Below are 56059 nucleotides of genomic sequence, written 5' to 3' on the forward strand. Positions count from 1 at the left end.
GAACGCGCGGGGAACGGCGCCTGGAAATAGTCCTGCATCACCGCATTGACCTGGGCGAACTGCGACAGGTCGGTCAGATACAGGCCCAGCCGCACGATCCGGTCGAGCGAACCGCCGGCCGCCTCGGCCACCGCCTTGAGGTTGTCGAAGGCGCGGCGCGCCTGCGCGCCGACATCGCCGGGCACGACCTCGCCGGTCGCCGGATCCAGCGGGATCTGGCCGGAGAAATACACCGTGTTGCCGGCGCGCACCGCCTGCGAATACGGACCGATCGCGGCCGGCGCCTGCTCGGTGTGGATGATCTGGCGGGACATGGCGGCTCCAACGGAAATAGGGAATGGGTATTTTACTCGGGACTCGGGACTCGGGACTCGGGACTCGGGACTCGGGACGGCAGGATGCTGCCTCGAGGCATATCGCTGTCAAAAGACTTGAAGTACCGATTCTTTTGAGCAAGACGCCTCTTCCAGCCAGCGACAAACCGCCTTTCTGTAGGAGCGGCTTCAGCCGCGACGCTTTACCGGGAAGGCGTCGCGGCTGAAGCCGCTCCTACAGAAAAGCAAGATGCAGCGCACTTGCGACCATCCCCCGAGCCCCGAATCCCGGCTCCACTACTGCCTGCGCACACTCTGCACCGCGGTCAGCCGCCGCAACCGGCGCATCACTTCGGCCAGGTGGTTGCGGTCGCGTACCTGGATGTTGAAGCGCAACACGGCGGCGTTGAAGTCGCGATCCAGGTAGTCCACGCGCTCGATGTTGGACTGGCTCTGCGCGATCGCCGCGGCCAGCTGCGCCAGCACGCCGGTGCGGTTCTCCACGTCCACCACCAACGCGGTGTCGTAGTCGCCGATGACGCTGGTGTCCCAGCCGATCGGCACCCAGCGCTCCGGCGACTTGCGCAGTTCGGCCAGGTTCGGGCAATCCAGCCGGTGCACGACGATGCCCTTGCCGGCGGTGTGGTAGCCCATGATCTCGTCGCCGGGAATCGGCTGGCAGCAGTTGGCGAAGCTGACCACGCCGCGCTCGGTGCCGTTGATCAGGATCTTTTCCTGCGAATGCTTGGACAGGCCGCCGCCGCGCAGTTCCGCATAGGCCATCAGCGCCTGCGCGGCCTGGTTCGGCATCCAGTTGCCCAGCGCGATGTCGGCCAGCAACGCCTCCAGGCGCGGATAGCGGTGCTCGCTGAGGAACGAGTCCAGGCGCCCCTTCGGCAGCCGCTCCAGCGCGCTGTCCATCGCTTCCAGCGCGCGGTCGAGCATGCGGTGGCCGAGCTGCACCGCGTCCTCGTGCTCGAGCTGCTTGAGCTGATGGCGGATCGCGGTACGCGCCTTGCTGCTGACCACGAACTCCAGCCACTGCGGCTTGGGCGTGGCCGAACGCGCGGTGATCACTTCCACGGTCTGCCCGCTGACCAGCTTGGTGCGCAGCGGCACCAGCTTCTTGTCCACCCGCGAGGCCACCGCGCGGTTGCCGACGTCGGTATGCACCGCATAGGCGAAATCCAGCGCGGTGGAATTGCGCGGCAGCGCCAGGATCTTGCCCTTCGGCGTGAACAGGTAGACCTCGTCCGGGAACAGGTCGACCTTGACGTTGTCCAGGAATTCGAGCGACGAGCCGGCGGCACGCTGCGATTCGATCAATTCGACGATCCACGCATGCGCGCGGCTCTGCGCGCTGTTGGGCGAATCGCCGCCGAACTTGTAGGTCCAGTGCGCGGCCACGCCGCGCTCGGCGATCAGGTCCATTTCCTCGGTGCGGATCTGCACTTCGATCGGCGAGCCGTAGGGGCCGAACAGCACCGTATGCAGCGACTGGTAGCCGTTGGCCTTGGGAATGGCGATGAAGTCGCGGAAGCGCGCGTCCAGCGGTTTGAACGTGGCGTGCACCGCGCCCAACGCGTGGTAGCAGTCCGGCACCCCGCGCACCACCAGGCGGAAGCCGAACACGTCCATCACCTGGTCGAAGGATTTGTTCTCGTCACGCATCTTGTTGTAGATGCTCCACGGGGTCTTGATCCGGCTGACCAGGCGGTGCTCCAGCCCCTCCTTGGCCAGCCGTTGCGACAGTTGCACCTCCACCTGCGCCATCGACTCGCGGCGCACCACCGGCTGGCTGCGGATGTGCTTTTCGATGATCGCGTGGCGCCACGGGTGCAGCGCGCGGAAGCCGAGGTTCTGCAACTCGGACTTCATCAGGCTCATGCCCAGGCGCTGCGCGATCGGCGCGTAGATCTCCAGCGTCTCGCGGGCGATGCGGCTGCGCGCCTCGGCGCTCTGCGCGCCGAGCGTGCGCATGTTGTGCAGGCGGTCGGCGAGCTTGATCATGATCACGCGCAGGTCGCGCGACATCGCCAGCAACATCTTGCGGAAGCTCTCGGCCGCCGCTTCCTGGCGGTCGCGGAACTTCAGCTTGTCCAGCTTGGTGACGCCATCGACCAGTTCGGCGACCGCCTCGCCGAATTCGGCGGCCAGTTCGGCGCGGGTCAGCGGCGTGTCTTCGATGGTGTCGTGCAGGATCGCCGCGATCAGCGCCTCCACGTCCAGGCCGAGTTCGGCCAGCACGCCGGCCACCGCCACCGGATGGGTGATGTAGGGCTCGCCCGACTTGCGGGTCTGCCCGGCATGCGCGGCCGCGCCCACTTCCCACGCGCGTCGCAGCAGCGGAATCTGCTCGGCCGGCAGATAGCTGGCGCTGCGTTCGAGTTGCAGAACGTAGTCGGGGATCGCCTCGTTGGCCGGCGACGGCGCGGCGGTGGCGACCTGGGCAGAAGGGCCTGGGTTCATGCGCGAAGACTATGCCAGCGGCGCGAGGACGGCAAACCCGCAAAACGAAACAGCCCGCGGATGCGGGCTGTTCGGCAGACGCTCCGAGCGCGGGGACGCGATCAGTCGTCGTTCTTGGACATGTCTTCGTCGGCGACGACCTCGGCCGCGGCCCACTCCAGCGCTTCGCGCTCGGCACGCTCGCGCTCGGCCTTCTCGACTTCGTCGATCAGCGCGTTGTCGATCTTGCGCGCGGCGATCTCGCGCAGCGCCAGCACCGTCGGCTTGTCGGCCGATTCGGTGTTGTCGAGGGTGGCCTGCACGCCGTTGGCGAGCTGGCGGGCGCGCTTGGACGCCATCATGACCAGTTCGAAACGGTTGTTAACGACTTCCAGGCAATCTTCTACGGTGATGCGGGCCATGCGGGCTCCCGGCGGGCCGCTGGCGGCCACGCGCTCGAATGAGGGAAAGGGCGGCGATTGTAGGGCGCGGGCCGACCGAAATCAACCGGCCATCATTCAGTTTCCTTTGGAATCAGCCAGTTGCCTGATCCTGGTCGAGCAGCGCGGCGATCAGATCGGCATGCCGCTGCTGTTGCGGCAGGCGCCGCAGGCGGCTGGCGACGAAGATCGCGCACATCTCGTCCACCGCGGTGTCGAAATCCTCGTTGACGATCACGTAGTCGAAGTCGGCGTAGTGCGACATCTCCTCGCGCGCCGCCGCCAGCCGCTGCGCGATCACCGCCTCGCTGTCCTGGCCGCGCTTGCGCATGCGCTGCTCCAGCGCCGCCCGCGACGGCGGCAGGATGAACACGCTGACCGCGTCGGGCACCTTGGCCCGCACCTGGCGCGCGCCCTGCCAGTCGATCTCCAGCAGCACGTCGTGGCCGGCGGCCAGCTGCGGCTCCACCGATTGCCGCGCAGTCCCCTTCCAGTCGCCGTGGACGCGGGCGTACTCGAAGAAGTCGCCGGCATCGATCATGCCCTGGAACTCGTCGGCGGACACGAAGTGGTAGTGCTCGGCATGGCGCTCGCCCGGCCGCGGCGCGCGCGAAGTGAACGAGATCGACAGCGCGATCTGCGGATCGCGCGCCAGCGTGGCGTTGACGATGCTGCTCTTGCCGGCGCCGGAAGGCGCCGCAACGATATAGAGAGTGCCGCGCATCGCTCAGGTCTCGCCGTCGATTGAAGTCGGGCGGCGCACGATACCAGCCCCAGCCGCGACCGCAAGCGACCGGGCCTTGCAGCATCTGCCTGGCAATGCGTCGCCCGTTCGCCGCCCACCCACAGCCTGAGGACTTAACGGCATGATCCTCAAGCGCTTTTCCCCACGCGACTGCATGCACCGGCCTGCCGGTCGGGCCGCTGGCGGCTGCACGCGCGGGCAGAGCAAATCCCTGTGCGCGATGCAGCGGCGCGGCGGGACGCGCAAGCGACCGCGCCTCCGCACGGTGGCGCGTCCAGTTGCATGCGGCGGCGGCAGGTCGCGGCCGAGCTTAATTGAGAATAAATCTCATCCGCACTACACTTCGGCTCTTCTTCCGTGGTCCTGGACGGATGCCATGTCCACTCCTCCCTCTTCCGCCACGCCTGTCTCGCTGGCGGACGAACTGGAAAGCAGCTACGCGGAACTGCATCGGTATGCGACGCGCAAGTACGCCGGCGCGGCGGGCGACATCGTGCACGATGCGTGGATCCGCCTGGCGTCGCGCGAGCCCGGCCACCACAGCGTCCGCGACCCGCTCACCTATCTACGCCGCGTGGTCGACAACGTCGCGGTGGACCGGCAGCGGTTGACCGCATCGCGCAGCCGCTTTCTCGCCCCTGCGGACGCTGCACAAGATGTTCCCAGCGCGGAGCCATCGCCCTACGCCGCGACCCTGGGCCAGCAGGAATACGCGGTCCTGCTGCAGGCGATCCGCGACCTGCCCGCGCAGGCGCGGCGGGTCTTCGTGCTGTTCCGCGGCCGCAACCTGAGCATGGCGCAGATCGCCACACAGCTGGGCATTTCCCCGCGCACCGTGGAAAAGCACATCGCCGTCGCGCTCGCCCACTGCCGGCGGCGGCTGCGGGAGGCCGGCCGGGACCTCTAGCGCGGCTACGGGATCGGCAACGCTGGACCCGTCATGCTCATCAATGACCCGCGGATTCCCTTTGCCGCGGACGACAACCCCATTCCTTAGCGGATAGGCAGACGATGCCCGACACCCCCTCCGTCGACGACGACCTGTTCGACCAAGCCGTCCACTGGATCCTGCGCCTGGACGAAGCGCCCAGCGATGCGGACACCTTGCGGCAGTACCGGGACTGGCTGGCCGTCGCCCCTGCGGCGCGCGCACAAGCGGTGGCGGCGGCGCGCACGCTGCTGGGCATGCTGCAGCGCCCGGCCGCCGAGGTCGGCGACGAACTCGGCATCGATCCGTTGCAGCCCGCGCCATCGCCTTCTGCCGCGATCGCGGCGGCCGTACCGACGGTTGCGCAGCGGCGCTGGCACCGGCAGCGGCAGCGCTGGCAGGCGGTGGCCGCCGGGCTCGCCCTGGCGATCGGCGCCAGCACCTGGCTGGGCGCCGGCGGCCTGGACCGGTTGCGCAGCGATGCCTACACCGGGGTCGGCGCGATGCGGCGGCTGCAACTGCAGGACGGCAGCGTCGTCACCCTCAACACCGACAGCGCCATCGTCGTGCGCATGCACGAGGGCACCCGTTCGGTGCGGCTGCTGCGCGGCGAAGCCTTCTTCCAGGTCGCGCGCGATCCACGCCGCCCCTTCATCGTGGACAGCGCCGGCGGCAGCGCGCGCGTGCTAGGCACCGCGTTCAATGTCCATCTCGAAGACGATACGAGCCAGGTCAGCGTGGCCGAAGGCCGCGTCGCCGTCCGCCCGCCCACCGGGAAGACCGGCACGGTGCTCGTCGCCGGGCAACGCGCATGGCTGGCAGGCAACAGCGTGCGCCGCGAAACCGCCGTCGATCCGCTCGCGGTGGCCGCATGGCGGCGGCAGCAACTGGTCTTCTACAACACGCCGCTGTCGCAGGTGATCCGCGAGCTCTCGCGCTACCGCCACGGCTTCATCCAGCTGCGTGGCGACATCGGCGCACTGCCGGTCTCCGGCGCGTTCAACATTGCCGACCCGGACGCCGGCCTGCAGGTGCTGCTGGACAGCCTGCGGCTCGACGCGGTGCACCTGGGATGGGCGACCTTCGTGTACCGGCCGTCGCCGCAGACGAGCTCGGTAAAATGAATAAAACATAAACAAAAGAGGGCGATGTAGCACGTCGTCCGCGGATGGACTGGGTAGTCAGAGCACGCCGAACCCGTGTTACCGACAAGAACGTAATGATTTTCGTTCGCATCAAATACCCTCCTCCCGATACCCGACTCCATGTCCATCGCCACCGCCGCCTTGCGCAAGGGCCGCTCGCCTGCCTGCCGCACCCTGCTCTCCAGCGCCCTCGCGTCCACCCTGCTCGGCATCTCCACCATTGCGCATGCGCAGTCGCCGATCCCCACGGCGGGCGCACAACAAGCGCGCTACGCCATCGACCTGGACGCCCAGCCGCTGCCCGACGCGCTGGTGAAACTGTCCGCACAGACCGGATTGCAGGTGTTGTACAGCCGGCAGGAACCCTACGGCCTCGTCGCTCCCGCAGTGAAGGGCGACTACAGCGCCGAGCAGGCGCTGCAGCGGCTGCTGCAGGGCAGCGGCCTGGTCCCGCGGCGGACCGGCGCCAATGCGGTCACCCTGGAGACCGCGGCGCACGACCCGGCCCAGGCAGAACGCGAGCCTGCGATCGTCACCGACACGTTGAACGTGGCCGGGGCCGCCCGCGGCACCGCCACCGGCAGCGCGCGCGATGCGCAGGGCTACGACGACGTCTACGACCTGGACGTGTCGAGCGCCTACATCGGTCGCAGCGAAGTCGAACGCTACAAGGGCGCCACGCCATCGGACCTGCTCAACGGCATCGCCGGCGTGTTCAGCGGCGACGCCCGCAATAGCGGCGCGCTGGACATCAACATCCGCGGCATCCAGGGTCCCGGCCGCGTGCCGGTGACGATCGACGGCACCGAGCAGGCGCTGACGGTCTGGCGCGGCTACAACGGCGCCAGCAACCGCAACTACATCGACCCGTTCCTGATCGGCGGCATCCAGATCCTCAAGGGTCCGTCGCTGACCCGCAACGTCACCACCGGCGTCGGCGGTGCGATGGTCATCGACACCCTGGACGTGGACGACGTCGTCGCGCCGGGTCAGCGCTTCGGCGGCGAGTTCAAGCTCGAAGGCAGCAGTAACGCGACCTCGCCGCGGCTGCCGACCCTGCACACCGGCGAGGACTACCGCACGGTGGACGGCTTTCCGCAGGACACGCCGGCCATTCCGTATGCGGACCAGACGCTGCGGGTCACGCCCAGGACCGGCGGCGGCGGCTACAACGTCTTCGCCGGCGAGGACTACGCCTACCGGATGGCCCTGGGCTGGCGCCCGAGCGACCGGCTCGACCTGCTGGCCGCCTATGCCTACCGCGAACGCGGCAACTACTACGCCGGCAAGCGCAACACCGGCTACTACAGCGACGAACGCAGTTCCTATGCCGAGGACTACATCACCTCGATGGCGAACTACTGGAAACCCGGCAACGAGGTGACCAATACGTCCAGCCGGATGGAATCGTGGCTGTTCAAGGCCACCTGGCGCATCGACGACGCGCAGGCGCTGCAACTGGGCTACCGCGACAGCCTGTCCCGCTACGGCGAGATCATGCCCTCGCGGATCATGAACTCGCAGGACCGCGGCGCGATCCAGTGGCCGCTGAGCCGGGTCGACACCAAGGCCTACAACCTGGAATACAAATGGCGGCCCGAGGACAGCCGCTGGATCGACCTGTACGCCAACCTGTGGCGTACCGACACGGCCAGCGACACCTACACCGCCGGCGGCTTCCCCAACTTCGCCCAGGGCGATCCGCAGTGGGGCTACGACCCCACGCTCAAGAACACCGCGCTGGCCAACGCCAGCAACACGCGCAACGGCATCACCCTCAGCAACAAGATCCGCTTCAGCGATACGCTGGACCTAACCCTGGGCGGCAGCTGGCAGCGCGAGAAGCTGCGCTCGGACGATGCCTACTTCGGCACCAGCGACGGCTGGCGCATGTACCCGCGCGCCGGACGCCGCCAGGAATGGCAGGCGAACTTCAATGTCGAATGGCGTCCGCTCGATGCCCTGACCGTGGGTGCAGGCGCGCGCTACACCTCGTATTGGGCCTACGACGATTTCCTCGCCGCCCACCGGGGGCAGATACAGGCGAGCGCGACGACCGGATACAACGTCGAATACGCCACCACGCAGGCCTATACCCAGCAGGAACGCGAGGCGATGGCCGGCGAGAACCTGGAGGTCTACAAGATGCTGCTGGACCTGGGCGCGATCACCCAGGACATCTACGACCAACTCGCCAACGAGCTGCTGGCCGCGGTGCCGACCAGCTATACGGTGAACCACAGCGTGCCCTGGGAAGCGGACGCCGACGGCAACTACAGCAAGTCCGGCAACGCCTGCCTCAACGGCACGCTGGACGGGGTCGCGAACGTCGTCGATGGACTGTGCCGGGCCACCGCGGTCGGCACCAGCTACGTCGCGCAGGCGAGCAAGCGCAAGGACCACGGCTGGGTGCCGTTCTTCTCGGCCACGCTCGACTTCGGCGACCACAGCCGCGCCTATCTGCGCTACGCCGAGACGGTGCGCTATCCGAGCATGTTCGAGAGCACGCTGGCCTTCTCCGCTTCGATCAATCCCTGGGGACTGAAGCCCGAACACGCCTACAACTGGGAGCTGGCCTACGTCCACGACCTCGGCCACCTGCTGGGGCCAGACGCGACCGCCGACGTCAAGCTCGCCTACTACGTCAACAAGACCCGCGACGTGATCGAGCGCGATCCGCGCTTCAAGTTCGACAACGTCGACAAGCAGACCATCCGCGGCCTGGAATTGCAGGCCCGCTACGACGGCGGCCGCCTGTTCACCGACCTGGGGGTGAACTACAGCCTGGAGAACCAGGTCTGCGACGAAAGCACCGCGGCCATCCTGAGCACCAGCAATGGCTATGCGCTCGGCAGCCAGGCCGTGCCGACCTGCGTGGACTACGGGTTCGTCGGCGGTTACCTGCTGACCCAGGCCGCGCCGGAGCTGTCGGCGACCTGGTCGCTGGGCGGGCGTTTCCTCGACCGACGCCTGGAGATCGGCGGGCGCGCCAGCTACTTCAGGCAATACGAGAACCCCGACCTGGACTGGTACCGCGCGCACTCGATCCAAAGCGGCGGCGGGCGCCTGGTCTACAACTTCAACGTGCCGTTCTCCTGGGGCACGACCCTGATCTTCGACGCCTACGCCAGCTACAAGCTGCGCGAGAACCTGAGCGTGGAGCTGACCGGCACCAACCTGACCGACCAGTACTACGTCGACCCGGCCACGCGCTCGGCGGTGGCCGCACCCGGCAGGACCCTGAAACTCAGCCTGTCCGCGCGCTTCTGAGCGCGGCGGCGGCTGACGAGCTTGGAGAAGTGACCCTAAAGGACAGGACGTCCGCACCAACGCAGTACCTCAATCCGCAAAAGGAGATTGGCAATATGAAGACGCAACGCACACTGTCCGTGTTCGCGCTGTCCGTGCTCGCCGTGGCCACCATCGGCGCCAGCCAGGCGGCGAATTTCAAGGGCGCCTCGAGCAACACCGGCAACGTCCAGGTCGGCGAATCCGACGTCAACGGCGGCCCGCACAGCAGCGGCAAGGCCGGCATTTCCGTCAACTCGACTGGCCTGGGCAACGAAGTCGATTTCCAGGGGCTCACCGCCTACAGCGTCAAGACCAACAGCGCGGTGGACTGGAACAAGGACGGCAGCAGCGACGGCACCAGGCTCGTGCACAAGCTCAACTTCCCGTATACCGGCGCGCCGGACAGCCACGACAATCTGGGCGTGTTCGTGTTCGCCCAGGTCGGCGCGCAGGACGTGTGGTTCGGCGAATGGTCCGCGTACGGCACCAGTGGCGACAGCACCCGCACCGTCTACTACATCGGCGACAACGGCGACACCACGGTGCCCACCACCGGCTCGGCCACCTACAACGTGGTCGGCATCAACAACTACAACGCCGCGGCCAACGGCGGCAACGGCAACCTGCTGTCGGGCGTGTTCACCGCCAACTTCGGTAGCGGCACGCTGACCGGCAGCATCGCCAACAGCAGCAGCGGCTACACGGTGAACATCGGCTCGGCCACCATCAACAGCAATGCCAGCATTTCCGGCAGCACCGCGCTGGCGACGCAATCGGGCAGCCTGGTGGCCTCCGGCGGCGCGGTGTCCGGCCAGTTCTACAGCGGCCAGACCGCCCTGGCCGGCATCGTCAACTTCAGCGGCACCCAGTACGACACCGCCTTCGGCGGCACCAAGAACTGAGCATGACGCGCTGAGCATTCGCTCTGCGCCGTTCCGTCGATGATCCGGGCAGGACAAGCCAAGGCCAAGCCAGTCCTGCCCACCACCTGGCCTATCGATTCGATGCACTCCCTCTTTCCTGCGCGGCCGGCGCTGCTCGCCGCCCTGCTCCTCCTGGCAGCGTCGCTGCCGGCGTTTCCTGTCGCCGCACAGGAACGCGACGATACCCGCCGCATGCTCGACCAGAGCGTGGAGCGGCATGCGTTGCAGCGCGAACGCGAGCTGCTCAAGGACGAACTCGACGACGATGGGCCGCGTCCGACGCTGGACATCGAGGGCAAGTCCTACACCGTCGAGCGCAGCGCCAGCGACCTAGGCCGCGCGCTGTACCTGTCCATCCAGCAAAAGCGGTGGGACGCGGCGCAATGCTTCCTGGCCGAGTACCTGACCCTGGCCGACCACGACCCGCTGCTGCTGCACTACGCGCAGGGCGCACTGGCGCGGCGCGATGGCCGCTATGCGGACGCCGAGCGCCACTACCGTGCGCTGCTCGCGCTCAAGCCCGATTTCCTGCCCGGCCGCCTGGAGCTGGCCCGCGTGCTGTTCGAGGACCAGCAGGACCGCGAGGCGGGCGAGCTGTTCGACGCCATCGCCGCCGCCGTCGATGCCGGCGACCCCAGGACCGCCGGGGTGCGCAAGAGCGTGCAAGCGTTCCAGCGCGCGCTGGCCAGCCGCCGCGCATGGAGCGGCGCGTTCGCGTTCGGCCCGACCTGGAACGACAACCTCAACCGCAGCTCCGCCAGCCGCACCTGCCTGCTCGCCGACAGCAGCGGCTTCTGCTACATCGACCGGCAACTGCCGGCCGCGATCGGCGCCGGCGGGGTGGACTACGACGCCAGCCTCGACAAGCGCCTGCCGCTGCGCGGCCATCACGGCCTGTATCTGCGCTCGCTGCTGTTCGGCAACGGCTACCGCGGCCACAGCGCCTACAACGAACTGACCACGACCACCCAGGCCGGCTACAGCTACCGCAGCGGCCGCCATGGCATTTCGCTGGCGCCGTCGTTCGAGTACTACGCCTGGGGCAACGACGCGCTGTACGCGGCCTGGGGCGTGCACGGGGACTGGAACTGGACGCTGTCGCCCAGTTCGCTGCTGAAGCTGGAAGCCGACTACAAGGACATGCGCTACCGGCGCCAGGACTATGCGCGCAACTACGACGGCGGCCTGCGTTCGGCCTACGCCACCTATTTCCGCAGCCTGGGCCCGCGCTGGACCGTGTTCGGCGGCATCGATGTGGTGGCCAGCGATGCGCGGCAGGCCGCGAACGGCTACCTGCAGCGCGGCGCGCGGCTGGGTGCCTCGCTGCAATGGCCGGCCGGTTTCGTCGGCAGCGCGTTCGCCTCGTACCGGCGCCGCGACTACGACGCCTACAGCGCCGTGCTCGGCGCGCGCCGCCGCGACGACGAGCAGAACTACACCATCGTGCTGAAGGCGCCGCGCCTGGCCTTCGCCGGCTTCACGCCCCTGCTCATCCTGCGCCACAACCGCGTGCACAGCAACGTGGACTGGCTGTACGGCTACGACAAGAACGCGATCAGCCTGAAGCTGGAGCGGGTGTTCTGAGTCCGGATCGCCTGCCTCCGCCCCCGCCTGCCCACCCGCGCCCCTGCCCCACCGACCACGAGCCCGCGCCATGACCGAATGCTTCGCCGACACCACCACCCGCAGCCAGCGCCTGAAGGCCGCCACCCACGCAGCGCACGCGCGCCTGGACCAGCGCATCATGGCCGCGCAACCGTTCGCATCGCGCGCGAACTACGCGCGCTTCGTGCAGGTGCAGTACTGCTTCCACTGCGACATGGAGAACGTGTACCGCAATCCGGTGCTCGCCAGCGTGATCCCGGAACTGGCGCAGCGGCGGCGCCTGCCGCAGTTGCTGGCCGACCTGGCCGACCTGGGCGTCGCGGTCCCCGCCATGCGCCCGCTTCCGGCGCCGGACGGCCGCCGCTACGAAAAACAGGTCGACGCGCTGGGCTGGCTGTACGTGGCCGAAGGTTCCAACCTGGGCGCGGCGATCCTGGCCAAGCTGGCCGCCCGGCTGGGACTGCACGAGCAGTTCGGTGCGCGCCACCTCGCCGGCCACCCGGACGGGCGCGCGCGGCATTGGCGCCAGTTCACCGCCGCGCTCGACAGCGTGCCGCTGGATCCTGCGCAGGAGCAGGCCGTGGTCGCTGCGGCGTGCGCCGCGTTCGATCGCGTCTACGCCCATGTCGATACCTATCTCCCGGCCGGCGCGCAATGAGCGCGTGCGCGCAGGAGGTGCGGCGATGTCGCTGAGCCGCGGCGCGTGGTGCTGCCTGGGCCTGCTGATGCTGGCGCTGGGCCTGATCGGCGCGTTGCTGCCGGTGATGCCGACCACGATCTTCCTGATCCTGGCGGCATGGTGCTTCTCGCACTCCTCGCCGCGCCTGGAGGCATGGCTGCTGCAGCATCCCCGCTACGGCGCCGCGTTGCGGCTGTGGCGCGAACAGGGTGCGATCACGCGCCGCGGCAAGTGCTTCGCCGGTGCCGGCATGGGCGTGGGCTACGTGCTGTTCTGCTGCGGCGCGCATCCGGGCTGGAAGCTGGCGCTGGGCGTGGGCCTGTTCTTCGCCGGCAGCGCCGCCTACGTGCTGTCGCGTCCGGCGCCGCGCCGCGCCGCCGATGCACCGGGAGCGCGGTGATGCCGGGCAAGATCCGCGCGCAGCGTCGCCGTCGGCAGGTGCGGCGCGCCGATCCGTGGTCGGCGCTGCTGCGCGGCGCCGGATTGAACGTCACCTCCGCGCGCCTGGCGGCGGTGCGGCTGGCGCCGCAAGTGCTCGGCGCGCACGGCCAGCTGACGCCGCAGCACCTGCATGCCGCCGCGCGCGACGCCGGCTACGCGATCTCGGCATCGGCCTGGTACCGGGTGCTGGCCTGCCTGCAATCGGCCGGCCTGCTGCCGGACGCGCCGCATGCCCAGGCCATGACGCAAACGCACACCCCCGCCCCCCGTTCCGACCTGCTGGATGACGACCATGCATGCTGACATCGCCCCGCCCCCCGTGCTGCCACCCGACCTGGGGCCCTGGCAGATGTTTCTGCACGCCGACCTGGTGGTGCAGGCGGTGATGGTCGGCCTGGCCATCGCCTCGGTCGCCACCTGGACGGTGCTGGTGGCCAAGAGCTGGGAGTTGGCGCGGCTCGGGCGGGCGCTGCAGGCCGCGCGCACGGCGCTGGCGCAAGCGCAGGACCTGGCCGATGCCGAGCGCCGCCCGCCGCTGGCGGCGCCCGCGGCGCAGCTGTTGCTGCGCGAAGCCCGCGCCGAACTGCAGCACTCCAGCGGCCTGCAGGACATGGCCGGGATCAAGGAACGGCTGGCCTCGCGCCTGGAACGGATCGAACTGGGCCATGCGCGACAGCTGCGCAAGGGTACCGGCCTGCTCGCCACGATCGGCGCCACCGCGCCGTTCGTGGGCCTGTTCGGCACCGTGTGGGGCATCATGAACAGCTTCGTCGGCATCGCCCGCGCCAACACCACCACCCTGGCGGTGGTCGCGCCCGGCATCGCCGAGGCCTTGCTCGCCACCGCGCTGGGCCTGGTCGCCGCGATCCCGGCGGTGGTGATCTACAACCATTTCGCGCGCACCCTGGGCGGCTTGCGCCAGCAGCTGGGCGACCTGTCGGCCGGCGTGCAGCAGTTGGTGTCGCGCGACCTGGATCGTCAGCGGGCGTCCGGGCCCGCTGCGCAAGGCGCGCCCATGGCCGGCACGGCCTGAGGACACCGGCATGGCGATCCGCAGCAACCGAGACGACGACGAGGATGCGCTGGACGAGCACCACGCGATCAACGTCACCCCGCTGATCGACGTGATGCTGGTGCTGCTGATCGTCTTCATGGTCGCCGCGCCGCTGGCCACGGTGCAGGTGCCGGTGGAATTGCCCGCCAGCACCGCGGCGCCGCAGCTCAGGGACCGCGACCCGGTCTACCTGACCCTGCGCAAGGACCTGAGCCTGCGCCTCGGCGACACACCGATCGAGCGCGCTGCGCTGCAGCCGGCGCTGGACCGGCTGACCCGCGGCGACCGCACGCAGCGCATCTTCCTGCGCGCCGACCGCGCGGTGGCCTACGGCGAGCTGATGCGGACCATGGACGCGCTGCGCGACGCGGGCTACCTGAAGGTCGCGCTGGTCGGGCTGGAGCCGGCCGGCCGATGAGCGCAGGACCGCGGACGCTGCGGCGCTGGCTGCTCAGCCTCGGCGGCGTACTGGCGGCGCATGCGGCGCTCGTCGCCGCGCTGCTGTGCTGGCCGCCGCGCGAACGGCCGCCGCCGCCCGCCGCTCCGGCGCAGGCGCTCATGCTGGAGCTGGCGCCGGCCCCGACCGCGCCGGCGGCGCCACCGACCGATGTGCCGCCGGGCCCGCCGCAGCCCGAGCAACGCCAGGCCCCGCGCGTGCGCGCGCCGCAGCCGGCGCCGCCGCAACCGCCGCCGCAACCGCTGCATGCCGACCTGGAAGAAGCGCAGCCGTCGACGCCTGCGCAAGACCCACCGCAAGCGTCCAGCGCGGCGCAGGCCAGCGCCCCGCCCAGCGTGGCGGCGGCGCCAGCCAGCCGCTATGCCGCGGCGCAGTCGCTGTCCGGCGCGGCGCAACAGCGGCGCGCCACCTGGCAGGCGCAGGTGCTGGGGCATCTGCAGCGCTACAAGCGCTACCCGCGGCCGGCGCAACGGCGCCGGCAGGAAGGGGTGGTGCAGGTACAGTTCGCGGTGGATCGGCGCGGCCATGCCAGCGCGATCCACATCGTCCAGGGCAGCGGCCATGACGCGCTGGACAGCGAGACGCTGGCGACGGTGCAGCGGGCCAGCCCGTTGCCGGCGCCGCCGCCGGAGATCGAAGGCGACCCGGTGCAGGTGGTGGTGCCGGTGGACTTCTTCCTGCGCGAACGCTGACGCGGCCGCGCCACGCTACGCGCGCCAGGTCCAAGCGCGCGGAGCGCTATTCCAGGTTCTGCACCTGCTCGCGGATCTGGTCGATCAGCACCTTCAGTTCCACCGCCGCGTTGGAGGTGCGGCTGTCCACCGACTTGGAGCCCAGGGTGTTGGCCTCGCGGTTGAATTCCTGCAACAGGAAATCCAGGCGCCGGCCGGCCGGCTCGGGCTGGCGCAGCACGCGGCGGATCTCCTTGATGTGGCTGTCGAGCCGGTCCAGTTCCTCGTCCACATCGAGTTTCTGCAGCCACAGCACCAGTTCCTGCTCGGCGCGGCCCTGATCGACCGGATGCGGCAGGTCCGCCAGGCGCGCGGCCAGCTTGGCGCGCTGGCCCTCGCGGATGGCCGGGATCAGCTGCTTCACCTCGGCGGCGACACGCTCGACCGCATCGACCCGCTCGACGATGGCCGCGGCCAGCTTGCCGCCCTCGCGCTCGCGCGCGGCGACGAACTCGGCCACCACCGCGTCCAGCAGCTCCAGCGCCTGCGCCTGCAGCGCGGCCGGATCGACCGCCTGGCCCTGCAGCACGCCGGGCAGTTGCAGCAGGTCGGCGAACTGCACCTGCAGTTGCGGGAAGCGCGCGCCGAGCCGCTGCGCGAGCACCGCCAGCTGTTCGACCAGCGGCTCGTTCACCGCTAGCGCCTGCGCGGCGTCGGGCGCGCGCAGGCGCAGCATCAGGTCCAGCTTGCCGCGGCTGACGCGGGCGGCCAGGCGCTCGCGCAGTTGCGGCTCCAGCGCGCGCAGCTCTTCCGGCAGGCGCACGCCCACTTCCAGGAAACGGTGGTTGACCGAGCGCAGTTCGCAGCCCAGCGTGCCCCAGGGAGTGATGCGCTCGGCGCCGGCGAAGGCGGTCATGCTGCGGATCATGTGGTGTTCCGGTGCGTGCAAAGCGCGAATGGTAACCTAGCGCCTCTCAGCTCCCACGGCCCGGCCCGCTGCCGCGCCCGGCCCTCACGACACCTCCGGATCGATCCCCATGTCCTTTTCCCGTCCCAGTGGCCGCACGGCCGATCAGCTGCGCCCGGTGCGCATCGAACGCGCCTTCACCCGCCACGCCGAAGGCTCGGTGCTGGTCAGCTTCGGCGACACCCGCGTGCTGTGCACCGCCAGCGTGGAGAACCGGGTGCCGGGCTTCCTGCGCGGCAAGGGCGAAGGCTGGGTCACCGCCGAATACGGCATGCTGCCGCGCGCCACCCATTCGCGCTCCGACCGCGAGGCCGCGCGCGGCAAGCAGGGCGGGCGCACGCTGGAAATCCAGCGCCTGATCGGCCGCGCGCTGCGCGCCTGCGTGGACCGCAATGCGCTCGGCGAGCGCACCATCACCCTGGACTGCGACGTGCTGCAGGCCGACGGCGGCACCCGCACCGCGGCCATCACCGGCGCCTACGTGGCGCTGATGGACGCGGTGAACTGGCTGCAGAAGCGCGGCGACCTGAAGAAGCCGGTGGTGCTCGGCGCGGTCGCCGCGGTCTCGGTCGGCGTCTACCGCGGCACGCCGGTGCTGGATCTGGACTACGCCGAGGACAGCGACTGCGACACCGACATGAACGTGGTGATGAACGACGGTGGCGGCTTCATCGAAATCCAGGGCACCGCCGAAGGCCACGCGTTCCGTCGCGACGAACTGGATGCGCTGCTGGCGCTGGCCGAAACCGGCATCGGCCAACTGCTTGCCGCCCAGCGCGAGGCGCTGGCCCGGTGAAGCGACGGATCGCGCTGACCACGCTGGTCGTGGCCGACTACGACGCGGCGATCGCCTGGTACACCGGCAAGCTCGGCTTCGTCCTGCTGCAGGACGTGGCGCTCGGCGACGGCAAGCGCTGGGTGGTGGTCGGCCCGGGCGGCAGCGACGATGCCGCGCTGCTGCTGGCCGAACCCGGCGACGCCGCCCAGCGCGCGCGGATCGGCGACCAGACCGGCGGGCGCGTGGACCACTTCCTGTACACCGACGATTTCGCCCGCGACCACGCCGCGATGCTGGCGCAGGGCGTGGAGTTCCTCGAATCCCCGCGCGCGGAACCCTATGGCACGGTCGCGGTGTTCCGCGACCTGTACGGCACCAAGTGGGACCTGCTGGAACCCAAACGATGAAGAAACTGGTCCTGGCCAGCAGCAATGCCGGCAAACTCGAAGAACTGCATGCGCTGCTCGACGGCGCCGGCATCGACCTGGTCGCGCAGTCCACGCTCGGCGTGCGCGATGCCGACGAGACCGGCCTGACCTTCGTCGAGAACGCGCTGCTGAAGGCGCGCCACGCCGCCCAGGTCACCGGCCTGCCGGCGCTGGCCGACGACTCGGGCATCTGTGTGGACGCGCTGCGCGGCGCGCCGGGGCTGTACTCGGCGCGCTACGCCGGCGAACACGGCAATGCCGCGGCCAACATCGACAAGCTGCTGCATGCACTGCGCGACGTCCCCGACGCGCAGCGCACCGCGCATTTCTATTGCGTGCTGGTGCTGCTGCGGCATGCCGAAGACCCGCAACCGCTGCTGGTGGAAGGCAGCTGGCGCGGGCGCATCCTGCACGCGCGCGCCGGCGACGGCGGCCACGGCTACGATCCGGTGTTCTTCGATCCGGACCACGGCCAGAGCGCGGCGCAGATGCCGCTGGCGCTGAAGAACCGGATCAGCCACCGCGGCCATGCGCTGGCGCTGCTGCGCAGGCAACTGGCGCACTGGGACACCTGAGGGAGACGCCGATGTTCGTCACGATCTGGGAATACGAGGTGGCCGAAGGCCAGGCACAGGCATTCGAGACGCTGTACGCCGCCGATGGCGCCTGGGCCGCACTGTTCGCCGAATACCCGGGCTACCTGGGCACCGAACTGCTGCGCGCGCAGGCACCGGGCGCCTACCTGACCATCGACCGCTGGCGCGACGAAGCCGACTACACCCACTGCCTGGCGTACGGCCGCGAGCGTTACGCGCAGCTCGACCGGCTCGGCGATGCGCTGACCACTGCCGAGCGCTGCGTGGGCTACTGGGGCCTGTTAACGCGATCGGGATAGGCCACGTTGCCGTGTCCGGTGCCCAGGCGGTCGCGCACGGCGCCGCGGCAGGCTGGCCGCCTGTCCAAGCCGTGCGCGGCCGCCTGGGCGCCGGACACGGCAACCCGGAGGGCCGCGCTTAGGCGCGCACGGTGCCGCGTCATCACTCGGTCTCTTATCGACATAAGCTCTCTCGTTCTTCCTTGCCCCGCACGCGCCTAAGCGCGGCGTGGCCTATCCCGATCGCGTTAACAGGCCCCGCACCGCACCATGCTGATCCCGCCCCCGCTGTCGCTGTACGTGCACCTGCCCTGGTGCGTGCGCAAATGCCCGTACTGCGATTTCAACTCGCATGCGGCCAAGGGCGCGCTGCCGTTCGACGACTACGTGGACGCGCTGATCCGCGACCTGGACCAGGACCTGCCGCTGGTCTGGGGCCGCACCGTCCAGACCGTGTTCTTCGGCGGCGGCACCCCCAGCCTGTTTCCGGCCGAGGCGATCGACCGTTTCCTGCAAGCGGCCAGCGCGCGCCTGCGCTTCGCGCCGAACCTGGAGATCACCCTGGAGACCAACCCGGGCACCGCCGAGCATGGTCGCTTCGACCGCTATCTGGCGGCCGGGGTCAACCGGCTCAGCTTCGGCATCCAGAGCTTCGACGACGCCGCGCTGCAGCGCCTGGGCCGGATCCACGACAGCGCCGACGCCGAGCGCGCGGTGAAGCTGGCGCAGGACGCCGGCTACGCCAACCTCAACCTGGACCTGATGTACGCGCTGCCGCAGCAGACCCTGGCCGGGGCGGAGAGCGACATCGCGCGCGCGCTGGCGCTGCAGCCCACCCACATCAGCCACTACCAGCTGACCCTGGAACCGAACACGGTGTTCGCCGCGCGCCCGCCGCAGGGCATTCCCGAGGACGACGACGCCTGGGACATGCAGGAGCGCTGCCAGGCGCTGCTGGCCGCGGCCGGCTACGCCCAGTACGAAGTCAGCGCCTACGCCCGCGACGGCTACCAGTGCGCGCACAACCTCAACTACTGGAAGTTCGGCGACTACCTGGGCATCGGCGCCGGCGCCCACGGCAAGATCAGCTCCGGCGCCGAGCAGAGCATCCTGCGCCGCTGGAAGACCAAGCATCCGCAGGCGTTCCTGGCCGCCGCCGGCACCCCGGCGGCGATCGGCGGCGACGACTGGATCGGCGCCGAGCGGCGCCCGTTCGAGTACATGCTCAATACGCTGCGCCTGAACCAGGGGTTCGCGCTGCGCGACTTCGCCGTGCGCACCGGCCTGGCGCCGGAGACGATCGCCCCGGCGCTGGCCCAGGCGCAGGCGCGGGGCTGGTTGCAGGTGGAATCCGGGCATGCGCTGCCGACCGAACTGGGACGGCGCTTCACCAACGACGTGGTCGCCCTGTTCATGCTCTGAACGCTGCGCCAGGCCGCCGCCAACATGGTTGCGCCGCCAGAAACGTGTTACATACCGGACCCGGAAATCAAACGGCGATCACAGGATGTCATTGTCTGCCATTCCGTCGGCAAACCCGGCGACGCTCGCCAGCGCCGCCCTGCCCACGCGCGTGCGCGACATCCTGGAGGCGCTGAAGGCCTTGCTGTGGCAATCGCTGGAGGCGCCGTTGCAGTCGACCCTGAGCGAGCTGGAGCGCGAGCTGTTCGACCAGGCCGAACGCGCGCGCAACAGCCAGCTGCAGGAGGACATCTACCAGGAACTGCAAGGCCTGCGGGCTCGCCGCGAGCGCTTCGCGCCGTTCTACAAGGCGCAGCTGGAAGCGGCCCTGGCCACGCTGCGGCTGCCGCTCGCCCCGGTCGGCCTGCTGCGCCAGGACAAGGCCAGCGCGGCGATGCAGATGCTGACCCTGGTCGCCGACGTGGACATCGACCGCGACATCGTCCTGCACGACATCGCCCGGCGCGAGGCGGCGCGGGCCAGCACCCCGCTGCAACTGCTCGGCCAGCGTTTCGGCGTGCTCGCCGCGCGGCCGGCGTTCGAAGCCGAACATACGCCGCTGGGGCCGCACCTGCTGTGCCGGATCCTGCGCGAGGCCGGCGAGGAATTGCGGCTGGGGCTGGACGCGCAGCTGACCCTGTACCGCGCCTTCGAGCGCCAGGTGCTGGTCCGCTACGGCGAGATCGTGGAACGCGCCAACGTGCTGCTGGCGCACGCCGGCGTGCTGCCCGGCCTGGTCTACCTGCCCTACGTGGCGCGGCCGACGACCGCAGCACCCGCCGCGGCCGCCGGCAACCGCGGCGCGGCACGCCCTTCCTCCGCCACGCGCCCGGCCACCAGTTGGTCCGGACAGGCGGCACCCGGCGGCTGGTCCGGCCCGGGCCCCGGCGCCGCTGGCGGCGAAGCGGCCCTGCCGAGCGCAGCGCCCCCGCTTCCGCCGCCGATCGCGGCCACCCCCGGGACGGCAGCAAGCCCCGCGCCGGCCGCGCCCGGCAACGCACCGACCGACCTGGCCACGCTGCGCCAGCTGCTCGCCGCCGCGCGCGACCGTGCGACGGCGCCCGCCGCGCGGATGGCGCCGGCCGGGACCACCGGCACCGCTCCCGCAGACGCCGCGCACGCTGCCGCAGCGACAGCGATGCCTGCGTCGTCCGGCAACGTCCCGATGCCGGCGCCGCGCGCCGCCGCCACGGCCAGCGCCCCCGGCGTGCCCACCGCATCGCTGCTGCAGGCCCTGGGCGAACTGCAGGCGCAGCCGCCAGCGCACAGCACCCTGGCCGGCCTGCGCGGACGTCGCCAGGTGCGCGACGTGCAGGCGGCGCTGCTGGCCACACTGCGCACCGAACATGGTCCGCAGGCGGCGCTGGCACCGCAGGATGCCGACACCTTCGACCTGCTCGGCCTGCTGTATGCGGAGATCGAACGCGAAGTGCGCAGCGACGCGCCGGCCGCCGCTCTGCTGGAGCGCCTGCAGGTTCCGCTGGTGCGCGCCGCGCTGCAGGACAGCGCGTTCTTCGTGCGCAGCCAGCATCCGGCGCGCGAGCTGCTCAATGCGGTCGCCGAGTCCGGCGCCACCTGGCTCAGCGAAGAGGACACCGATCCGCAGCTGCTGCTGAAATTGAACCAGACGGTCGACCGGGTAGTCGAGGAATACGAAGGCGACGAACAGGTCTTCGAGCAGGCCCACCAGGACATCCAGGCGCAGTACCGCGCGCTGGCGCACAAGGCCGAGATCGCCGAGCGCCGCCACATCGAGGCCGCGCGCGGCAAGGAACGGCTGGAGGTGGCCAAGGAATTGGCCAGCGCCACGCTGGAAGCGCTGTGCCGGACCTGGCAGCCGCCCAAGTTCGTGCAGGCGCTGCTGAACCAGGCCTGGTCCGATGTGCTGACCCTGACCCTGCTGCGCCAGGGCGAGGACTCCGACGCCTGGCGCGAGCGCCAGCAGCTGAGCCAATGCATCGCCGAGGTCACCTGCCGCGCCAGCGGTGGCGAACCCGACCCGGAGCTGGCCAGCGAAGTGCGCAGCGCCCTGCTGCAGGTCGGCTACCACCAGGACGAAGCCGAAGCGATCGCGCGGCGCCTGTCCACTCCGGGCGGCGGCGACACGCTGACCTCGCGCACCGAACTCAGCGCCAAGTTGAAGGCGCGCACGCGCCTCGGCGACCAGGGCGAGGATGGCGAGCGGCCGCTGCTGGCGCCGCGCAACGACGCCGAGCAAGCGGCCTACACGCGGCTGCGCAGCCTGCCGTTCGGCACCTGGTTCGAATTCGTGACCAACCAGCAGGGCGACCTGAAACGGCAGCGGCTGTCCTGGTACAGCCCGATCACCGACCGCGCCCTGTTCGTCAACCAGCGCGGCCACAAGACCGCCGAGTATTCGCTGGATGCGCTGTCGCGGCTGCTGGCGCAGAGCCAGGCGCGGATCGTCACCGAGGACCGCGCGCGCCTGATCGACCGCGCCTGGCACGCCACCGTGCGCGCGCTGCGCACCCTGGCCGGCGCGCCGGTCCCCGCCGACACCCTGGAGGACGCATGATCGCCGAAGCCCGCCGTTCGCCGCGCCGCCAGGTCCCGGACATGGTGCCGGTGCTGGACATGATGGAAGACGCCGTGGTCGGCCGGCTCGGCAACCTCTCCGAGAGCGGCATGCTGCTGCTGGCGTCGGCGCCGCTGCACGACGACGCGCTGTACCAGTTGCGCTTCGCGCTGCCGCAACTCGGCCGCGACGTGCAGATCGACGTCGGCGTGCACCTGCTGTGGAGCGAACGCGCGCAGGCGCCGGGCCAGGCCTGGGCCGGCTTCCGCTTCCTGACCATCTCGCCGGCGCATCGCGACCTGCTGCGGCAATGGATCAAGTCCGGGCCGGCCGGGTAGGCATCGCTGGCGCCCCCTGTAGGAGCGGCTTCAGCCGCGACAGGCCTTACCGATGGATCCTGTCGCGGCTGAAGCCGCTCCTACAGGTTCCTCCATCGCCGGGAAGAAGATCCGGCCGGCCTGGCGACGGCTGTCGCTTCCCGGCTACGCCTGGGCATGGCCGCATGCCACGCGTGGGCACGCGGTGCGTCACCACGCTCGCGCCGTTTGCGGCAAACTTGGCATCCAATTTTCCGCATCGCCGAACGAGTCGCCATGAGCCAGCAAGACCCCAGCGCCCTGTACGCCGCGCACCTGCGCACGCTGGCGCAACGCGCCGACACCGCGCTGGCGCGCGGCGGCTTCGACCATCTGCTCGTGCCCAGCGGCAGCCTGCACTACCAGCTGTTCGACGATCGCGACTATCCGTATGCGGTGAACCCGCAGTTCAAGGCCTGGCTGCCGCTGACCCGGGTGCCGAACAGCTGGCTGGTATACACCCCGGGACGCCGCCCGCAGCTGATCTTCCACCAGCCGCGCGACTACTGGCACGTGGTGCCGGCGGCGCCGAACGGCTGGTGGGTCGAGCATTGCGACATCCACGTGATCCGCACCCCGGAAGACGCGCTGGCGCTGCTGCCGGGACCGGCCGCGCGCTGCGCGATCCTCGGCGAAGCGCAGAGCGCGCTGGGCGACTACGTGCCGAACAATCCGGACGCGGTGGTGCAGTACCTGGAATACCACCGCGCCTACAAGACCGCCTACGAACTGGCGCTCATGCGTCAGGCGCAGCACCTGGCGGTACGCGGCCACCGCGCCGCCGAAGCCGCGTTCCGCGACGGCCGCAGCGAGTTCGAGATCCACATGACGTATTGCAGCGCGGTCGGCCAGGACGCCAACGAACTGCCGTACGGGAACATCATTGCGCTGAACGAGCACGGCGCGGTACTGCACTACACCGAACTGGAGCGGCAGGCGCCGGCGCAGCGGCGCAGTTTCCTGATCGATGCCGGCGCCTCCGCGCACGGCTACGCCAGCGACATCACCCGCAGCTATGCCGCCGACACCGGCAGCGAGTTCCAGGCGCTGATCGACGCGGTCGACGCCGCGCAGATCCGCATGGGCCAGGGCGTGCGCGCCGGCGTGGACTACAAGCAGTTGCACCTCGACGCGCACCTGGCGCTGATGGGCGTGCTCAAGGACTTCGGCGTGATCACCGTATCGCCGGAAGCCGCGCTGGCCACCGGCGTCAGCGCCGCGTTCTTCCCGCACGGCCTCGGCCACCCGATCGGCCTGCAGGTGCACGACGTGGCCGGCTTCGCCGCCAGCGACCGCGGCGGCCGCATCGAGCGCCCCGCCGGCCATCCCTATCTGCGCATGACCCGCGTGCTCGAACCGGGCATGGTGGTGACGATCGAACCGGGCGTGTACTTCATCGACATGCTGCTCGACGAGGTCAGGAAGAGCGGCCATGCCGCCAGCGTGGACTGGAACCGGGTCGAGCAGTTCAAGCCCTACGGCGGCATCCGCATCGAAGACGAAGTGGCGTGCACCGAGGGCGAACCGGAGAACCTGACCCGGCCGGCGTTCGCGGCAGCCGCCTGACCACGGCCGACGCGCCGTCGCGGATGCGCTCGGGCCAGCATGCTTATCCCCCATGCACGCGCGGCTGCATCGCCGGGCCGCGCCGGGGCCGTCTTGAAGTCGCTCGGCGGCGCCGCGCTCACTTCCCGGTCAGCGCGTAAGGACCGCGGTTGAAACTCATCGGCATCAGGTCGTAGCGCCGTTGCCCGGCCTGCGCAGGATAGGGCGCGGTCTTGAAATCGTGCGCAAGCGCTTCGAGTCCGCGCGCCGCGTTCGGCGAGGGCAGCGCCTCGACCACCAGGGCCGACTCGGGGCGTCCGCCCTGCGGATCGCCACGCAGCAAGAACAGGCTCAGCGCAGGCGTCACCGGCAGATCCATCGGGCTGTCGAGGACGGTCTTGCGTCGCTGGTTCTCGGCGCGCGCGGCCAGTCCACTGTCCTCTCCTGTCGACTGCGCCTGCAGGGCATCGATCTGCGCGAACAGCATCCGGTCCAGCACGCCGCCCCACTGTCCGCGGAATTCGTTGAACCAGGCGAGTCCGAGCGCGTCGCGGTCGCCCGCCGGCATCGCCGCATAGCAACGCTCCAGCAGATAGGCGTGGTAAGCGGTATCGCGATTGCGCTGGCTGGGACGCAGCGTGCGGCCTTCGATCGCGCGGGCGCGGGTGGTGAACTCGCGATCCAATGCCACCCAGCCCTGCGCCCATTGCAGTGCCGGCTTGGCACGGCCTGCCGACAACTCCAGTTCCGCCAGCGACGCCAGCGCCAACAGCGGGCAACGCGGCATGCCCAGGCACCGCTCCAGCCAATAGCGCGCGGTATCCGGCTCGCGCGGCACCAGATGCGCCGGATGCGCCTCGCCATTGCGGTACAGCACGCCGAGCACGTAGGCCGACATGCCGTCGCCCCTGCCGGCCAGCGCGACCAACTGCGCCAGCATCTGCTCGCGCGCCGCAGGCGCCGAGCGCGCCGACAACAAGGTCTGCAGATCTTCGAGCGCCAGCGTCGGCACCGCTGACGGCACTGGCGCCGAGGCGGCAGCGGCAGGCGATGGTGGCGCCGCCGCGTCCTGGGCAACCGCCTCAGCAGCGGCAGCAAGGCACAGCGCTGCCGCAAGCACTGCCTGCATCCATTTCTTCATGCCTGCCCCCTCCCCCCGGAAGCAAGCTACTGTGCGCAACCCGCGTGACGTACGCAAGCGCGGCGTCAATCACCGGCCATCAAGCCTTCGATCTCTTCGGCGCTGCGCTCCAGCGCGGCGGTCAGCACGCGGTGGCCGTCGTCGGTGATCAGCACGTCGTCTTCGGTACGGATGCCGATGCCGCGCCAGCGCGGCTCCACCTGCTTGTCGTCGGCGGCGATGTACAGCCCCGGTTCGATGGTGAAGACCATGCCCGGCTCGAGCAGACGCGAGGCGCCGGCCAGCTTGTAGTCGCCGACGTCGTGCACGTCCAGGCCGAGCCAGTGCCCGGTCTTGTGCCGGTAGAAACGCCGGTAGTCGCCATCGGCCAGGTTCCGCTCCAGCGTGCCCTTGAGCAGGCCCAGCCGCAGCAAGCCTTCGGTGAGGGTCTGCACCGCCGCCAGGTGCCCGGCCTCGTAGGCCACGCCCGGCCGCGCCTGCGCCAGCGCAGCCGCATGCGCCGCACCGACCAGATCGTGCAGCGCGCGCTGCTCGGCGCTGAAGCGGCCGCTCACCGGGAAGGTGCGGGTGATGTCGGCGGCGTAGCCGCGGTACTCGGCGCCGGCGTCGACCAGCACCAGTTCGCCGTCGCGCAGGCGCGCGGCGTTGGCGCGGTAGTGCAGCACGCAGGCGTTGGCGCCGCTGCCGACGATGCTGCCGTACGCCGGCCAGGCGTCGCCGGCGCGGAACTCGCGCTCGATCTCGGCCTGCACCTGGTATTCGTGGATGCCCGGCCGCGCCAGCCGCATCGCCGCGCGATGCGCGGCCACGCTGAGGTCGGCGGCGACCTGCATCAGCGCGATCTCGTCGCGCGACTTGAACAGGCGCTGCTCGTGCAGCAGGTGGCCCAGTTCCAGGAACTCGTGCGGCGGCTGCGCGCCATGCCGCACCTGCTCGCGCACCCGATTGACCCAGCCGATCAGCTTGAGGTCGAAATCGACATCGCGGCCGAAGTGGTAGTACACCCGCGAGCGGTCTTCCAGCAGGCCCGGCAGGATCTCGTCGAGATCCTCGATCGGGTACGCATCGTCCATGCCGTAGCGTTCCACCGCGCCTTCCTGGCCTTCGCGCGGGCCGTCCCAGGCCTCGCGCTCGGGATCGCGCTCGCGGCAGAACAGCAGCGCCTCGCCGTGCTTGCGGCCCGGCACCAGCACCAGCACCGCCTCCGGCTCGGGGAAACCGCACAGGTACCAGAAATCCGAATCCTGCCGGTACGGATAGTGCGTGTCGTGGCTACGGACCCGCTCCGGCGCGCTGGGCAGCACCAGGATGGCGTGGTCGCCGGCCATGTCCATCAGGTGTTTGCGCCGACGCGCGTATTCGCCCGCGCCGATGCCGGTGAGTCGCTTCATCGCGTCAGTTCAGGCGTTGCCGATGGCGCGGGCCGAGCACGCAGTCGCTGTGCAGCAGCAGCGCGGCCACGCGCACGAATTCCTCGATCTCGGCCAGCGCGTCCTCGTCCTCGTCGGCGCTGTCGAAATCGTCGGTGCTGGCCTGGGCCAGCCGCGCCAGATCCTGCAGCGACTCTTCGCCTTCTTCCGACAACGGCGGCTTGGCGCCGGCGGCCAGGCCGAACCCGCCGAGGAAGCCGCGGCACCAGTCGAACAGGGCGTCGGCGCGCTCGGACAGCGGCGCGCCGGCATCGGCCAGGACCAGGTCGAAGGCGAAATCGCGGTCCTCCAGTTGCGCGGCGGTGGCCTCGCGCAAGCGGTCCAGCACGTCGCCGCGGCGCGGCGTGGCGATGCCGGCATCGGCCAGCACCGCGGCCGGCCACGCCGCCAGGTCGGCGCCGCCGCCGGCCAGCCAGCCGCACAACGCGCCGTGGAGTTCGGCCGCCGACGCGGCCAGGCCCAGTTGCTGGCTGGCTTGGGTGACGTCGTCGGCGCTAGGAAGTTCGATCATGGACGCAAGGCCTGTTGTGCGCTCGCCACGGAGAGTCGGGGCCAGCGGCGGAGCGGGACTGCGCAGTGTAGCAATCCGCATGTGTCGCGCTGCTTGTGAAGGCTTCCGGCGGGCGCCTACACTCCACCACCCCCTTTCCTGACCGAAGCCCTCTTCCCGCCATGTCGATCGAGCACGTCGCTGCGGGAATTGCCGGCCATGCCGGAACGGATTGGCGCTGGGGTTGGGCCGCCGCAGCGGCGATCCTGGCGGTGGCCGCGCTGGTTTCCGCGCTGCAGGCGCTGCACTGGCGGCGGCGCATGCAGCAACAGCAGCAACGCCAGCAGCAGCTGCAACAGCGCGACCGCCATCTGAAGCTGGCGCTGTGGGCCTCCGGCGAGCACTTCTGGGATTACGACCTGCAGCAGCGCAAGCTGCGCCGCATGCGCGCCGACGAGGCGGCGCCGCATGCGCAGGAGATCACCATGGTGATCCGCGAGGACGATCCGCTGCGCATCCACCCCGACGACGTGCCGCAGGCCGAGCGCGCGCTGCGCGAACACCTGCAGGGCCTGACCCCGGTCTACGTGGCCGAGTACCGGGTGGACCTGGCCGGCGACGGCGTGTGGCTGTGGGCGCGGGTGCGCGGCCGCGTGGTCGACTACGACGCCGCCGGCAAGCCGCGCCGGCTCGCCGGCACCGCACGCGACATCACCTCGCACCGCCAGGCCGACCTGGAACGGCGCATCGCCAGCGAAGTGCTGCGCAGCATGAGCGAGGCGGTCGCGGTGCTGGACGAAGACTTGCGCTTCATCTCGGTCAACCCGGCCTTCACCCGCATCACCGGCTACAGCGAACGCGAGGTGCTCGGCCAGCCGATGACCCTGCTCGACCATGCGCCCGACGTGCCCGCCGCGCCGCCGCTCGAGCGCGGCCGGTCCTGGCGCGGCGATGCCTGGAAGCGGCGCAAGGACGGCCTGGAAATCCTCTGCCACGTGCGCCGCAACACGGTCGTCGACGCCGACGGCCGGCACAGCTTCCACGTGGTGGTGCTGGAAGACATCACCGACCAGAAGCGCGCCGAGCAGGAACTGCGCTACCTGGCCAACTACGACACGCTGACCAGCCTGCCCAACCGCGCGCTGCTGTCCGAGCGGCTGGCGCGCGCGATCGTGCGTGCGCGGCGCCAGGGCAGTTCGGTGGCGGTGCTGTTCCTGGACCTGGACCGGTTCAAGGACATCAACGATTCGCTCGGCCATGCGGTCGGCGACCGGGTGCTGCGCGCGGTCGCCGAACGCCTGCAGCAGGCGGTGGGCCCGCAGCACACGGTCGCGCGCCTGGCCGGCGACGAGTTCACCGTGGTGGTGGAGGACATCGCCGATCAGGCCGAGGCCGAAGCCGTCGCCACGCGCGTGCTGGCCGCGTTCGATGCGCCGCTGCAACTGGAGGATCGCCGCGAAGTGGCGATCTCCTCGTCGATCGGCATCTCGCTGTTCCCGCAGCACGCGTTGCTGCCCAGCGAACTGCTCAAGCATGCCGACACCGCGATGTACCAGGCCAAGGCCGCCGGGCGCCGCAACGTGCAGGTCTATTCGGCGCGCATGGACGAGGCCACCCGCCACCGCGCCACGCTGGCCAGCAGCCTGCGCAAGATCCCGTTCGACCAGGAGCTGAAGCTGGTCTACCAGCCGCGCTATTCGCTGCGCGAGCAGCGCGTGGTCGGCGTGGAAGCGCTGCTGCGCTGGCACAGCGCCGATTTCGGCACGGTCTCGCCGAGCCAGTTCATCCCCCTGGCCGAAGAAACCGGGCTGATCCTGGAGATCGGCGAATGGGTGCTGCGCCAGGCCTGCAGCACGCTGCGCGAATGGCGCCAGCTGGGCCTGACCGACTTGTGCATGTCGGTCAACGTCTCGGCGATCCAGCTCGAGCGCGGCGACCTGCCGGCGTTGATGGCGCGGATCCTGGCCGAGACCGGGGTCCCGGCCAGCAACGTCGAGCTGGAACTCACCGAAAGCGTGGTGATGTCGCAGGTCGGCAAGAACGCCGCCACCCTGCACGCCTGCCGCGCCCTGGGCCTGGCCCTGGCGATCGACGACTTCGGCACCGGCTATTCGTCGCTGGCCTACCTGAAGCGCTTGCCGATCAACACCTTGAAGATCGACCAGGAATTCATCGGCGACCTGACCCGCGATCCGGACGACGAGGCGATCACCAGCACCATCATCGCGATGGGCCACTCGCTGACCCTGAAAGTGGTCGCCGAAGGCGTGGAGCTGCCCGGCCAGCTGGCCTTCCTGCGCCAGCACGGCTGCGACGAGATCCAGGGCCATCTGGTCGCGCCGGCACTGGAACCGGACGCCTGCCTGCAGTTGCTGCGGCAGCCGCTGCTGCTGCCCGCCTGAGCGGCGGCCGTCGCGCCGTCCGCCGGCGTCTTGACCGCCGCTCGGGCGCATGCCTATCGTGGGCGCCATGGACAGCCCCGACGCCCTCGCCCAGCTTCGCACCCTCGCCACACGCGTGGAAACGCTGGTCGAGCGCTGCCAGCGCCTCGCCGACGAGAACCGCAGCCTGCGCCAGCAGCAGGAGCAGTTGATCGGCGAGCGCTCGCAGCTGCTGACCAAGAACGAGCAGGCGCGCTCGCGGGTCGAGGCGATGATCACCCGGCTCAAGTCGCTGGAGCAGCACACGTGAGCGAACCGGTCAGCGTCCGCATCCTGGACCGCGAATACACCGTCGGCGTCGAGGCCGAAGAACGCGACAGCCTGCTCGCCGCCGCGCGCCTGCTCGACGCGAAGATGCGCGAGGTGCGCGGCAGCAACCGCATGGCCGCGGTCGACCGGGTCGCGGTGCTGGCCGCCTTGAACCTGGCGCACGAGCTGCAGCAACTGCGCGACGAGCAGGCCCGGCGCGATCATGAGATGGCGCGCACGCTCGCCGATCTCAATCGCCGACTCGACGGCGTGGTCGATACGGCGCGTTGATACACGCCTCGCATTTCGATCATCAACGTGAATTGCGCCGTACCGCGCGACCGACGAACGGACTAGCCAAGCGCGGCGACGGCGCTATACTTCGCTTGCGTTCTCTGCTGTAAACGACAGCGTGTGCAAACATTCGCCTTGTCCCTTAATTACGACCACGGGATGGCGACGGAATCGGGTGTGCAGGTCCGCCTTGTAGCGGGAAGCCCGATGGTTCCCCAGCTATCCCACTTGAACCCCGGGTTCAAGGTCGTTTCGCACGCATCGTCATGGCGGAGAATGCAATATCCCGGAAACGGCGCCGCAAGGCGCCGTTTCCTTTTGTGCGTCCGGCATGCGCCACGCCCGACGCCCATCGCCTCGGCGCCGTCGCTGGCGTCCCCGCACCGACCAGCCGCCCGCGCAAGCCTGGGATACTGTCGCGCCCTTCCAGGAGACGCCGCATGCCCTCGCTCGCCCAGATCATCGACCGCTTCGACCCGAACGCCGGGTTCGACGTGCCTGCCAGCTGGTTGCAGGGACGCACCGCCTTCGGTGGCCTGTCCGCGGCGCTGGCGCTGCAGACCGCGCTGCGCGCGGCGCCGTCCGCGCTGCCGCCGCTGAAGTCGGCGCATATCTGGTTCGTCGGCCCCACAGACGCCACCCTGCGTTTCCAGGCGCAGCCGTTGCGCCAGGGCAAGTCCGCCACCTCGATCGCGGTCGATTGCCTGGCCGGCGCGCAGGTCGCGCTGCGCGCGGCGCTGCTGTTCGCGCAGCCGCGTCCCAGCCGCATCGCCCACGACTTCATGCCTGCGCGGCCCGCGGTGTGCGGGCCCGACGCCGCAACGCCGATCGCCGCCAGCGCGATCACTCCGGCGTTCGCCGCCAACTTCGAGATGCGCCTGGCCGGCGGCGCGCTGCCGGTGTCCGCCGCGGCCAGCCCGGAGCTGATGGTCTGGGTGCGCCATCGCGACAGCGCGGGCGTGGATCCGAGCCTGGCCCTGGTCGCGCTCGGCGACAGCCTGCCGCCGGCGGCGATGGCCTGCTTCACCGAACCGGCGCCGGTCAGCTCGATGACCTGGACCCTGGATTTCCCGCAGCCGGCCGCGGCAGGCGACTGGTTCCTGCTGCGTTCGGCCAGCCAGCACGCCGCCGACGGCTACTCGCTGCAGGACATGCAGATCTGGGACGAAGCCGGGCAGCTGGTGCTGTCGGGCCGGCAGACGGTGGCGATCTACGCCTGATGCGGCGACGACGGCAACGCCCTAGCCAGTCCACGCGCCGGCACCGACAATAGCGCCATCCCTTCCCGCGCCTGCCCGATGACTCCCGACGACCGCGACCTCCTGCGCCAGCAACTGCGCGCGCGCCGCCGCGCGCTCCCCGCCGCCGCGCGCCTGGCCGCCGCCGACGCGCTGGCGCTGCGCTTGCTGGACCTGCCGTTCGCGCCGCAGCACGGCCACGTCGCCGGCTATTGGGCGATGGACGGGGAGATCGCGCTGCACCGCTGGCAATTGAGCCTGCCGGCCGGCGTGCAGTACTGCCTGCCGGTGCTCAGCGGCAAGACCCTGCGTTTCGCGCCGTGGCGCCCGGGGCAGCCGCTGACCGCCAACCGCTACGGCATTCCCGAACCCGATGTCGCCGCCGAGGCGACGCTGGCGCCCGAGCAGATGGCGCTGGTGGTGGCACCGCTGGTCGGCTTCGACGCCGGCGGCGGACGCCTGGGCATGGGGGGCGGCTGGTATGATCGCAGCTTCGCATTTCGCCAGCGGCAAGCGCCTCCGCCCTGGCTGGTCGGCGCCGCCTTCGCTGCGCAGCAGGTCGACGCGCTGTCCGTCGCCGCCTGGGACGTGGCGCTGGATGCGGTCTGCACCGACTCCCACACCCTCCTGACCGCGACCGATCTCCCCGCATGACCGCACGCAAGCGCTACTGGCTGATGAAATCCGAACCGGACGCCTTCTCGATCGACGACCTGCAGCGGGTCGGCAGCGAACCCTGGAACGGGGTGCGCAACTACCAGGCGCGCAACTTCATGCGCGACGGCATGAAGGTCGGCGACGGCATCCTGTTCTATCACTCCAACTGCAAGGTGCCCGGCATCGTCGGCACCGCCACGGTGGCCAGCGACGCGTATCCGGACGTCACCCAGTTCGATCCCACCTCCGACTACCACGACCCCAAGGCCACCCGCGAACAGCCGCGCTGGTATCTGGTGGACGTCGCCTTCGAGCGCAAGCTCGCGCGCACCATCGCGCTGGACGAGATCAAGCAGCACGCCGACGCGCTCGGCGAAGGCTTCCCGCTGACCGCGCGCGGCAACCGCCTGTCGGTGTTCCCGGTCAGCGCCGCGCAGTGGAAGCTGCTGTTGGCGCTCGAGTAGCCGGGATTGGGGATTGGGCATTGGGGATTCGTCCCTGCCCGGCCCCGCCTGCCGCTTTGACGAATCCCCAATCCCCAATCACGAATCCCGAGCCCCCCATGTCCGAAAGCAAACGCCTGGCCGCCGAAAAAGCCATCGAATACGTCGAAGACGGAATGATCGTCGGCGTCGGCACCGGCTCCACCGTGGCCTACTTCATCGACGCGCTGGGCCGCATCGGCCATCGCATCAAGGGCGCGGTGTCCAGCTCCGAGCAGAGCACCGCGCGCCTGCGCCAGCACGGCATCGAGGTGCTGGAGCTGAACCACACCGGCAACCTGTCGCTGTACGTGGACGGCGCCGACGAGTGCGATCCGAACCGTTGCCTGATCAAGGGCGGCGGCGCCGCGCTGACCCGCGAGAAGATCATCGCCGAGGCCAGCGAGCGCTTCGTCTGCATCATCGACCCGAGCAAGCAGGTGCAGACGCTGGGCGCGTTCCCGCTGCCGATCGAGGTGATCCCGATGGCGCGCAGCCTGGTCGCGCGCGAGATCCTGGCGCGCACCGGCGGCCAGCCGGTCTGGCGCGACGGCGTGGTCACCGACAACGGCAACGTGGTGCTCGACGTGCACCACCTCAGCATCACCGATCCGGTGGCGCTGGAGCGCGAACTGAACCAGATCCCCGGCGTGGTCTGCGTCGGCCTGTTCGCGCGCCGCCCGGCCGACGTGGTGATCGTCGGTGGGGAGCCGCCGCGCGTCCTGTAGGACGCGCGCGGGATTCGGGATTCGGGATTGGGGATTCGTAAAAGCCAAAACCTCCCTCCGGCCTCCGAATCCGCTGTTGCGAATCCCCAATCCCGAATCCCCACTCCCGGCTCTCTTGACTCGCCACCCACCATGCAACAAGGTGCGCGCTGATCCCACCTTCCCCGGCAACGCCATGTCCCTGTTCCGCGCCCTGTTCGTCCTCGTCCTGCTGACCCTCAGCGGCTGCGCCAGCGCCGGCGGCCATTGGGTGGAACTGGCCGGACACCGTTACCAGGTCGAGCTGGCCCAGGACGATGCGACCCGCGCGCGCGGGCTGATGTTCCGCGACCAGATGGACGCCGACCACGGCATGCTGTTCATCCACGACCGCGAGGAACCGCAGGCGTACTGGATGAAGAACACCAAGATCGCGCTGGACATCCTGTACTTCGACACCCAGCGCAAGCTGGTGGCGCAGCAGCGCGACGTGCCGCCGTGCTCGGCCGGCAACGCCTGCCCGCCCTATCCCAGCAACGCGCCGGCGCGCTACGTGCTGGAACTCAATGCCGGCCAGGCCGCGCAACTCAAGCTGCAGGACGGCGCCGAACTGAGCTTCGGCCCGGGCATCCCCACCGCCCGCTGAGCCGCGCCGGCGTCGGAAAAAGCGCCGCCGCTGTGGCGCTGAACCCGACACCGCTGTCGGGAACCCCCGGACTTGATCGCGTCGCACTTTGCAGCCAGTCTTGGGCCATGGTCGACCGACTGACATTGCCGAGCTGGAATACCCTGGCCGCGCTGGACGACGATGCGCTGCCGCTGCTGGCCACCGCGCTGCTGATCGCCCGCGACGAGTATCCGGAACTGGATGCCGAGCACTACGACACGCTGGCGCAGAACCACGCCGAGCACCTGCGCCACGAAGTGGCGATGATCGAGCCGTGGCCGCTGAAGATGGCCGCGATCAACCGCCACCTGTTCGAGGAACTCGGCTACAGCGGCAACCACGACGAGTACTACGACCCGCGCAACAGCTACATGAACGAGGTCTTCGAGCGCCGCCTGGGCAATCCGATCTCGCTGGCGCTGGTGCAGATGGAAGTGGCGCGGCGGCTGGACATCCCGCTCGACGGCGTGTCCTTCCCCGGACACTTCCTGGTGCGCCTGCCGGTGGACGACGGCCTGCTGGTGATGGACCCGTTCAACGGCGGCCGCCCGCTGGCGGTGGAAGAACTGCGCGAACGCGCGCGTCCGCACCTGGGCGGCGAGACCCCGGACGACCGTGCTCTGCTGCAGATCCTGGATCCGGCGCCGCACCGCGCGATCCTGACCCGGGTGCTGCGCAACCTGCACGGCGTCTACGCCGAACGCGACGAATGGGATCGCGCCGCGCGCAGCGCCGACCGCGTGCTCAAACTGATGCCCGACCAGCCCGAAGCCCTGCGCGACCGCGGCCTGGCCTACCTGCAGATGGACTACGTCCCCGGCGCGCGCCGCGACCTGGGCCGCTACCTGCAACTGAACCCGGAAGCCAACGACGTGCTGCCGATCCGCGAACGCCTGGTGGAACTTAGCGCGCGGGCGCAGCGAATGCATTGAGGGCCGGGATTTGGGATTCGGCATTGGGGATTCGCAAAAGCGGCCTCAGCGTCTACCCGATGATTCGCTGCGACCTGCAGTAGGGGTTTCAAGCCCCGATCTGATCTATCAGCACGGCGTCTGGGGTGAAACCGCTCCTAAAGAAGCTCGGCGACTTTTGGTCTGCTGCAGCAAGCTGCTTTTGCGAATCCCCAATGCCGAATCCCAAATCCCGGCCTTCAATCAATCCATCTCCACCATCTCGAAATCGTCCTTGGTCACGCCGCAGTCCGGGCAGGTCCAGGTGTCGGGCACGTCTTCCCAGCGGGTGCCGGGGGCGATGCCCTCTTCCGGCAGGCCGTCGATTTCCCGGTAGATGAAGCCGCAGACGACGCACATCCAGGCGCGGTAGGTGGTGGCAGTGGCATCGCTCATTGGATAATCGCGGGTCTACGGGCCGAACGGAGGGGCATTGTCCCACCGTCGCCTGCACACCGGAAGGCTCCTCCATGAATGCATCACCGCCGCCACGCGGCGTCTACCTGATCACGCCCGACGAGGCCGACGGCGCGCGCCTGCTGGCGCGCGTGGCGCCGCTGCTCGGCCACGGCCCGACCTGGCTGCAGTACCGCAACAAGCGCGCCGACGCGGCGCAGCGCCTGGCCCAGGCGACGGCGCTGCAGGCGCTGTGCGCGCAGGCCGGGGTGCCGCTGATCGTCAACGACGACGTGGCCCTGGCGCAGGCGGTCGGCGCCGCCGGCGTGCACCTGGGCGAAGACGACGGCGACCTGGCCGCCGCGCGCGCAGCGCTCGGTGCCGAGGCGCTGATCGGCGCCTCGTGCTACGACGACCTCGCGCTGGCCCGCGCCGCCGCCGCGGCCGGCGCCAGCTACGTCGCCTTCGGCGCGTTCTTCCCCACCCGCAGCAAGGTCACCACGCGCCGCGCCGACCCCGGCCTGCTGCGCGATGCCGCGGCGCTGGGATTGCCGCGGGTGGCGATCGGCGGGGTGCGTCCCGACAACGGCCGCGCCCTGGTCGCCGCCGGCGCCGACCTGCTGGCGGTGATCAGCGGCGTGTTCGACGCCAAGGATCCGCCTGCCGCGCTGGCCGCCTACCGCGCCTGCTTCGACTGAGGCAGGGGGCCGGCGCGGATATCGAATGCGCCGCTGGCGGAGCGCTCTTGGTGCGAAGCCTCGCGCCTCCAAACTCAGCGAGGCGCTTCGCGCCCGTACCCTCACCCCAACCCCTCTCCCGGCGGGAGAGGGGCTTGGAACCATGCGCGCTCAGAAGTCGTAGCTCAGCGTCACCCGTGCCGAGCGCGGCGCCTGGTAGGCCACTGCCTGGTTCCATAGCGGATTGACTTGACCAGGATTCAATTCGGAGAACGGATAGACATTGGTCACCGTCTGCCGGTTGGTGACGTTGAACACGTCCAGGCTCAGCGCCAGTTTGCCTTCGGCGAACTTCGGCTTGTAGGTCAGGCCCAGGTCGAGCTGCGCCACCCAGCCAAGATTGCCATGCGACCCCGGCGGCGACGCCTCGCCGGTGCCGGTGGCCGGGTTGTAGCAGAAGTGGTACGTGCCGCCGGTGATGCTGGGATTGGCATAGCCGGCCGGGTCGCGGTCGCCGGCGTCGTAGTTGCTGCCGTAGTAATAGCCCAGGCACGGCCGTGGCGCGCCGGAAATCAGGCTCAGGTTCGCGGACGTGCCCCACTCCTCGGTCAGCTGATAGAAGCCGTATGCCTTCAGCTGATGGCGGCGGTCGTTGGACTGGTTGCCGTTGAAATTCTCCATCAGCGCCGCATGGTCCCAGCTCTGCGTGGTCGAGGTCGCCGCCTGGCCCTGGTAGCTGCCCAGGGCGCCGCCGGTGCGCCACAGGTCCGAACGCAGCTGGCCTTCGGTGGTGCCGTAGCTGTGCGACCACACGTAGCTCATCTTGGTGTACCAGCGGCCGTCGAACGGACGCTCCAGGTTGAATTCCAGCGCCGAATAGCGGCGCTTGAATTCGGGGTAGCCGCCCTGCTCGCGGGTCACGGTCAGCGCATGCACCTGGCCGTCGGTACCGATCACCCGGTAGGTATTGGTCTTGCCCGGATTCACCAGCGCCGCGCTGGCGTTCTTGGTCCAGTCGATGTCCACGCCCGCGGCGGCGGCCGCCGCCACCAGGCCCGCGTTGGAGTTGTCGAGGTTGGTGTCGTCGATGCCGTCGTTGAGCCGGCGGTGGGTGCCGCGCACGCCGAACACCCAATCGTTCGGCAACACCGTGGTGAAGCCGAGAATGACCTCGTCCTGGTTCTCGCCCTTGATGTCCTCGGCCACCGCGGTGCGCACGTCGGCGAGCCGGCCGAAACGCGAGTTGGCCGACACCGGCGGCGCCAGCTGGGTGGCCAGGATCGGCGTGCCGTCGGCGTTGATGCCGCTGTAGGTGTAGTAGGTGCTGGTGGACACCGCGGGGGTGAACAGGCCCGCCGGCGACAGCGGCAGGCCGAGGTAGTAGCGGCCGATGTTGCCGTACACCTTCAGGCTGGAATCGCCGTGGACGTCCCAGCTGAAGCCCAGCCGCGGCGCCCACTGGTTCTTCAGCTCGATGTAGGCCTGGCCGAACGGGGTGTAGTTGGTGAAGCTGTCGTTGCGCACGCCGAGCGAGAGCATCAGTCTGTCGGTGGCCTGCCAATGGTCTTCGAGGTAGTACGCGGTCTGCTTGGCGTCGTAGGAATACAGGTTGGTGTCGATGTCCTGGGTGACGTAGTAGCCGGTGCTGCCGTAGGTGGGATCGGCCAGGCCCGGGCTGGGCACGCCGATGCTGCCGTCCTCGGCCACCGAACCGCTGACCTGGCCGCCGCTGTTGAGGCCGTACGGGTCCGGGGTGTAGCCGTAGGTCCACGCATAGCCGGGGCCGGACTTGTACGTGCCGATGTTGATCGCCTCGCTCTTCTGGTTGTCGATGCCGACGTCGATGCTGTGCGCGCCGAGTCGCCAGTTGAGATTGAGGCGCAGGTTGTCCTTCTTGTACTCGCGGTCCGGATCGGTGATCGAGACGACGCGCTGCTGGTTGCTGATCGGCGTTGCGCCGACGTACGCCGGGTTCTGGTTGTCGACGCTGTTGAGGAACGGGCCATTGCCGGCGTCGTAGCCGATCGCGGTGAGCTTGTTGGGCAGGCTCTCCTTGCCGTACAGCGCGGTGAAGGTGAGGTTGTCGCCGAAATAGCCGGTGTACTTGCCCAGGAACAGGGTCGGGCCGAACTCGTTCTTGGCTTCGCGGCCCACATAGCTGCCGACCTCGCGATTGACGTAGTCGTAGCCGTAGATGTTGCCGTTGGTGCGCGCCTTGTCCTGCGCGCCGGTGAATTCGAGCAGGTGGTTGTCGCTGATCTGCCAGTCGATCTTGGCGTAGGCGCGGGTCTGCTTGTAGTCGTAGCGGGTCCACGGCGAGCCGGAGATGCCGCCGGAGGTGACCCGCGCGTCGGCGACGCGGGTGCCGCTGGAATCGACCTGCTCCAGCGCCAGGAAGAAGAACAATCGATCCTGCACCAGCGGACCGCCGAGGTAGGCGCTGTAGGTGGTCTGGTCGGCGGTGGTCTCGCTCAGCGGCATGTAGTTGCCGGCGGTGTACTTGGAATTGCTCGGATCCGAGTACACGCTGTCCTTGCGGAAATACAGATCGCTCTGCCTGGCGCTGAGGCTGTCCGGTTGCCAGATCACCGCCGCGCCGAAATGCCATTCGTTGCTGCCGCGCTTGCCGACCTGGCTGATCACGCCGCCGTTGGAACGTCCGTATTGCGCGCCGTAGCCGCCGGTGAAGATTTCCTGCTGGTCGATCGCGCCGTACGGCAAGGTCAGCCCGCCCAGGCTGCTGGCCGGATCGGTGGTGTTGAAGCCGTTGAGGTAATAGGCGTTCTCGCTCGCCGCCGAGCCGCCGAAGCTGGCCAGCGAGCCGCCGAGCGGGCCGTTGTCGTAGCCGCCGCTGTTGGCGACCACGCCCGGCGCCAGCAACGCGATGGCCTCGGCGCTGCGGCCCAGCGGCAGCACCGCCAGTTGCTCGGCGGTGATCACGGTGCGGCTGTCGACGCTGGCCACGTCGATCCTGGCCACGTTGCCGGCCACCACGTTGACCGCATCCAGCGTCTGCGCCGGGCCGCCGAAGCCGACTTCGGTGCCGGCGCCGACCACCAGGCTGATGTTCTCGCGCGTCTCCACCACCTGGCCGTCGCGCTTGAGGGTGACCGTGTAGGTGCCCAGCGGCAGATTGCCCTGTGCGTAGCGGCCGCGTTCGTCCACCTTGACCTCGCGGCTGAAGCCGCTGGTGTTGGTGATCAGCACGCTGCTCTCGCCGGCGCCGGGCGGCACGCTGCCGACGATGCTGCCGGTGGTGGACTGCGCATAGCCATTGCCGGCGGCAAGCGCCAACGCGAGCGCCAGGGCGCTCCTGCGGATCGTACGGTGCATGCTCTCTCCCCGAAGATGAAGATCGTTGGCAACCCAACGAAAAATGCAGGCGCCGCGCCAATGGCCGATGGCGCGCCCCGCGAACCCTGTGCAAACTCCGCCCACCGCACGGCCGCTCGCTGTCGGCGATCGGGCCGTGCGCCCCTGGACGTTCCGATACTAGGCAGCGGATCACACGAGGGAGCCGGTCGCGGCGGGTAGGTGCGCGGCGGGCGGGTAGGTGCGCGGCCGAACCGCGGGCGACATGGCACGTGCAGGCGGCAGCCGCGACAATAGGCGGCATCGCTCCGCGCCCGGCCCACCGGCCCGGCCAGCCTCGTCAAGGATCCCGCCCATGCACCATGCCCGCTCGCACGCCCTCTTCGCCCAGGCGCAATCGCTGATCCCCGGCGGCGTCAACTCGCCGGTCCGCGCCTTCAAGTCGGTGGGCGGCGAGCCGTTCTTCGTGCAGCGCGCCGACGGCCCCTATCTGTACGACGTGGACGGCAACCGCTACATCGACTACGTCGGCTCGTGGGGGCCGATGATCGCCGGGCACAACCACCCGGCGGTGCGCGAGGCGGTGCAGCGCGCGATCGGCGACGGCCTGTCGTTCGGCGCGCCGTGCCCGGCCGAGGTGACCATGGCCGACACCATCACCCGCCTGGTGCCCTCGTGCGAGATGGTGCGCATGGTCAATTCCGGCACCGAAGCCACCCTGTCGGCAGTGCGCCTGGCGCGCGGCGCCACCGGGCGCAACCGCATCGTCAAGTTCGAAGGCTGCTACCACGGCCACGGCGACTCGTTCCTGGTCAAGGCCGGCAGCGGCATGCTGACCCTGGGCGTGCCGACCTCGCCGGGCGTGCCGGCAGGCCTGAGCGAACTCACCGCGACGCTGAGCTACAACGACTTCGAAGGGGCCACCGCCTTGTTCGACCAGATCGGCGGCGAGATCGCCGCCGTCATCATCGAGCCGGTGGTCGGCAACGCCAACTGCATCCCGCCGCGCGAGGGCTACCTGCAACACCTGCGCGAACTGTGCACCCGCCACGGCGCGCTGCTGATCTTCGACGAGGTGATGACCGGCTTCCGCGTGGCGCTGGGCGGCGCGCAGGCGCACTACGGCGTGGTGCCGGACCTGACTACCTTCGGCAAGATCATCGGCGGCGGCATGCCGGTCGGCGCCTATGGCGGCCGCGCCGAGCTGATGCGGCAGATCGCCCCGTCCGGGCCGATCTACCAGGCCGGCACGCTGAGCGGCAATCCGGTGGCGATGGCCGCCGGCCTGGCGATGCTGGAACTGGTGCAGGCGCCGGGCTTCCACCAGCGCCTGGATGCGGCCACCGCCGCGCTGTGCGCCGGGCTGGAGCAGGCCGCCGCCGCGGCCGGAGTGGCGGTCACCACCAACCGGGTCGGGGCGATGTTCGGGCTGTTCTTCACGTCGGAGAAGGTCGAGACCTACGCCCAGGCCACCGCCTGCGACACCGCCGCGTTCAACCGCTTCTTCCACGCGATGCTCGCGCGCGGCGTGTTCCTGGCGCCCTCGGCGTACGAGGCCGGCTTCCTGTCCAGCGCGCACGATCAAGGCGTGCTGGAGGCCACGCTGGCCGCGGCGCGCGAGGCATTCGGCGTGATCGCCGCCGGCTGAACGGAAACTGAGCACCCGGTCGCGACTTTGCTTTTGTCGCGGCCGTGTCATAAGTTCAACGTTCACGGCCAACGGACGGCATCAGGGCGGGGGCCCGTGGAATCGGTACCGCACACGCGCTTTCCGCGATCTGCGCGGCGAGCCGGCACGCGTCCGACTCCGTACCGTCACCCGAACCGCCAGAGGGCGCAAGGGCGACCGCTGCAGACACTCATGGCGACATGCTCAAGCCTGTCACGCTGTTGAATCCGCGTTTCCCTCCGGCCGCGCACGACAGTCCCGCCATGCCCGACTGGGTGCTGGCCGACAAACTGGCGCCGCCGCGCTCGCGCGTGGCCGCGGTGGCGCGCGAGGCGTTGTTGCAGCACCTGGACCGCGCCGCCGAGCTGCCGCTGACCCTGTTGCTGGCGCCGCCCGGCTTCGGCAAGACCACCTTGCTCGGGCAATGGCACCAGCGCCTGCGCGAGCGCGGCGAGGCGGCGGTAGCATGGCTGTCGCTGGACGAGGACGACGCCGATCCGGGGCGTTTCCTCGCCTACCTGGCACTGGCCGCGCGCGGCGCCGGGATCGAACTCGGCGCGCCCTTGCAGGCCGCGCTGCAGCAGCAGGGCCAGGACCTGGATGTGGCGTCCACCCTGCCGGTGCTGATCCGCGCGATCCGCGCCGCGCCGCGACGCCTGCTGGTGATCCTCGACGACTACGACCGCGGCCACGCCAGCGCGCTCGACGAGGTGGTGACGCGACTGGTCGAACACACCGGCGGCCAATTGCATCTGCTGCTGGCGACACGGCGCGCACCGGCGCTGCCATTGGCGCGCTGGGCGCTGCAGGGCCAGCTGGAACGCATCGGCGCGCGCGAACTGGCCCTGGACGACGCCGAGACGCTGGCGCTGCTGGGACCGCAGGTGCCGGCGGCGATGGCCCGCCAGCTGCGCCGGCAGACCGAGGGCTGGGCGGTCGCGCTGCAATTGGCCGGGCTCTGGCTGGGCGGCGACGAGCGCCGCCGCGACGATCTGGGCCGGTTCTCCGGACGCACCGCCGAGCTGGCGGCATACCTGGCCGAACAGGTGCTCAACGACCTGGATCCGGCCTTGCGCGCCTTGCTGCTGCAGCTCTCGCCACTGGAGCGGTTCAACGCCGCGCTCGCCGACGCGGTGCGCGAACGCGACGACAGCGGTCGCCTGCTGGAGCGGCTGGCGCACTTCCAGGGCCTGCTGGTAGCGCTGGACGGCGAGCACGAATGGTTCCGCTTCCATCCGCTGTTCGCCGATTATCTGTACCAGCAACTGGAGCGCGACACGCCCGGACTGGCGCCGCAGCTGCACCGGCGCGCCGCGCACTGGTTCGACGCGCACGGACAGTTGCCCGAAGCGGTGCGGCATGCGGTGCGCGGCGGCGCGATCGACAGCGCCGCCGACTGCATCGCCCGCGCCGGCACCTGGCAGTTGCTGCTGCGCCACGGCACCGCCCCGATCCGCGCGCTGCTGCGCCGCTTCCCGCGCAGCAGCATCGGCGAGCGGCCGGCGCTGAACCTGACCCAGGCCTACCTGCACATGAAGCTGGGCGAGTTCGCGCACGCGCAGACCCTGCTGGAACGCTTCCGCGATTTCCCCGAACAGGTGCGCGCCCCGTTCGAACGCGACTACACGGTGGTGGTGGCGCTGCTGCGCGACCTGCTCGACCAGATCTGCGCCAACCCGCGCGGACTGGCGCAGATCGCCGCGCAGGCGGCGGCGCTGGACGAGGACGACAGCCTGGGCCGCGGCACGCTATGGTGCATCTGCGCCACCACCGCACTGGGCCGCGCCGATTTCGCCGGCGCCGAGCGCTATGCGCAGCTGGCCGGTACCGCGATGCAGGCCAGCGGCAGCGAAGTCGGCGCCAGCTATGCGCTGATCCATCTGGCGCAGAGCCACTACTACCGCGGCCAACTGGAGCGGGCCGAAGCCATCTGCCGCCAGGCGCTGGCCATCGCCCAGCGCCAGCAACAGCTCGATCCCACCCTGCAGGCGGTCGGCCAGTGCCTGCTGGCGCAGCTGCAATGCGAGCACGGCCGCTACGACGAAGCCGCCGACTGCCTGCAGCCGGCGCTGGGGTTCCTGGAACAGCACGACGGCTGGCTGGACATCTATGCCGCCGGCTACGAGACCGCGCTGGTGCTGGCGCGGCAGCACGACCGCAGCGGCCGCGCCGCGCTGGCTCTGCTCGACCATATCGACCGCATCGCGCATGCGCGGCACCTCGGCCGGCTCGCCGACCTGGCGCTGGCCTGGCGGCTGCACGTGCTGCTCGACCAGCCGCCCTCGCCGGCGATCGACGTGCTGGTCGCGCGCACCGGCGGCGAGGCGCGGTTCGCGCACGCGCTGGGCCAGCCGCAGGATTGGCGCTTCCTCGCCGCGCTCGGCTTCGCCCTGGCCCGCTGGCATCGGCTGGGCGGACGCACCCGCGCTGCGCTGGCGGTGCTGCAAGGCGTCGAAGCGGCCTGCGTGGCCGCCGACAACCAGGTGCAGCTGGCGCGGGTGCGCGCGCGCATCGCGCTGGTGCTGCACGACCGCGGCGAATCCGCCGCCGCCCTGCCCTATCTGCGTCACGCGCTGCAGCACGTGGCCAGCACCCAGGCCTGGCAATGCCTGCTGGAACTGGGCGTGCCGGGCAAGGCGCTGCTGCGCATGGCGCGCCAGCAGGATCCGCAGGCCGCACCGAACACCACGCTGGCGATGACCATCCAGGCGCTGCTCGACAAGCTGCGCCACGACCAGGACAGCGGCGCCGACCTGTTCAGCGAACGCGAACTGGAAGTGCTGGCGCTGCTGGCGCAGGGCGATGCGAACAAGCAGATCGCGCGACGCCTGGCGCTGTCGGAGAACACGGTCAAGTTCCACCTGAAGAACCTGTACCGCAAGCTGGAAGCCGGCACCCGCGAAGCGGCGCTGGCCAGCGCGCTGCAACGCGGCCTGCTGCAGCGCATGGCGCCGCCGGATTCCGCATTGGACTGAGTGCGATCTCGCAATCGCGAGAATCGTCGCGACCCTGTAGGAGCGGCTTCAGCCGCGACCGGGCCCTACCGGGAAAGCCCGGTCGCGGCCGAAGCCGCTCCTACAGGTGAGTCGGCACTGACGCAGGCCGACGCCTGCGGCACCATCCTGTTCGAAAGGCGCTGCAGATCGCCGATCGCAACCTGCAGCGCAACCGCAACCGCGGCGACTCAGCCGAACACGAACTTGCCCTTCATCATCGCCCAGTGCCCCGGGAACGAGCAGAAGAACGTGTAGTCGCCGCCCTTGCTCAACTTGGCGGTGGAGAACTTGACCGTGTCCGACTGCCCGGCGCCGATCACCTTGGTGTGCGCGATGATCCGCGCGTCGTTCTTCGGCAGGTAGTTGTCGGCCAGGCTGGAGCTGGTGCCGGCATTGGCCACCGCCTGGAAGTCCGGGGTCTTGGTCAGCACCCAGTTGTGGCCCATCACCGCGGCAGCGAGCTTGCCGCTGTGCTTGAGCGTCAGCGCCACTTCGGTGCAGTCGGCGGCGACCTTGATCTGGGGTTGGTCGAAGGACATCTGGTCGGTGCCGGTGATGGTCACCGCGCAGGTCTTGGCCCAGGCCGCCGGCGCGAACGCGAGCGCGGCGAGGACCAGCAAGGGGGACAGCGACTTCGCTTTCAAGACGGACTCCTTCAATGGGGACGGCACAGCAACGCGAACCTCGCCAGCATGCGCTGCGCGCGCAGCGGCGTCGCCACGACTGTCTGCCTTTGCGCAAATGTTTGTCAACGACAAGTCCTCGTGCACTGCAGCATCCGGCGCAGGCAATGCCTAGGCGTTGCGGAAGAATCCGTGCAGCGGATCATGCAGCGCCATCCTCGGCGCCGGCACCGGCAGCGGCCCGCGCTTGCCGGCCGCCACCTGCGCGAACGCGCTCTTGAATCGCGCCATCTCCGGCGCGGTGCCGACGGTGATGCGCGACCGGTTCGGCCACAACGCCCAGCTGCGGCCGACGAACACGCCATAGGTGGCCATCGCGTCCATGAACTCCTTCGCCGGGCGCTTCACGTCGACCATGAAGCAATTGCTTTCCGACGCCGTGCACGCATAGCCCTGCGCCCCGAGCCAGCGCACCACGTCGCTGCGGATGGCGCTGTTGAGCGTGCGCCGCTGCGGCACCAGCGCCGGATCGCGCAGGCTGACCAGGCCGGCGGCGACCGCGGTCACCGGCAAGCTGTTGACGCTGTAGAACTTCAGCTTGGCCAGCAGCTCCGGCCGCGCCACCGCATAGCCCAGGCGGATGCCGGCCATGCCGTAGAGCTTGGAGAAGGTGCGCAACACGATCACGTCGTCGCCGGCGGCGACGCGGTCGACCATGCTGCGGGCGCTGTCGGAGAAATGCAGATACGCCTCGTCGACCACCAGCACGCTGCCCTTGGGCTTGTGCGCCAGCGCATAGTCCAGGTCCTTGCGCGACGTCACCGAACCGGTGGGATTGTTCGGGTTGCAGATGTAGATCACCCCGGCGTTGGCGTCGGCGGCGCACATCGCCTGCACGTCGTGCGCGTCGTCCTTGCGCAGCGGCACCTTGATCACCTTGGCGCCGTTGCGCGCAGCGGCGCGCCAGCCGGATTCGAAGGTCGGATCGGCGGTGACCAGCGACGCGCTGGGCGAGGTGAACGCCAGCATGGTGTAGTCCAGCGGCTCGGTGGAACCGGCGTAGGCCATCAGGTGATCGATGCCCACGCCGAGCTGGTCGGCGAGGGTCTGCAGCAATTCCAGTTGCAGCTCGCCCAGGTAACGGCCGCCGCTGGACGCGATCGCGGCGATCGCGCGCTGCGCGGCCGGCGACGGTCCGCCGGGATATTCGTTGGCGTTGATCAGCACCGGCGCCAGGTCGGCATTGGTCGCCTGCGCCGCGGCGGGCGCGGCCTGCGCCAGCCACGGCGCGCCGAAACCGGCCGCGGCGACCAGCGCCGAGTCCTTGAGGAAAGTGCGGCGCGAACGCGACGGCTGCTGCATGGCGGACTCCTTGGAAGACAGGGCGAAGAACCTACGGACGCACGGCGACCACTTCGATCTCGATGCGGTACAGCGGATTGCCCAGCGCGGCGATCTGGAACGCCGAGCGCGACGGCAGGTTGGGCTGTTCGGGCGTGCCGAAGAACTGCCGGTAGCCCTCCATGAACCCGGCGAAATCCATCTTCCCGCCCAGCGCCGGATCGCCGACCAGGAACGCCTGCATCTTGACCACGTCGCGCATGCCCAGGCCCATGCCGTGCAACTGCGCCTCGATCTGCGACAGCACGCTGACGGTCTGCGCCTTGGTGTCGCCGTAGGCGGCAGGCGAATCCTTCGGCGCGCTCGCATCGATCGGCCGCGGCACCGCGCCGCTGAGATAGACCGTGGTCTTGCCCGCCGGGATCTCCACCGCCGCGGAAATCGGGAAATCGCTGTTGGGAATCTTGTGGCGCACGATTTCGGCGGCGCCGGCCAGGGCGGGCAGCCACAGCGCAGCGCACAGACCGGCACGGAGCGAGCGGGAAACGAACGAACGGCGCATGCGGAACTCCTCGCGATCGGAAAAGAGAATGAAACGGAACCGGCTCAGTGCCGCAGCGTGCGCACCTCGTCGGCGCTGAGCTTGCCGGGATAGTCGTTGCCGAACTGGCTGCGCACGTAATGCACGACCTCGGCGACCTGCTGGTCGTTGAGCATGCCGGCGAAACCGGGCATGCCGCCGCGGCCGTCGAGCACCATCATCGCCACGTACGGCGCCGCGGCCACCTTGGGGTTGCCGGCCAGCGCCGGATACTCGCCGCCGCCGCGCGCGCCCTGCCCGCCGGGCATGTGGCAGCTCTGGCAGATCGCCGCGTACACGGTGGCGCCGGAAGCGGTGGCGAACGCGGCCTGCGGATACAGCGGCGTGGCATCGGAGCTCTGCGCCGCGGCCGGGCCGATCGCCGGCGGCAGCATCAGCGCCAGCACCCCGGCCGCGACCGCCGCGGCGAGCATCCAGTGACGATCCAGCTTCATGCGCGGGCTCCGTTGACGACGCGGCGATGCAGGCGCTCGATCGCGTCGAGTGCCGAGGTGATGGCCCCTTCCTGCCAGGCCGGAATGTACGAGGCGTGCTCGCCGGCGAGCGCGATGCGGCCGTCGATCCGGCACAGGTTCTCGTAGTGCTCGGCGCGTGCGGCATCGCTCCACACGCCGAAGCAGCCATGGGTGAACGGCACCCGGTGCCAGCCCACGGCGATGCCGTTGTCGAATTCGCGCGGGTACTGCGGATGCAGCTGGGTGCCGTATTCCACCGCCTTGGCCACGCGCTGCTGCGGCGTCATCGAGGTGAACTCGAACGCCTCCAGTCCCCACACGTAGGCGCCGAGCAGCACGCCCTTGCCGGCGCTCTGGAAACCGGTGCTCGGATAGCTGATCAGGGTGATCGGCAGGTCGGTGTAGCTGATGCCGCCGTAGATCGCCTCGTCCTCTTCCCAGAAGCGGCGCTTGAACTGCAGCCCGACCTTCACCGAGGCCGCGTACGGCACCTGCCCGATCGCGGCGGCCATCTTCTCGCCCACCGCGAGCGGAATGCGGCTGAGGATCGACAGCGGGATCGTGCACACGCACCAATCGGCCTTGGCCAGTTGCTCGGCGCCGGCGCCGTCCTGGTACGCGACACTGACCCCGTGCGCGTCCTGGTCGATGCGGGTGACCCGTGCGTTGTAGCGGATCGCGTCGCCGAGCTGGCGCGCGAACGCCTTGCCGATCTGGTCCATGCCGCCGACCGGCTGGAACATCGCGGTCTGCATTTCGTAGTTGTTGCCCGCCGCCAGCGTGGTCCACAGCCGCGAGCGCAGGATGTCCTGGGTGGTGAACGGTTCGGAGAACTGCGGCTTGCCGGACAGGCCGCCGCCGGGATACTTGGCGAAGCCGCGGCGCTCGCTGCTCTCGCGGCCTTTGACGTAGCCGAAGTCCTTGTCCAGCGCGCCCCAGTTGCGCAGCGACTCGAGCAGGATCTCCTGGTCCTCGCGCTGCACCTGCGCATCCAGCGCGCCCTGCCGGGTGCTCTTGGCCAGCAGTTCGGCCACGTGCCCCTTGTAGTCGGCGTCGATGTCGCGGAAACGCTGCGGCTTGCCGCCGAACCCCTCGCGGCTGTGCAGCAGCGCGTTGAAGTTGACCTGCACGAACGGTTCCAGCGCCACCCCGAACTGCTTGCAGTAGGACAGCACCGCCTTGTGATGGTGCGGGATGCGCCACGGGCCGGGATTGAGGTACATGCCCTCGTCGAAACCGCACTGCTGCTCGAAGCCGCCCAGCTCGGTGTAGCGATCGCCGCCGCGCAGCGTCCAGTTGCGGCCGCCGGGACGCGCGTTGTACTCGAGCACCTGCACGCGATAGCCGGCCTTGCGCAGCTCATAGGCCGCGGTCAGCCCGGCCAGGCCGGCGCCGAGCACCAGCACCGACGCGCCCTTGGCGTCGCCGTCCAGCCGCGGCACGCCGCCGAAGCGCGATTCGGCGGCCAGGCCCAGGCTGTGCATCGCCTGGTACATCATCGCGCCGCCGCCGGCCAGGCCGATCCTGGCGAGCAATTGGCGGCGGGTCATGGCGCCCCTGGTTGGTGCTTGCATCGTCGATATCGCCTCACGGATTGCGGATCGACCATAGCCGCCGCGGCGGCGGCGCAGGCCGTGTGCGGCGGGTAGGTCGCGATGGAGCGGGTAGGAGTGCGGCCGGCGGCGCGCGGCGCGAGCGGATGCGCCGCTGGCGGACGGACCCTCACCCCAACCCCTCTCCCGGGGGGAGAGGGGCTCAAGCGGGGCGCGCGCAGCTCAGAAGCGGTAGGTCAGCTTGGCGTAGTAGCGCGCGCCGAAGTAGCCGACCGGGCTGCCGGTCAGGTACGGCGAGTTGTAGTAGCTGAGGTAGTTCTTCTCGAGGTAGTCGTACGCCGCCGCCGGCACCTTGTCGGGGTATTTGTTGAATACGTTGTCGCCGCCGACGCTGACGGTCAGCTGTTCGGTGGGCCGGAACGTCAGTTCGACGTTGGTCAGCGCCATCGTGCCGATCTTCTGCTTGTAGTACGGCGCGCCGTTGACGTCGACCACGTCGAGCTGGCTCAGCACGCTGTCGGGGAAGATGTCGCCGTTCCACTCGTCGTACGGCGCGATCAGCTGGTACTGCGGGCCGTAGACCGCCTCGGTCACGCGCAGGCTGAACTTGCCGATGTTGAACGTGGCGCCCAGGTTGAACCGGTACTTGGGCGCGTTGTTTTCCAGGTTGATCAGCGTCGCCGCGCTGTACATGGTGGCGCCGCCGAGCACCTCCGGCGCCGGCTTGGCGCTGAGCACCTCGGTCTTGTTGTAGTTGGCCGCCAGCATCCAGTCGATCGAGCCCCAGTCGAACTCGGTGATGTAGTTGGTCACCCAGTCCACGCCGGTGCTGCGCGTCTTCAGCGCATTGTTGAAGATCGCCACCGAGATGTTCTGCCGCGCGGTGGCGTCGAGCGAGCCGCCCGGCGCGGCCGGATCGATGCCGCCGAGGTAGCCGAAATCGACCAGGGCCTGGCCCAGCGCCGCGTTGTAGGCGGCGTCGGGGGTGCCGTCGCCGTTGGTGTCGCCGGGCTGGCCGGCCTTGGAATATTCGAAGGTGCCCACGCCGATGCGGTCGGAAATGGTGATGCGGTAGAAATCGAGCGTGCTGTCGAAGTTGGGCATCGGTCGGAACACGAAGCCGAGGCTGTAGTTGGTGCTGGTTTCCGGCTTCAGGCTGCCGAAGCCCAGCGCCGCCGCGGCCGCGCTGTTGGGCTGCAGGGTCGGGGTGGCGCTGGTCGGGCCGACCTGCACCGCCGAGTAATAGCCTTCCTGCAGGGTCGGCGCGCGGAACCCGGTGCTGGCGGTGCCGCGTACCGCGAAGGTGTCGGTGAAGTCGAAGCGCGTGGTCAGCTTGCCGACCACCTTGCTGCCGAAGTCGCTGTAGTCCTCGTAACGCCCGGCCACATCCACCAGCCACTTCTCGGTCGGATTGAACACCACGTCGGCGTAGGCTGCGTAGCTGTGGCGGCTGTAGGAGCCGGTGTTGAACAGCGGGTTGTAGCCGGGGAACGAGGACGCGCCGGCGCCGTAGTACGAGGTCGGATCGCCCGGATCGATGCCGTACTGGTCGCGGCGGTATTCGACGCCGGCGTTGAAGGTCAGCGGCTGCGACAGGCCGACGTCGAAATCGTGCGTGGCGTTGAAGTTGGTGGTCCACTGGCTGGCCCAGAAACTGCCGTCGTAGAAGTCCTCGGGCGAATAGCCGTAGTCCTGCCACAGGCTGAAGTTCATCGAGTTCAGCGTGTACACGTCCATCTCGTTCTTGCCGTAGCTGCTGGAGAAATCCCACGACCAATCGGCCAGCACGCCCTTCAGCCCGGCGGTCAACTCGTAGTCGACCTCGTCGGAGGCCTCGGACGGATTGAAGCCCAGCGGATACTTGTGGCTGACCGCGCCGGTCACCGGATCGACGTAGCCGCCGTCCTGGCTGGGACGGCGGTAGTTCTCCTCCGACTGCGCGGTCTTCTTGCCGTAGCTGCCGAACGCGTAGAACTCCAGCGTGTCGCTGAGCACCACCCCGGAGTTGAAGAACAGCGCCTTGCGGTGCACTTCCGGCGGGTTGAGCCAGGCGTTGACGTTGGGGAAGCGCCCGTTGAGGGTCATGCCCTCGACGTCGTCGGCCAGGAAGTCGGCCATGCTCGGATTCACCGCCGTGCAGTCGGCATAGTTGGCCACGCAGTCGGCATAACTGTACGAACCGAGCCGGTACACCGTCTTGCGGTTCTCGACCTCGGCGCTGAGGCTGAAATACGCCGCGTCGCTGCCGAAGCCGATGTTGGCGCCCCACGAATCGGTGCCGCCACCGCCATCCTTGTAGCCCGCGTAACCGGCGTCCACTTCGCCGCCGTCGTGGTTCTTCTTGAGGATGATGTTGATGACCCCGGCGATCGCGTCCGAACCGTACAGCGCGGCGGCGCCGTCGGTCAGCACTTCGACGTGATCGATCGCCGCGGCCGGGATGAACGACAGATCGGCCGAGGCCGCGCCGGTGGTGGTGTTGACGTTGGAGGTGATGTGGCGGCGCTTGCCGTTGACCAGCACCAGGGTGTGGTTGGGCGAGAGATTGCGCAGGCTGGCGGTGAGCGTCTGGCTCGCCATGTCGTTGCCGGTCTGGTTGGCGTTGTACGACGGCACCTGGTTGGCGATGGCGTTGATCAGGTCGGGCGCGGCCGACTGCTTGAGCATCTCCGCACTCACCAGTTGGATCGGCGCCGGGCTGTCGGTGACCGCCATGTTGGCCTTGCGCGTGCCGGTCGAAATGACCGTGATCGCATCCAGCGTCTTGGCCTCGCCACCCGGCTCTTCGGCCAACGCCGGCAGCGCCTGTGCGCCGGCCAGCAGCAGCGTCAGCGTGGCCAGCCCGTGGCCGTGCCGTGCATTGCACAGTCCCCTGCATACCGATTCCGCCAGACGATCGGCGTTCAAACGCTTGCTCATGTTCAAGACCCCCGAGGTGACGTGGATGTGGCGTGGATGCGCACCGGTTCCCCGACCGGCGGCGCCGCGATCGCGGCGTGCAGGGACCATAGCCAGCGCACGGCACCGGACGACCGGATCCGACGGGTAGGTGCGCCGCGAGCGGGTGGGTGGGGGGTGGCGAGCGCCGAGCCGCGGGTAGTGGCGTTCATCGCCGCGGGGGAGTGGGTTAATCTCGGCCAACGACACTTCGGACCCGCCCCATGTTCCAGCCGCGCCGTTGCGTGCAGCGCCAGACGCGGTGGCCGCGTTGATCCATCCAAGCCCGAAATTGCTGCTGCTCGACTTCGACGGCGTGCTGGCGGCCTACTCGCGGGCGGCACGCATCGCGCACCTGGCCACCCACTGCGGCTGCGATCCGGCGCGGGTGCGGGAGGTCCTGTTCGCCTCCGGACTGGAAACCGCCTACGACGGCGGCGCCATCGCCACCGCCGCCTATCTGCATCGGCTAGGCCAGGGCCTGGGCGCGCAGGTGGACGAAGCCGACTGGATCGCCGCGCGCGTGGCCGGCAGCCGTGGCGATCCCGGCGTGATCGAACGCGTGCTGGCGCTGGCCGGCAGGGTCGCGCTCGGCGTGCTGACCAACAACGGCCCGCTGATGGCGCAGGCGATCCCGCAGATCGTCCCGGCGCTATTCCCCTTGCTGCAGGGACGCGTCCTGTGCAGCGGCGCACTCGGCGGACGCAAGCCGCAGGCCGAGGTCTACCGGCGCGCGCTCGACCATTTCGGCATCGCCCCGCGGCACGCCCTGTTCATCGACGACCTGTTCGTCAACGTCCGCGGCGCCCGCGCGATCGGCATGCCCGCCGAAACCGCCAGCGGCGCCCGCGCCCTGCGCCGCGCCCTTGCGCGGCACGGCTTGGGCTAGACGACGCTCCTATCGCCGACAGAGCCCGCGTCCGCCGCAGCTGCCATAACGCCCGCGGCCATTCCTGCTGTAGCTCTAGCTGTAGCTGTAGCTGTAGCTGTGGCTGTGGCTGTTGATGCTGCTGTTGCTGTGGCTTTGCTTTACCGGGTTCCCTTACGTAGCGGCGAATAGGACGGGAAAAACCCCGAAGGGGCGGCGCACATGGATGTGCGCCGTTCACGGCAGGGGCAGGATGCCCCTTCCGTGAATCCCGGCCTATTCGCGGACCCGGAGCGCGCAGCGCGGAGGGCGCGAAGTCAGGGTGTGCTTGACCAGCCTTCGGCTGTGGTAAAGCGCTTCTTTTGGTTACTTTTCTTTGCACAAGCAAAGAAAAGTGACTCGCGCAAAGCGCGAAAGCTTTGCTTGTACCGTTGCCGTTGCCGTTGCCGTTGCCGTTGAATCAAAAGCCAACAGACACTCAAACGTCAATCAGGCTCAACGCTTACCGACATAAGCCTGCAAAGCCGCCCGCAACCGCTTCAACCCCTCAGCCATTTCCTGATCGGTGATATTCAACGAAGGCACGAAGCGCAACACATCCGGCCCGGCCTGCAACGTCAACAACCCATGCGCAGCGGCATGATCGAGGATCGCCCCGGCCTGCCCCGCATGCGCCTGGTTCAGCACCGCGCCGAGCATCAAGCCACGCCCGCGCACCTGCGCAAACAGCTTGAAGTCGTCGTTGAGCGCGGCCAACCCCTGCCGCAGCGCCGCCGCCTGCCGCGACACGTTCGCCGCGATCGGCGCCGACGCCAGCTTGCGCAGCGCCACCCGCGCCACCGCCGCGGCCAGCGGATTGCCGCCGAAGGTACTGCCGTGCGCGCCGAACTGCATCGTCTCGGCCACCTTCGGCCCGGCCAGCAGCGCACCGATCGGGAAACCGCCGCCCAATGCCTTGGCCAGGGTCACGATGTCCGGCGTCACCTCGTCCTGCCAGTGCGCGAACAAGGTGCCGGTGCGGCCCATGCCGCACTGGATCTCGTCCAGCAGCAGCAGCGCGCCGTGGTGGTCGCACAGCGCGCGCACCTGCGCCAGGAAACCCGGCGCGGCCGGCATCACCCCGCCCTCGCCCTGCACCGGCTCGATCATCACCGCGGCCACGTCGCCGGCGGCCATCGCCGTCTCCAACTGCACGATGTCGTTGAAATCCACATAGCGGAAGCCGCCGGGCAGCGGCTCGTAGCCTTCCTGGTACTTCGGCTGCGCGGTGGCGGTGACCGCGGCCAGGGTGCGGCCGTGGAAGCTGCCACGGAAGGTGACGATGACCCGCCGGTCCGGCGCGCGGCCCTGGCTGGCAGCCCACTTGCGTACCAGCTTGATCGCCGCCTCGTTGGCCTCGCTGCCGGAGTTGCACAGGAACACCCGCTGCGCAAAGCGCGACGCGGCGACCAGCTCCTCGGCCAGGCGCAGCGGCGGCTCGCTGTAGAATACGTTGCTGGTGTGCCACAGCTTGCCGGCCTGCTCAAGCAGCGCCGCCGTCAGGTCCGGATCGTTGTGGCCGAGCCCGCACACGGCGATGCCGGCGGACAGGTCGATGTAGTCGCGGCCTTCGCTGTCCCACACCTTGGCGCCCTGGCCGCGCTCCAGCACCAGCTGGCGCGGACGGTAGATCGGCAGGTAGTAGTGCTGGCCGAGGGCGATCAGATCCGCGGCGGAGGAAGCGGTCATCGAAGGGATTCCTGGGAGAAAGCGCACGAGTATAAGACCGCCGGCGCGGCGGCCGCGCGCGGCCGGGCGGGTGTGCGCGGCAGGCGCCTGTACGGCTACGGCCTGGCGCCTGTGCCGAGCGCTGCGGCGCAGTCGGGCGCACACACCGCGCCGTCTGCGCTGGACACCCACGGTGCGCCCAACGCCGGCAGTCGCGCCACCGCCGCAGGCACGCCGGGATCGGTTGGCGCCCGTCCGGCGCGCAGCGGCGGCGCCGCCAGGAACACGAATCCGTCGGCGACCGGATGCCAGCCCAGCCCGCGCCGGCGCCAGCGCAGCACCGGCTGCACCAGCACCCGGTTCGGGGCTACGCCCGGCAGCCGCCCCAGATCCCGCGCCAGGCGCAGCGCCGCCGCCGCATTGAGGTCGTGCACGCCCCAGGCCAGCAGCGCGCAGCCGCCGCCTGCGGCCGCCTGCGCCCGTGCCGCCAACTGCGCAGCGAGCCCTTCCGCGGCAGTGCGCCCGGCAAGTTCGTCGGGCGTGTAGGCGCGCAGGCGATGGCCTTGCAGGTAATGGCCGAAGAAGTCCTGCTCGGCCAACCTGCGGTACGGCGCGCTGGAGGGGCCGAACTTGTACGGCAGCACCACCGGCAGCACGACATCGCGGCAACCGGGCAGCCGCTGCACGACCTGCGCTGACCCGCGCCAGGCCTCGTTGCGCTGCAGCGGGCGGCCGCGCAGCAGCCACAGCTGCGCGCCCACCAGCACGATCAGCACGGCCGCGGCGATGCGCCCGCCACGGCTGCGCGCGCTCGGTCCCGCCACGTCGTACAGGCGCGCCAGCAAGGCCCAGGCGAACGGCGCGGCGGTGAGCAGGTTGCGCGCGGAAAACGACGGCGCAATCGCAACGCTCACCACGATCCCGCTCACCACCATGCCGACCAGCACGCAGCCGCACAGCGCCGCGACCCAATCGGCCTGCCCGCGGATCCGCGCAGTGTCGTGCGGAACCGCGCGCAGGCGCCGCCATAGCCAACGGCCCAGCAGCGCGAGCACCGCCAGCATGGTGCCCCCGGACAGCAGGTCGCGGCTGGCGCTGAGCAACTGGACATAGAAGAACCGGGCATCGTTGCGGAACCACAGCTGGTGCACGTCCTGCTGGGTGCAGTGCAGCAACAACAGCACGAAGCCGACATTGAGCGCCAGGATCGCCACGCCGGATACCGCCAGCGCCACGCGCAGACGCGTATCGCGCTGCGTCGCGATCAGGAACAGCAGCAGCATGCCGACGCACAGCAGCAGATAGGCGTGGGTGAAGCTGGCGATCAGTCCCAATACGCTGAGCGCGGCCCAGTGCGCGAACGGGAAGACGTCGCTGGTCTGCGCACGTCGGCGCAAGGCGACGGCGCTGCTCAGCAGGCCAGCCGACAGCAGCAGGCACAGCGCATAGCTGCGCGCGTTCTGGCTCTGCTCGAACCAGAACACCGACACCGCGCCCGCCGCCAGGGCGAAGGCCAGCGCCGCCGGCGAGAACACGCGCCGCAGGCCGGATCCGAACACGCCCAGCGCCAGCACCGCGGCCACCGCGCTGGGCAGGCGCAGTGCGGCCTCGCCGTTGCCGGCCAGTTGGCTCCACGCATACAGCAGCACGTAGTACAGCGGCGGATGGGTGTCGGTGAGCGCGCGCCGCCACAGTTCGGCCAGGCCCTGGCCGTGGCCCATCACGTGCAGCGTGTACAGCTCGTCGATCCAGTAGTCGCTGGCATCCAGGCCGACGAAGGCGAACACGCAAGCGCAGGCCGCGATCGCGGCGAAGGCCAGTGCCGGCCAGCGCGGCGCCGCGCCGGCGAGGTTGCGCAGCTCGCTCACTCCTTCATCGCCAGCGGCGACGCTGCGACGGTGTCGCGGCTCGGCGCGACGCCGGCCGCGGCATCCTCGGGCCGCCAGGCGCTGCGCTTGGCGGCGTGGTAGTTCCACCCGCCCGCGGCCAGCGCGCCGGCGGCGCCGGCCAGCCACCACGGCAACCGCAGCGCATGCAGGCCGCTGCCAATCAGTTCGCTGAGGATCGCGCCGCCGAGACAGGCCGCATAGAA

At 69.8% G+C, this 56059-nt stretch carries 51 protein-coding genes and 1 other RNA gene (2 of these 52 running past the window's edge); 33 read left to right on the forward strand and 19 right to left on the reverse strand.

Annotated elements, in window-relative coordinates; translation table 11 throughout:
• The 4 genes from HDC36_RS10385 to gmk form a co-directional block, all read right to left on the reverse strand.
• Positions 1-314 carry the 5' portion of a RidA family protein gene (locus HDC36_RS10385; RefSeq protein ID WP_053842173.1) on the reverse strand. It extends 70 nt beyond the left edge of the window, so the window shows 314 of its 384 coding nt (coding positions 1-314); its start codon is at positions 312-314; the stop codon falls past the left edge of the window.
• Between the two features lie 297 nt (positions 315-611).
• A complete protein-coding gene (locus HDC36_RS10390; RefSeq protein ID WP_179566931.1) occupies positions 612-2783 on the reverse strand; it encodes a bifunctional (p)ppGpp synthetase/guanosine-3',5'-bis(diphosphate) 3'-pyrophosphohydrolase in 2172 nt (723 codons plus the stop codon).
• A gap of 101 nt (positions 2784-2884) precedes the next feature.
• Positions 2885-3184, reverse strand: coding sequence for a DNA-directed RNA polymerase subunit omega (gene rpoZ, locus HDC36_RS10395; protein WP_010343101.1), 300 nt, complete (start codon positions 3182-3184; stop codon positions 2885-2887).
• 112 nt (positions 3185-3296) lie between these two features.
• Positions 3297-3926: a guanylate kinase gene (gene gmk / locus HDC36_RS10400; protein WP_179566932.1), complete on the reverse strand. Its 630-nt coding sequence runs from the start codon at positions 3924-3926 to the stop codon at positions 3297-3299.
• 142 nt (positions 3927-4068) lie between these two features.
• Here gmk and HDC36_RS10405 point away from each other — a divergent pair, with 142 nt between their 5' ends.
• From HDC36_RS10405 to HDC36_RS10455, 11 genes are all read left to right on the forward strand, one after another.
• Entirely contained in the window at positions 4069-4854 is a 786-nt protein-coding gene (locus tag HDC36_RS10405; RefSeq protein WP_255432676.1) for a sigma-70 family RNA polymerase sigma factor, read from the forward strand.
• Between the two features lie 104 nt (positions 4855-4958).
• Positions 4959-5999 carry a FecR domain-containing protein gene (locus tag HDC36_RS10410; protein ID WP_179566933.1) on the forward strand — a complete coding sequence of 347 codons (1041 nt, stop codon included), beginning with the start codon at positions 4959-4961 and terminating at the stop codon, positions 5997-5999.
• 141 nt (positions 6000-6140) lie between these two features.
• Entirely contained in the window at positions 6141-9290 is a 3150-nt protein-coding gene (locus HDC36_RS10415) for a TonB-dependent receptor (protein ID WP_179566934.1), read from the forward strand.
• A 95-nt stretch (positions 9291-9385) separates the two neighbouring features.
• Positions 9386-10213 (forward strand): Slam-dependent surface lipoprotein, encoded by an 828-nt coding sequence (locus HDC36_RS10420; RefSeq protein WP_179566935.1) that lies wholly within the window; start codon positions 9386-9388, stop codon positions 10211-10213.
• A 102-nt stretch (positions 10214-10315) separates the two neighbouring features.
• A complete protein-coding gene (locus HDC36_RS10425; RefSeq protein ID WP_179566936.1) occupies positions 10316-11818 on the forward strand; it encodes a porin family protein in 1503 nt (500 codons plus the stop codon).
• A gap of 70 nt (positions 11819-11888) precedes the next feature.
• Positions 11889-12497, forward strand: coding sequence for a biliverdin-producing heme oxygenase (locus HDC36_RS10430; RefSeq protein ID WP_179566937.1), 609 nt, complete (start codon positions 11889-11891; stop codon positions 12495-12497).
• Between the two features lie 25 nt (positions 12498-12522).
• A complete protein-coding gene (locus HDC36_RS10435) occupies positions 12523-12918 on the forward strand; it encodes a YbaN family protein (protein ID WP_179566939.1) in 396 nt (131 codons plus the stop codon).
• A complete protein-coding gene (locus HDC36_RS10440; RefSeq protein WP_179566941.1) occupies positions 12918-13262 on the forward strand; it encodes a hypothetical protein in 345 nt (114 codons plus the stop codon). The genes HDC36_RS10435 and HDC36_RS10440 overlap by 1 nt, the downstream gene beginning before the upstream one ends.
• Entirely contained in the window at positions 13252-13992 is a 741-nt protein-coding gene (gene exbB / locus HDC36_RS10445) for a tonB-system energizer ExbB (RefSeq protein WP_255432677.1), read from the forward strand. Before HDC36_RS10440 ends, exbB begins: the two co-directional genes overlap by 11 nt.
• A 10-nt stretch (positions 13993-14002) precedes the next feature.
• Complete coding sequence (gene exbD / locus HDC36_RS10450) at positions 14003-14431, forward strand: TonB system transport protein ExbD (protein ID WP_179566945.1); 429 nt, start codon at positions 14003-14005, stop codon at positions 14429-14431.
• Positions 14428-15162 carry an energy transducer TonB gene (locus HDC36_RS10455; RefSeq protein ID WP_179566947.1) on the forward strand — a complete coding sequence of 245 codons (735 nt, stop codon included), beginning with the start codon at positions 14428-14430 and terminating at the stop codon, positions 15160-15162. Before exbD ends, HDC36_RS10455 begins: the two co-directional genes overlap by 4 nt.
• 46 nt (positions 15163-15208) lie before the next feature.
• On the opposite strand, the gene HDC36_RS10460 is transcribed toward HDC36_RS10455, so the two are convergent.
• Positions 15209-16069 carry a YicC/YloC family endoribonuclease gene (locus HDC36_RS10460; RefSeq protein ID WP_179566949.1) on the reverse strand — a complete coding sequence of 287 codons (861 nt, stop codon included), beginning with the start codon at positions 16067-16069 and terminating at the stop codon, positions 15209-15211.
• A gap of 109 nt (positions 16070-16178) precedes the next feature.
• On the opposite strand from HDC36_RS10460, the gene rph reads away from it, so the two are divergent.
• The 8 genes from rph to pepQ all read left to right on the forward strand — a co-directional run bounded on the left by rph (position 16179) and on the right by pepQ (position 24107).
• Positions 16179-16904 (forward strand): ribonuclease PH, encoded by a 726-nt coding sequence (gene rph, locus HDC36_RS10465; protein ID WP_046981340.1) that lies wholly within the window; start codon positions 16179-16181, stop codon positions 16902-16904.
• Positions 16901-17293 carry a VOC family protein gene (locus HDC36_RS10470; protein WP_179566951.1) on the forward strand — a complete coding sequence of 131 codons (393 nt, stop codon included), beginning with the start codon at positions 16901-16903 and terminating at the stop codon, positions 17291-17293. Before rph ends, HDC36_RS10470 begins: the two co-directional genes overlap by 4 nt.
• On the forward strand, positions 17290-17889 hold the full coding sequence (gene rdgB, locus HDC36_RS10475) for an RdgB/HAM1 family non-canonical purine NTP pyrophosphatase (RefSeq protein WP_179566953.1): 600 nt from the start codon (positions 17290-17292) through the stop codon (positions 17887-17889). Before HDC36_RS10470 ends, rdgB begins: the two co-directional genes overlap by 4 nt.
• Positions 17890-17900: 11 nt before the next feature.
• Positions 17901-18209, forward strand: coding sequence for an antibiotic biosynthesis monooxygenase family protein (locus tag HDC36_RS10480; RefSeq protein WP_179566955.1), 309 nt, complete (start codon positions 17901-17903; stop codon positions 18207-18209).
• 249 nt (positions 18210-18458) lie between these two features.
• A complete protein-coding gene (gene hemW / locus HDC36_RS10485; RefSeq protein WP_179566957.1) occupies positions 18459-19610 on the forward strand; it encodes a radical SAM family heme chaperone HemW in 1152 nt (383 codons plus the stop codon).
• An 85-nt stretch (positions 19611-19695) separates the two neighbouring features.
• Positions 19696-22185, forward strand: coding sequence for a DUF1631 domain-containing protein (locus HDC36_RS10490; RefSeq protein ID WP_179566959.1), 2490 nt, complete (start codon positions 19696-19698; stop codon positions 22183-22185).
• Positions 22182-22523 carry a PilZ domain-containing protein gene (locus HDC36_RS10495; protein ID WP_179566961.1) on the forward strand — a complete coding sequence of 114 codons (342 nt, stop codon included), beginning with the start codon at positions 22182-22184 and terminating at the stop codon, positions 22521-22523. Before HDC36_RS10490 ends, HDC36_RS10495 begins: the two co-directional genes overlap by 4 nt.
• Before the next feature lie 255 nt (positions 22524-22778).
• Complete coding sequence (pepQ, locus tag HDC36_RS10500) at positions 22779-24107, forward strand: Xaa-Pro dipeptidase (RefSeq protein WP_179566963.1); 1329 nt, start codon at positions 22779-22781, stop codon at positions 24105-24107.
• A gap of 118 nt (positions 24108-24225) precedes the next feature.
• Here pepQ and HDC36_RS10505 read toward each other — a convergent pair whose 3' ends face one another.
• From HDC36_RS10505 to HDC36_RS10515, 3 genes are all read right to left on the reverse strand, one after another.
• Positions 24226-25227 carry a hypothetical protein gene (locus HDC36_RS10505; RefSeq protein ID WP_179566965.1) on the reverse strand — a complete coding sequence of 334 codons (1002 nt, stop codon included), beginning with the start codon at positions 25225-25227 and terminating at the stop codon, positions 24226-24228.
• 65 nt (positions 25228-25292) lie between these two features.
• The gene (locus tag HDC36_RS10510) at positions 25293-26618 is read right to left on the reverse strand and encodes an aminopeptidase P N-terminal domain-containing protein (protein ID WP_179566967.1); all 1326 of its coding nucleotides are present in this window, start codon (positions 26616-26618) and stop codon (positions 25293-25295) included.
• 4 nt (positions 26619-26622) lie between these two features.
• Entirely contained in the window at positions 26623-27168 is a 546-nt protein-coding gene (locus HDC36_RS10515) for a YecA family protein (RefSeq protein WP_179566969.1), read from the reverse strand.
• A 161-nt stretch (positions 27169-27329) separates the two neighbouring features.
• On the opposite strand from HDC36_RS10515, the gene HDC36_RS10520 reads away from it, so the two are divergent.
• The 10 genes from HDC36_RS10520 to HDC36_RS10565 all read left to right on the forward strand — a co-directional run bounded on the left by HDC36_RS10520 (position 27330) and on the right by HDC36_RS10565 (position 34814).
• Positions 27330-29549, forward strand: coding sequence for a GGDEF domain-containing phosphodiesterase (locus tag HDC36_RS10520; RefSeq protein ID WP_179566971.1), 2220 nt, complete (start codon positions 27330-27332; stop codon positions 29547-29549).
• A 67-nt stretch (positions 29550-29616) separates the two neighbouring features.
• Positions 29617-29838, forward strand: coding sequence for a TIGR02449 family protein (locus HDC36_RS10525; RefSeq protein ID WP_179566973.1), 222 nt, complete (start codon positions 29617-29619; stop codon positions 29836-29838).
• Entirely contained in the window at positions 29835-30128 is a 294-nt protein-coding gene (locus HDC36_RS10530) for a cell division protein ZapA (protein WP_003471552.1), read from the forward strand. The genes HDC36_RS10525 and HDC36_RS10530 overlap by 4 nt, the downstream gene beginning before the upstream one ends.
• Before the next feature lie 98 nt (positions 30129-30226).
• Positions 30227-30411, forward strand: a non-coding RNA gene (gene ssrS, locus HDC36_RS10535) — 6S RNA.
• A 160-nt stretch (positions 30412-30571) separates the two neighbouring features.
• The gene (locus HDC36_RS10540) at positions 30572-31351 is read left to right on the forward strand and encodes a thioesterase family protein (protein ID WP_179566975.1); all 780 of its coding nucleotides are present in this window, start codon (positions 30572-30574) and stop codon (positions 31349-31351) included.
• Positions 31352-31429: 78 nt separating this feature from the next.
• The gene (locus HDC36_RS10545) at positions 31430-32023 is read left to right on the forward strand and encodes a 5-formyltetrahydrofolate cyclo-ligase (RefSeq protein WP_179566977.1); all 594 of its coding nucleotides are present in this window, start codon (positions 31430-31432) and stop codon (positions 32021-32023) included.
• Positions 32020-32490 carry an EVE domain-containing protein gene (locus tag HDC36_RS10550; protein ID WP_179566985.1) on the forward strand — a complete coding sequence of 157 codons (471 nt, stop codon included), beginning with the start codon at positions 32020-32022 and terminating at the stop codon, positions 32488-32490. Before HDC36_RS10545 ends, HDC36_RS10550 begins: the two co-directional genes overlap by 4 nt.
• A gap of 98 nt (positions 32491-32588) precedes the next feature.
• Positions 32589-33236 (forward strand): ribose-5-phosphate isomerase RpiA, encoded by a 648-nt coding sequence (gene rpiA / locus HDC36_RS10555; protein WP_145702709.1) that lies wholly within the window; start codon positions 32589-32591, stop codon positions 33234-33236.
• A 175-nt stretch (positions 33237-33411) separates the two neighbouring features.
• Entirely contained in the window at positions 33412-33861 is a 450-nt protein-coding gene (locus HDC36_RS10560) for a DUF192 domain-containing protein (RefSeq protein ID WP_179566987.1), read from the forward strand.
• Positions 33862-33968: 107 nt separating this feature from the next.
• Complete coding sequence (locus HDC36_RS10565; protein ID WP_179566988.1) at positions 33969-34814, forward strand: SirB1 family protein; 846 nt, start codon at positions 33969-33971, stop codon at positions 34812-34814.
• Positions 34815-35036: 222 nt separating this feature from the next.
• Here the strand turns inward: HDC36_RS10565 and HDC36_RS10570 are convergent, their stop codons facing one another.
• Complete coding sequence (locus HDC36_RS10570; RefSeq protein WP_179566989.1) at positions 35037-35228, reverse strand: rubredoxin; 192 nt, start codon at positions 35226-35228, stop codon at positions 35037-35039.
• A gap of 74 nt (positions 35229-35302) precedes the next feature.
• Between HDC36_RS10570 and thiE the strand changes: the two genes are divergently transcribed.
• Complete coding sequence (thiE, locus tag HDC36_RS10575) at positions 35303-35926, forward strand: thiamine phosphate synthase (RefSeq protein ID WP_179566990.1); 624 nt, start codon at positions 35303-35305, stop codon at positions 35924-35926.
• A 150-nt stretch (positions 35927-36076) separates the two neighbouring features.
• On the opposite strand, the gene HDC36_RS10580 is transcribed toward thiE, so the two are convergent.
• Entirely contained in the window at positions 36077-39238 is a 3162-nt protein-coding gene (locus HDC36_RS10580; protein WP_179566991.1) for a TonB-dependent receptor, read from the reverse strand.
• A 334-nt stretch (positions 39239-39572) separates the two neighbouring features.
• Between HDC36_RS10580 and hemL the strand changes: the two genes are divergently transcribed.
• Positions 39573-40865 carry a glutamate-1-semialdehyde 2,1-aminomutase gene (gene hemL / locus HDC36_RS10585; protein ID WP_179566992.1) on the forward strand — a complete coding sequence of 431 codons (1293 nt, stop codon included), beginning with the start codon at positions 39573-39575 and terminating at the stop codon, positions 40863-40865.
• Between the two features lie 221 nt (positions 40866-41086).
• The gene (locus tag HDC36_RS10590) at positions 41087-43861 is read left to right on the forward strand and encodes a LuxR C-terminal-related transcriptional regulator (protein WP_179566993.1); all 2775 of its coding nucleotides are present in this window, start codon (positions 41087-41089) and stop codon (positions 43859-43861) included.
• A gap of 209 nt (positions 43862-44070) precedes the next feature.
• On the opposite strand, the gene azu is transcribed toward HDC36_RS10590, so the two are convergent.
• From azu to HDC36_RS10620, 6 genes are all read right to left on the reverse strand, one after another.
• The gene (azu, locus tag HDC36_RS10595; protein WP_318241178.1) at positions 44071-44511 is read right to left on the reverse strand and encodes an azurin; all 441 of its coding nucleotides are present in this window, start codon (positions 44509-44511) and stop codon (positions 44071-44073) included.
• Positions 44512-44676: 165 nt separating this feature from the next.
• Complete coding sequence (locus tag HDC36_RS10600) at positions 44677-45867, reverse strand: pyridoxal phosphate-dependent aminotransferase (protein ID WP_179566994.1); 1191 nt, start codon at positions 45865-45867, stop codon at positions 44677-44679.
• Positions 45868-45898: 31 nt separating this feature from the next.
• Positions 45899-46408, reverse strand: a complete 510-nt coding sequence (locus tag HDC36_RS10605) for a RidA family protein (RefSeq protein WP_179566996.1) — start codon at positions 46406-46408, stop codon at positions 45899-45901.
• Positions 46409-46452: 44 nt separating this feature from the next.
• A complete protein-coding gene (locus HDC36_RS10610; protein ID WP_225209733.1) occupies positions 46453-46881 on the reverse strand; it encodes a cytochrome c in 429 nt (142 codons plus the stop codon).
• Positions 46878-48452, reverse strand: a complete 1575-nt coding sequence (locus HDC36_RS10615) for a flavin monoamine oxidase family protein (protein ID WP_179566997.1) — start codon at positions 48450-48452, stop codon at positions 46878-46880. The genes HDC36_RS10610 and HDC36_RS10615 overlap by 4 nt, the downstream gene beginning before the upstream one ends.
• A 225-nt stretch (positions 48453-48677) precedes the next feature.
• Complete coding sequence (locus HDC36_RS10620; protein ID WP_255432679.1) at positions 48678-51374, reverse strand: TonB-dependent receptor; 2697 nt, start codon at positions 51372-51374, stop codon at positions 48678-48680.
• A 292-nt stretch (positions 51375-51666) separates the two neighbouring features.
• Between HDC36_RS10620 and HDC36_RS10625 the strand changes: the two genes are divergently transcribed.
• Positions 51667-52281, forward strand: a complete 615-nt coding sequence (locus HDC36_RS10625) for an HAD-IA family hydrolase (protein WP_179568007.1) — start codon at positions 51667-51669, stop codon at positions 52279-52281.
• Positions 52282-52755: 474 nt separating this feature from the next.
• On the opposite strand, the gene HDC36_RS10630 is transcribed toward HDC36_RS10625, so the two are convergent.
• The 3 genes from HDC36_RS10630 to HDC36_RS10640 all read right to left on the reverse strand — a co-directional run.
• On the reverse strand, positions 52756-53988 hold the full coding sequence (locus tag HDC36_RS10630) for an acetylornithine transaminase (RefSeq protein ID WP_179566998.1): 1233 nt from the start codon (positions 53986-53988) through the stop codon (positions 52756-52758).
• A gap of 95 nt (positions 53989-54083) precedes the next feature.
• A complete protein-coding gene (locus HDC36_RS10635) occupies positions 54084-55835 on the reverse strand; it encodes a glycosyltransferase family 39 protein (RefSeq protein WP_179566999.1) in 1752 nt (583 codons plus the stop codon).
• Positions 55832-56059, reverse strand: partial view of a glycosyltransferase gene (locus HDC36_RS10640; protein ID WP_179567000.1) — the 3' end only. It continues 948 nt past the right edge of the window; the window shows 228 of its 1176 coding nt (coding positions 949-1176); its start codon lies off the right edge, out of view; its stop codon occupies positions 55832-55834. Before HDC36_RS10640 ends, HDC36_RS10635 begins: the two co-directional genes overlap by 4 nt.

The sequence above is a fragment of the Xanthomonas sp. JAI131 genome (assembly GCF_013410075.1).
GTDB lineage: Bacteria > Pseudomonadota > Gammaproteobacteria > Xanthomonadales > Xanthomonadaceae > Xanthomonas_A > Xanthomonas_A bonasiae.

What these genes read in the sequence shown, in the direction of transcription:
- HDC36_RS10630 (WP_179566998.1), bottom strand. Translation starts at nt 53,988, where the DNA reads ATGACCGCTTCCTCCGCCGCGGATCTGATCGCCCTCGGCCAGCACTAC.
- thiE (WP_179566990.1), top strand. Translation starts at nt 35,303, where the DNA reads ATGAATGCATCACCGCCGCCACGCGGCGTCTACCTGATCACGCCCGAC.
- HDC36_RS10440 (WP_179566941.1), top strand. Translation starts at nt 12,918, where the DNA reads ATGCCGGGCAAGATCCGCGCGCAGCGTCGCCGTCGGCAGGTGCGGCGC.
- HDC36_RS10430 (WP_179566937.1), top strand. Translation starts at nt 11,889, where the DNA reads ATGACCGAATGCTTCGCCGACACCACCACCCGCAGCCAGCGCCTGAAG.
- HDC36_RS10550 (WP_179566985.1), top strand. Translation starts at nt 32,020, where the DNA reads ATGACCGCACGCAAGCGCTACTGGCTGATGAAATCCGAACCGGACGCC.
- HDC36_RS10525 (WP_179566973.1), top strand. Translation starts at nt 29,617, where the DNA reads ATGGACAGCCCCGACGCCCTCGCCCAGCTTCGCACCCTCGCCACACGC.
- HDC36_RS10580 (WP_179566991.1), bottom strand. Translation starts at nt 39,238, where the DNA reads ATGCACCGTACGATCCGCAGGAGCGCCCTGGCGCTCGCGTTGGCGCTT.
- HDC36_RS10390 (WP_179566931.1), bottom strand. Translation starts at nt 2,783, where the DNA reads ATGAACCCAGGCCCTTCTGCCCAGGTCGCCACCGCCGCGCCGTCGCCG.
- hemW (WP_179566957.1), top strand. Translation starts at nt 18,459, where the DNA reads ATGCTGATCCCGCCCCCGCTGTCGCTGTACGTGCACCTGCCCTGGTGC.
- HDC36_RS10415 (WP_179566934.1), top strand. Translation starts at nt 6,141, where the DNA reads ATGTCCATCGCCACCGCCGCCTTGCGCAAGGGCCGCTCGCCTGCCTGC.
- HDC36_RS10545 (WP_179566977.1), top strand. Translation starts at nt 31,430, where the DNA reads ATGACTCCCGACGACCGCGACCTCCTGCGCCAGCAACTGCGCGCGCGC.
- HDC36_RS10460 (WP_179566949.1), bottom strand. Translation starts at nt 16,069, where the DNA reads ATGATCCGCAGCATGACCGCCTTCGCCGGCGCCGAGCGCATCACTCCC.
- gmk (WP_179566932.1), bottom strand. Translation starts at nt 3,926, where the DNA reads ATGCGCGGCACTCTCTATATCGTTGCGGCGCCTTCCGGCGCCGGCAAG.
- pepQ (WP_179566963.1), top strand. Translation starts at nt 22,779, where the DNA reads ATGAGCCAGCAAGACCCCAGCGCCCTGTACGCCGCGCACCTGCGCACG.
- HDC36_RS10615 (WP_179566997.1), bottom strand. Translation starts at nt 48,452, where the DNA reads ATGACCCGCCGCCAATTGCTCGCCAGGATCGGCCTGGCCGGCGGCGGC.
- HDC36_RS10425 (WP_179566936.1), top strand. Translation starts at nt 10,316, where the DNA reads ATGCACTCCCTCTTTCCTGCGCGGCCGGCGCTGCTCGCCGCCCTGCTC.
- HDC36_RS10520 (WP_179566971.1), top strand. Translation starts at nt 27,330, where the DNA reads ATGTCGATCGAGCACGTCGCTGCGGGAATTGCCGGCCATGCCGGAACG.
- HDC36_RS10480 (WP_179566955.1), top strand. Translation starts at nt 17,901, where the DNA reads ATGTTCGTCACGATCTGGGAATACGAGGTGGCCGAAGGCCAGGCACAG.
- HDC36_RS10510 (WP_179566967.1), bottom strand. Translation starts at nt 26,618, where the DNA reads ATGAAGCGACTCACCGGCATCGGCGCGGGCGAATACGCGCGTCGGCGC.
- rpoZ (WP_010343101.1), bottom strand. Translation starts at nt 3,184, where the DNA reads ATGGCCCGCATCACCGTAGAAGATTGCCTGGAAGTCGTTAACAACCGT.
- HDC36_RS10490 (WP_179566959.1), top strand. Translation starts at nt 19,696, where the DNA reads ATGTCATTGTCTGCCATTCCGTCGGCAAACCCGGCGACGCTCGCCAGC.
- HDC36_RS10505 (WP_179566965.1), bottom strand. Translation starts at nt 25,227, where the DNA reads ATGAAGAAATGGATGCAGGCAGTGCTTGCGGCAGCGCTGTGCCTTGCT.
- HDC36_RS10455 (WP_179566947.1), top strand. Translation starts at nt 14,428, where the DNA reads ATGAGCGCAGGACCGCGGACGCTGCGGCGCTGGCTGCTCAGCCTCGGC.
- HDC36_RS10435 (WP_179566939.1), top strand. Translation starts at nt 12,523, where the DNA reads ATGTCGCTGAGCCGCGGCGCGTGGTGCTGCCTGGGCCTGCTGATGCTG.
- HDC36_RS10620 (WP_255432679.1), bottom strand. Translation starts at nt 51,374, where the DNA reads ATGAGCAAGCGTTTGAACGCCGATCGTCTGGCGGAATCGGTATGCAGG.
- HDC36_RS10590 (WP_179566993.1), top strand. Translation starts at nt 41,087, where the DNA reads ATGCTCAAGCCTGTCACGCTGTTGAATCCGCGTTTCCCTCCGGCCGCG.
- HDC36_RS10600 (WP_179566994.1), bottom strand. Translation starts at nt 45,867, where the DNA reads ATGCAGCAGCCGTCGCGTTCGCGCCGCACTTTCCTCAAGGACTCGGCG.
- HDC36_RS10410 (WP_179566933.1), top strand. Translation starts at nt 4,959, where the DNA reads ATGCCCGACACCCCCTCCGTCGACGACGACCTGTTCGACCAAGCCGTC.
- exbB (WP_255432677.1), top strand. Translation starts at nt 13,252, where the DNA reads ATGCATGCTGACATCGCCCCGCCCCCCGTGCTGCCACCCGACCTGGGG.
- hemL (WP_179566992.1), top strand. Translation starts at nt 39,573, where the DNA reads ATGCACCATGCCCGCTCGCACGCCCTCTTCGCCCAGGCGCAATCGCTG.
- HDC36_RS10405 (WP_255432676.1), top strand. Translation starts at nt 4,069, where the DNA reads ATGATCCTCAAGCGCTTTTCCCCACGCGACTGCATGCACCGGCCTGCC.
- HDC36_RS10610 (WP_225209733.1), bottom strand. Translation starts at nt 46,881, where the DNA reads ATGAAGCTGGATCGTCACTGGATGCTCGCCGCGGCGGTCGCGGCCGGG.
- HDC36_RS10560 (WP_179566987.1), top strand. Translation starts at nt 33,412, where the DNA reads ATGTCCCTGTTCCGCGCCCTGTTCGTCCTCGTCCTGCTGACCCTCAGC.
- rdgB (WP_179566953.1), top strand. Translation starts at nt 17,290, where the DNA reads ATGAAGAAACTGGTCCTGGCCAGCAGCAATGCCGGCAAACTCGAAGAA.
- HDC36_RS10605 (WP_179566996.1), bottom strand. Translation starts at nt 46,408, where the DNA reads ATGCGCCGTTCGTTCGTTTCCCGCTCGCTCCGTGCCGGTCTGTGCGCT.
- exbD (WP_179566945.1), top strand. Translation starts at nt 14,003, where the DNA reads ATGGCGATCCGCAGCAACCGAGACGACGACGAGGATGCGCTGGACGAG.
- rpiA (WP_145702709.1), top strand. Translation starts at nt 32,589, where the DNA reads ATGTCCGAAAGCAAACGCCTGGCCGCCGAAAAAGCCATCGAATACGTC.
- HDC36_RS10495 (WP_179566961.1), top strand. Translation starts at nt 22,182, where the DNA reads ATGATCGCCGAAGCCCGCCGTTCGCCGCGCCGCCAGGTCCCGGACATG.
- HDC36_RS10420 (WP_179566935.1), top strand. Translation starts at nt 9,386, where the DNA reads ATGAAGACGCAACGCACACTGTCCGTGTTCGCGCTGTCCGTGCTCGCC.
- HDC36_RS10540 (WP_179566975.1), top strand. Translation starts at nt 30,572, where the DNA reads ATGCCCTCGCTCGCCCAGATCATCGACCGCTTCGACCCGAACGCCGGG.
- HDC36_RS10515 (WP_179566969.1), bottom strand. Translation starts at nt 27,168, where the DNA reads ATGATCGAACTTCCTAGCGCCGACGACGTCACCCAAGCCAGCCAGCAA.
- HDC36_RS10565 (WP_179566988.1), top strand. Translation starts at nt 33,969, where the DNA reads ATGGTCGACCGACTGACATTGCCGAGCTGGAATACCCTGGCCGCGCTG.
- HDC36_RS10570 (WP_179566989.1), bottom strand. Translation starts at nt 35,228, where the DNA reads ATGAGCGATGCCACTGCCACCACCTACCGCGCCTGGATGTGCGTCGTC.
- rph (WP_046981340.1), top strand. Translation starts at nt 16,179, where the DNA reads ATGTCCTTTTCCCGTCCCAGTGGCCGCACGGCCGATCAGCTGCGCCCG.